Raw genomic sequence first — 44,553 nt, forward strand, 5'->3', positions numbered from 1 at the left:
GTGACCACTTGCGTGGTCCCGCGGGAGATTGTAAAGAGGGTTGGCGCCAACCCTCTTAACTCGGACGTATTCACCGTATAGAAATAACCACCAAACAACAAAACGTCCGAAACACAAACAACCCAAAAAATTTGAGGAACGGGGTTTTTAAAGCCCAAAATCCATCCAATAAATCGCTAACGTTAGTTATAAAATCAACTAGCAACCCAAAAAATTTGAGGAACGGGGTTTTTAAAGCCCAAAAATCCCCCTAAAGTTTCTTCGAAATAGGTTTTAAGCGAGTAATGAAGAGGTAATATTACATTCACCTTTACAAAAGTTAACAATAAAACCATCAAAAAAAGTTGCATGGTTTTTTGCAATCACTATAATTTTTGTACTATATTTATATAAATGGATAAATTTTGCGCCAATAGGTGCAAAATTGTAAATTAATCATTAATTTAATTGACAGGAATGTCGAATATGTATTATAATTTTAAACACCAAACACCAAACACCAAACCTGCCCAACCTATAATTTAACGTTAGTAAAGTTAAGCTCGCATCGTTTATTATTTAACCGCAGTTTATTTTTCCAACAAATTCAGCAAAATTTTTCAAAATTTCTTGGTTTAGCCTTTTTATCTCGGCCGATGGTTTTCATATTAACCGTGGTTGTTTTACAGTCTATCTCTTTTTCTAATTATGCATTAACCACTACAACGACCAATATCATTTATGGCTCAGCACCTTATTTAACCTTTGATGGTGGTCGTACCCGGGTAACAAATACCGAATCGCTACTAAGGATATCCCTTTCTGATGGTAGAACATTTACTCCCACAACCAATGATTCAAGTGACAATCCTATCGAGTTACCTGTTGAGGGTCAGAGTTTTGCGGATATTGGTATGTTAGTACCAACGGATACTAATTCTATTGCATTAAGTTCACTTATTGGCACACCTTATAATTATTGGGGGGATGATGATGGCGATGGTGAGGGAGTTAATGGTGTCACCGCTACCGGTAGTTTAAAATTAACTATTGTTGATAACGACAATAATTCTGTTGCCCGTAATGAAGTGCCGACTATTTGTAAAGCGCCATATAAATTAACCTTATCTAATGATGAAGGTACATTAAAAACACGTTATGGGGTACCTAATGAAAGTCGTTTTACGGAAGGTAATGCCACTTATTATATTAATCCTAAGGCAGCGCCGGTGATTTGTTTTGCTAAACCTAGCTTGCACAACGTTTCACATAACACTCCTGGTCCTGTTAATATATGGAACCTTGATAAGGGTTTTCTAATACAGTCAGTTACGCCGTCGTCTTATGGTTCAAACTTCCCGACTACTGGAGCTAATAAGTTATATTTTGATTTAATTATTGGGGGTAGTAATGCTCAGGCCTTATCTTGGGCACCGGTTTCTCATGGTGGTATTACGGCGACGATGACCTATTCAGCAAGTAACGAAGTTCGAGTCACCCTAACAGGTCCTGCCGTTACAGACCCTAATCAATGGGAATCAGAAAATCCAGATAGAATCGACAGACTATCTTTACCTCAGGTATTTGAGTTGGTCGGTCGTGATAGTAGGGGTAATGCGGTGGTCAAATATGGATTTGAGTTAAAGCAGTGGTTTGCTAATCGTGGTGATTATACAAGTAACCTTTCTAGTCTATCATCTTGGTGTAATAAGATTGGAGGATACCGTGTCCCAAATGTCAAGGATTTAACTAATGCGTTTTGTCGGGGAAATAATACAGAAGACGCTTGTAACGATCTAGTAGAGGCAACACCTTCGTCACCTGATGTGTTTTTCAGTCGTTACATTGGTGCCGGATTTTTCACGGAATGGGGGAGTATGCTCTATTACCTTGATACTAACTTCTACTTCGTTAGCTATTGGGCGAGTGATAAGACGAATAACAACCAATATTCTTTTTATGTTCACTCGGATTGGGGTACTATGTATTCCTACCCTACCATAGCAGTAGAGAATACCAAACTCTTCGGAGTCTGTGTCTATCCTTAGCTATTATTTCTTAGTTCTTAGGTATTGAAGCTGAGGATAAGAAAAATAACATTAGGGCGATAAAAAACGATTTTGTGGCGCGACATTCGCAACGTGCTGACAACTGCGTGAGGTTAGCATGGCAAACAGGGATGTTTGCCAAGGCGGTGCTTTGTCAGGAACAAATCACAGCCGGTGCGTTAAGAGCGAACGAAGACGGAAGGCAGTCACATTATGACCACTTGCGTGGTCGCCGCGGGAGATTGTAAAGAGGGTTCGCGCCAACCCTCTTAACTCGGACGTAATCACCGTATAGAATTAGCCACCAAACAACAAAACGTCCGAAACTCAAACAACCAAAAAATTTTGAGGAACGGGGTTTTTAAAGCCTAAAATCCCGCCAATAAATCGCTAACGTTAGTTATAACATCAGCTAGTTCCAATAATAAACGTTTATTTTGGCAAATAAGTTTGGTGTATTTAATTTAGCGACATCCGCAACGTGCTGACAACTGAGAGAGGTTAGCATGGCAAACAGGGATGTTTGGCAAGGCTGTGTTTTGTCAGGAACAAATCACAGCCGGTGCGTTAAGACCGAACGAAGGCGGAAGGCAGTCACATCGTGACCACTTGCGTGGTCGCCGCGGGAGATTGTAAAGAGGGTTCGCGCCAACCCTCTTAACTCGGACGTAATCGCCGTATAGAAATAACCACCAAACAACAAAACGTCCGAAACTTAAACAACCAAAAATTTTGAGGAGAGGGGTTTTTAAAGCCTAAAATCCATCCAATAAATCGCTAACGTTAGTTATAAAATCAACTAGTAACCAAAAAATTTTGAGGAACGGGGTTTTTGAAGCCTAAAAATCCCCCTAAAGTTTCTTCGAAATAGGTTTTAAGCGAGTAATGAAGAGGTAATATTACATTCACCTTTACAAAAGTTAACAATTAAATCATCAAAAAAAGTTGCATGGTTTTTTGCAATCACTATACTTTTATAGCATATTTATACGAATGGATAAATTTTATGCCATTAGGCTTAAAATTTTAAATAAATCATAAAATTGGATTGACAAGGACATCTGATATGGATTATAATTTTCAACACACAACACACAACACACAACCTGCCCAACCTATAATTTCACCTTTCTAAAGTTAAGCTCACATCGTTTATTATTTAACCACAGTTTATTCTTTCCGCAATTCCGGCAAAATTTTTCAAAATTTCTTGGTTTAGTTTTTTTATCTCGGCCGATGGTTTTGGTATTAACCATGGTTGTATTACAGTCTATCTCTTTTGCTAATTATGCATTAACCACAAAAACGACCAATATTATTTATGGCTCAGCACCTTATTTAACCTTTGATGGTGGTCGAACCCGGGTAACAAATACCGAAGCGCTACTCGGGATATCCCTTTCTGATGGTAGAACGTTTACTCCCACAACCAATAATTCGAGTTATAGAAATCCTATCGAGTTACCGGTTGCTGGTCAGAGTTTTAATGATATTGGTATGTTAGTACCATGGGATACTGATTCTATTGCATTAAGTTCACTTATTGGCACACCGTATAATTATTGGGGTGATGATGATGGCGATGGTCAGGGGATTGATGGTATCACCGCTACCGGTAGTTTAAAATTATCTATTGTTGATAAAGACAATAATCCTGTTGCCCGTAATGAAGTGCTGACTAGTTGTAATAACAATAAAGCACCATATAAATTAACCTTATCGAATAGTGAAGGTAGATTAACAACACGTTATGGAGTACCTAATGAAAGTCGTTTTAGTGCAGATAATGCCACTTATTATATTAAACCTAAGGCAGCGCCAGCGATTTGTTTAGTAAGACCTTATAACAACGTTAACGATAACAGTAGGTTTTCGCTTGGTCTTTCTGCTGCCGTTTGGGGCTTTTGGAATTATAGGTATGGTTTTATACCACAGTCATTTACGCCATCGTCTTATGGTTTAAACTTCCCGACTACTGGTGCTAATAATTTGCTTTTTTGGTTATATATTGGTGGTGTTAGTCAGGCCTTATCTTGGGCGCCGGTTTCTCGTGGTGGTATTACGGCGACGATGGCCTATTCAGAAAGTGACAGAGTTGTAGTCACCCTAACGGGTCCTGTTGCTACAGAATCGCAAGGGTACTCAGATAATCCAGGTAGAATCGGTAGACCATCTTTACCGCAGACATTTGAGTTAGTCGGTCGTGATAGTAGGGGTAATGCGGTGGTCAAATATGGATTTGTGTTAAAGCAGTGGTTTGTTAGTCGTGGTTATTATAAAACCTATTCTAATACGGAATCTTGGTGTAATAAGATTGGAGGATACCGTGTTCCAAAGGTCAAGGATTTAACTAATGCGAGTTGTAAGGGGGAACCGCGGCCTGAAGCTCCTGCTTATTATTGTCGAGGTTATGAAAGTGAAATAAATGCATTAACGGCAACGCCTTCGTCACCTGATAATACTACCCGTCGTCACATTGGTGGAGGATTTCTCTCGGAATGGGGGTCTCTGCCTTATTACAGAGACCGTGGTGTCGACTTCTGCCCAGGATGTATCTATTGGACGCAAGATAGGGTGGGTAGTAGTTTTTTGCTGGTTGGCACGCTTAGAGGTAGTATTAGAGTTCAAGGAGATAATCAAGAAAGGGGCAGCGGACTCTGTGTCTATCCTTAGCTATTATTTCTTAGTTCTTAGGTATTAAAGCAGAGGATAAGAAAAATAACATTAGGACATCAAACAATCATTGCCTTGCCAAGGCAATGGTGTTGACGTTGACGAAGTCGGCGATAAAAACGATTTTGTAGTGCGACATTCGCAATGTGCTGACAACTGAGTGAGGTTAGCATGGCAAACAGGGATGTTTGGCAAGGAGCGTTAAAAGCGAACGAAGGCGGCAGGCAGTCACGCAGTGACCACTTGCGTAGTCGCCGCGGGAGATTGTAAAGAGGGTTGGCGCCAACCCTCTTAACTCGGACGTAATCACCGTATAGAAACAACCGCAAAACAACAAACGTCCGAAACTCAAACAACCAAAAAAAATTGAGGAACGGGGTTTTTAAAGCCTAAAATCCCGCCAATAAATCGCTAACGCTAGTTATAAAATCAACTAGTAACCAAAAATTTTGAGGAACGGGGTTTTTGGGGAAAGAAAAACCAGATGATTGTGCTATGAGTTAGAGCATTATTCATCTGGTTTTATATTCAATAGATTAATTGTTTAATCTACTTTTTTATTTTATCGCTTTAGCCACTATTTGCTGAGCTTCTTGTTGTAAGGTTGCTAAATGCTCGTTACTTATAAAGCTTTCCGCATAAATTTTATAGGCATCTTCTGTACCAGACGGACGAGCGGCAAACCAACCGTTTTGCGTGATAACTTTTAAACCACCGATTGGTGCGTTATTCGCTGGTGCAGTAGTTAGGCATTGGGTAATTTCCTCACCGGCTAGTTTATTTGTAGTTAATTGGCTGGCATCGAGTTTGGCTAATTTTTGTTTTTCAGTAAATGATGCAGGCGCTTGAATTCGGCCATAATAAGAAACACCAAATTTAGCTTCAAGCGCTTGGTATTGCTCTTGTGGGTTTTTGCCAGTTTTTGCTGTCATTTCAGCCGCTAATAGGCATAAGATGATACCATCTTTATCCGTTGCCCAAACTTTACCATTAGTTCTTAAGAATGATCCGCCAGCGCTTTCTTCACCAGCAAAACCTAGTTTACCGTGATAAAGTCCATCAGCATACCATTTAAAACCGACAGGATATTCAAGATATTTTTTGTTTAAGCTATTAGCTACACGGTCGATCATTGAGCTAGTGACTAGCGTTTTACCAATAGCGATATCTTGATGCCACTGTGGACGATTTTGAAATAAATAGTTTACGCAAGTTGAAAGGTAAGCATTTGGATTCATTAATCCTTTCGGTGTGACAATGCCGTGACGGTCAGCATCAGTATCGTTACCAAAAGCTAAATCAAATTTATCTTTAAGGTTTAATAAACCGGCCATCGCCCAGCGACTTGAACAGTCCATACGGATCACTTGATCATGATCAAGATGCATAAAGCTAAATGTTGGATCAATTTTATTATTGACGATTTCAAGGTTTATGCCGTACTTTTCAGCAATACGAGGCCAATAGGTAATACATGCACCACCAAGTGGATCAACTCCAATTTTTAGCGATGATGACTTGATTAATGATAGATCTAAAATATTTTCAAGATCGTTGACATAATCAGTTTCATATTCTTTAGTATGTACGAAGTCTGATTTTAGCGCTTTTTCTAAGCTGACACGTTTAACACCATTAAGGTTGTTTCTTAGCAGTTCATTAGCACGGTTTTCGATTTGTTTGGTAATATCAGTATCGGCAGGACCACCATTAGTTGGATTGTATTTTATACCGCCATCTTCAGGTGGATTATGTGAAGGGGTAATTACAATACCATCAGCTAATTGAGATTGTTTATCCTGATTATAAGTCAATATCGCATGCGATATTACTGGTGTTGGTGTGTACCCCCAATTTTGTGCTATAACCACGGTTTGTTCATTAGCCACAAAGACTTCAAGCACTGATTTTAATGCAAGTTCAGATAAAGCATGAGTATCTTGACCAATAAAACATGGTCCAGTGATATTGTTTGTTTTGCGATACTCGGCTACCGCTTGGGCAATTGCTAATATGTGTGCTTCGTTGAAGGTCGCTTTATTTGAGCTGCCACGATGACCTGATGTACCAAAAATAACTAATTGGCTAGCATTATCAACATCTGGTTGAATTTGATAATAGTTATTTTGTAATGTTTGGATATTAATTAGGTCAGATGGTTGAGCTAATAATCCCGCACGGCTTGACTTAGCCATTTTTTACTCCTCTTTCATAACTTTATTTTAATATTCACTTTTATAATCATTATGTTAGTGAATTACTATCTAGTTTACGGTAAAAAGGCATGGATAACTTGATTAATCATGCTTTCTGAAATACCCATGTCACTCATAATCGATTCAATAATATATAGTTTTCGCGCTGTATTCGTATTACTAATTACCCAATATGGGGTACCAACAATTTCTCTTGGCTTAGTGTTTTTTCCCGAAGTTTCTAAGGATTGTTTGTCTTTAGCTAAGTATTGCCGTTTACTGCCATGTAGTGACGTTGCTGCAATTGAAAATAGTGCCGGGTTGTAGTTATATAGCGCGCCAAGTAGTAATAAAAAACGGCTTATGATCGATTTTTCATTTGAGAAAGTGTCGCTAGTAAGGAGATCATTAAAAATTGGGTAATGATTTTCTTTGGCTAATATAGGATCAGCTTTAGTCATTTCAGGTTGGTTAAAGTTTAATAAACGTCGCAAAATACTTGATGCATCTTCACCAATATGTTTAGTTTGACCTGCAATAAATTGATAAAGTTCTTCGTCGATTTCGATAGTTTTCATTCTGTTACTTTGCCTATTAAATTATTGTACTGGACAACCATTAACTGGAATGGTGTCAAAATTTAAACTTTTAGTTGGTCTGTCTTGTAAACAATCTGGTTTAGATTGATGTGTGACGGTTTCATTTTTTATCGTCGTTTGCTGATTTTCATCATGACAGGCCGTTATCATAACTGATAATAGTAAAGGAAAAAATAACCGTTTCATGTACTTATTGTATGGTAGATTAACAATTGAGCTGAGTATAACTCAAGTTAGCCAAAAATTGTATTATCTAATGATAAAATAATGAAAATGATATTGTTGTTTTTCAAAAAGAATATTATTCTAAACAAGGTATAAAAATATACTCAAATTATATGAGGAATAAATTATGAAAAAAATCGTCACATTAACTATTCTAGCAGCAATTTTATCTGGATGTAGTAATAGTGATATCTATTCTGGCGATGTTTATACAGCAGACCAAGCAAAACAAGTCCAACAAGTAAGTTATGGTACAGTTGTATCGGTAAGGGCAGTTAAGATTCAAGCAAATTCAAATGGTAAAGACGGTGGAAATGTTGCTGGTCCTTTAGGTGGCGCGGTAATTGGTGGCGTTTTAGGTAATACAATAGGTAATGGTACTGGTCAAATCTTAGCCGCAGCAACAGGTGCTATTGGTGGTGCGATTTTAGGCGATGCGATTGAAAACAAATCTAGTCAAGCTGATGCAGTTGAGTTAGAAATTAAACCAGAAAATGGTTCTAACTTTGTTATCGTTCAAAAAGGTGATGTTAAACAGTTTTATGCTGGTCAAAATGTTAAATTAATTACTAATGGTCAACGTATTAATGCCGCACCAAGATATAGTGGTAAATAATATCTGATCTATTTCAAATCTATCATTCAAATCTTGTTAGTTTTATCTGAATTTGCTTTCACTTATACTTGTTATCAGTGAAAGCTTTTTTCTATTTTAATTATCTTATTTGCTATTTTATCCTCATCAGCTAATTGATTATTTTGTCGACATAAAAATTTGCCTGTCTAATCACAAATCGCTAAACTCAAACTAAATGTTTTAATAGAAATAAGGAACTATATAGTAATGCGTATATTACATACAATGATCCGAGTCGGGGATTTAAAACGATCAATTGATTTCTATACTCGAGTTATGGGAATGACACTACTTCGAACCAGTGAAAACCCGGAATATCAATATTCACTGGCTTTTGTCGGTTATGGTGATGAATCAACCAGTTCAGTAATTGAATTAACTTATAATTGGGGAACTGAAAAATATGATCACGGTACTGCTTTTGGTCATATTGCTATTGGTGTTGATGATGTTGCTAAAATGTGTGAGGATGTTCGTCAAGCTGGTGGTCGAGTTACCCGTGAAGCAGGTCCAGTTAAAGGTGGTAAAACGATTATTGCTTTTATTGAAGATCCCGATGGTTATAAAATAGAGTTAATTCAAAATAGCCAAGCGACTAAAGCATTAGGTAATTAATTCAGTTATTTTAATTTTTACTATCGCCGAGTGATCGGCGATATTGGTTATTAAAATTTAGTTAATATTTCGCCGCCAATAGATCGGTTAATAGTTGGTGATGGGCTATGGCTTGTTTGCTTTGTTCAAGACTAGCACTAGTCATAATGGCATTTAATGCAGTTAATGATTCATCAAAATCATCATTGATAATCACATAATCATATTCATTGTAATGTGAAATTTCAGATTGAGCTTTATGCATTCTTTTGCTGATCACCTGAGCATCATCTTGACCACGTTTGATGAGTCGATTTTCAAGTTCTTTGAGTGATGGCGGTAAGATAAAAATACTTTTTGATTCAGGCATTTGTTGTCTAACTTGTTCGGCACCTTGCCAGTCAATATCTAAAAAAACATTAATACCTTGCAATAGAGATTGCTCAATTTCGGCTTTAGATGTTCCATAATAGTGATCGAATACATGGGCATATTCGACGAAAGCGTTCTGTTTAATTAATGATTCAAATTCTTGATTATCAACAAAATAGTAATGTTCACCTTGTTGTTCACCAGGTCTTGGTTTTCTTGTCGTATGAGAAATTGAAACTTTTGCTGGATGGTGGTTTTTTTGTGCTAGATAGGCACGAATAAGACTTGATTTACCAGCACCACTTGGCGCTGAGATAATGAATAAAGTACCCGTATACATAAATAATATTACCGTTTTTTAATAAGATAATGAGTGATTTTTATTGTCACAAACAGTCGATAGGCGCTATTATAGCAAAATTTGCTTATTGTATGTGGCTTATTGTTATATATAGATTTTATTATTAGCGATCAATCATATAACGAATAATACGGCAGTGAAATTGAATCAACATTATTACAATTATTAAATATATTAGATAGCAGTTTATGTCATTAAGGAAAGGAAAATGTCTTTAACATTTAAAGATGGTGTACAAGCGTGTATTCCAACTTTATTGGGTTATATTGGAATAGGAATTGCCGCTGGTGTTGTGGGTAAAGCGTCTAACTTATCGGTATTAGAAGTGACTCTCATGGCAATTATTATTTATGCGGGCGCATCACAATTTATCATCACCGGTTTAATGATGGTAGCAACGCCAATATCTGCGGTTATTTTCACGGTGTTTTTAGTTAATTCGCGGCATTTTTTGATGAGTATGGCGACTGCGCCGGCATTTCGTCGTTTCTCATTATTGAATAATATTGGTATTGGTAGTCTATTAACTGATGAAAGTTTTGCGGTAGCCATGAATGCTATTGCTAATAAACAACCCGTAAATCCAGCCTGGATGCATGGCCTAAATGTAACCGCTTATGCTGCTTGGATTCTATCATGTTTAGTTGGGGCATTGATTGGTGAATGGTTACCCAATCCAGCACAATTTGGATTAGATTATGCTTTAGTGGCGATGTTTATTGGTTTACTTTATTTACAGCTAACAGCTGATAAATCTAAAACACTTTTAAATCGTGTTATTGTAATTTTGACAGTCAGTGTAATATTGATTTTTTTATTACGTTTTGTCTCATCCGAGATGGCGATATTATTTAGTACTTTTGCCGGTTGCTTTATGGGGATTATTGTGGAGCGTAAAGCATGAGTATTTATAGTTTATTAATCATTTTGGGTAGTGGTTTGGTAACTTGGTTACCTCGGGTTATCCCTTTCTTATTAGTCAGAAAATTGCAATTGCCTGAAGTGGTAATTCGTTTTTTATCCTATGTACCTATTTGTATTTTAACCGCACTGTTTGTCGAGAATCTTTTTATAGTTAAACAAGGCGAATTTCCTAGTTTTAATTTTGAATATTGCTTAGCTGCGCTGCCAACTATTGGTGTTGCTGTTTTGACTCGCAACTTGATGTGGGTGGTTATTGCTGGAATGAGTAGTATGGCATTAATTCGCTATTTTATTATCTAAACAGATTGTCTATTCAAACAAAAACAGGGCAATTGCCCTGTTTACTATTTAATATTTTTTAGGTTCTTTCTTTTTGTTGTAATTTTAGAATACTTTTATTCAACTTTTCCGCTTCGGCTGTTTGGCCTAATTGATTTAAATAGTTGGCCATTGCTTTTTGGTTGGCTAGGTTATTAACAATAACTTTTGGTTGTTGTTTCCACCATTTTATCAAAGCAAGTGGATCACTATTGGTTGATAATTGTTTGATACGGCCAATATAGGCTGCTTGTCTAAACTGATCAAGTTGAGAGTCTGGATAAGCTTTAGTTTTATACATGATTGGTAATAAATCAATAACGGATTGATAATCTTCCGTTTCATAATAGAGTTGATCGGCTAATCTCAATATTTCAACATTACGCGGTTTTTCGTTTAATAATTTTTCAATTGTGATTTTAGCTGCACTGTATTCATGATTTTTGAGTTGTAGACGAATTTGTACCAGTTGAAAAGCAAATAACTCTTTTGGTTGGCAACATTTTGCCGCTTCGGCTAAAGATTGATTGGCGGCGATTAATTGGTCTGCATCAATTTGTGCTTGAGCTGCAAGTAAATAAGATAAAGTAGAGCTTTTTGCACCTTTGGCACTTTTCATAAATAGTTTAGCGGCTTGTTGATAATCACCTTGTAAAAGGTAAAATTGTGCTTGTTCAACACGTTTAATTGATTTCTTCGGTGATTTTAATCTTAACCATTCACCAAAAGCAGTTTTTGAGTTAAAGATTTTTTTACCTATTTCATAAACTAAATACAGAACAAGCAATCCCAACAATTGTAGTATGACAAATGAGTTAAAAGACATACTTATTCTATATTTAGCAATCTCAAATATCGCTGAACCTTGATTGCCTTCAAGAATAGGGCCAAGAAAAAATCCACCGACTAATACTAAGAAAATAATGAGTATTTTTAACATTATTATTCTCCTATTTACCTAATGCTGATTTGACTCGAGTTTGCATTAATTTTTCAAGTTCAATAATGCTGTCGAGTTTATCGGGGATGTTTTGATTACTAATCGATTGTTTTTGTAAACTATCAAGATCATTTAAGAACAATTTAACCGCTGATGCATTACCATCGAAATAAGCATTAATCCAAGTCGAAGCATCATGTAAAGCACGTTGATATATCAGTTCTTGATGCCTTGGTACTGCCTGCGCCGCAATTAATAACCGGAAACGAATATTTTCACGAAGATACAGAGTCTGTTCTAAACTTAAAGGTGTTTTTAAAATCTGGCATCTGACAATTTGCTTTTCATCATTACCTGCCTTATCGAGACAAGTGGCAAAATGGTTATCTTTTGCGTCTAGTTTTTCAATTTTGATAAATTTGTCCATAAATTTTTCGGCATTGACAAGTAAATTATCTGACCAATCATCTATTGATGAGCTAACTTGATCATTTTCAGCTAAGTTCGATGACGGTTTATTATTTGTTGAAACCTCATTTGCGGTTTTAATTTCATTTTGGTTAACTGCCTGTGCAGCTTCTTTATAATTACCGACTAAAGGTAAGTCGGTTAATGATTCAGATAAACCTAATAGCTTAATAATAATCCCATCTTCATCAATAAAACTGATTTGTGATAAGGCATTAATATCTTTGCTAATGGCTTGTCTTGCGGTTAATAGACTTGGATCATTGGTTTTGGCCAAACTTTCATCAGCACTTTTCAATAATAAACGGGCACTGGTATAATCTTGGTCATTCCAAATTTTTCTACCCGCAAGATGGACTAAATAGTTAGCCTGTGAGATTAACCAAACATTATTATCAAGTGTGGATAGGGCAGATAAACGTTCATTAATCGTATTCAAATTTTGTTCGTTTAACTTTGTTGCATCATTAATTTGTATGGTTAATTGTTGTTGAATTTTTTGGTTTTCATTTAATTGGCGATCAACACGCTGTGATAGAGATGTAAACTGTTGGTTTTGTTGATTGACGGCATCATTAATATTAGTTTGCAAATCATTAATTATGCTAGCTTTAGTATTTTGCTTTAAGTTTGCAACCTCTGTTTGTAAGGTGGAAATCTTTCGTTTTTGATTTTCAATTTGTTTATATCCTTGGAAATAAACAAATCCACTTAAGCAAACTGTTAATGCTATGGCAAGTATTGACAGTTTTGATACAGGTGCGTGGGATTTACTACTATTAACCGATGAATTGGTAACCGATGAATTGGTTGGTTGTTCGATTTTTGGACTAGAAGTTTTTTTGATTGGTTCTTTTTTATCTACGTTCATCGTCGTTTTCGCTTCTTTGTTTGCATTAGGTATTGGCGGTTGACTAAATGAAGTGGTGCTGATGTTGGAAAGTGTTGCATTGGCACCATAATATTTTGTTGACATAAATTAACCTCATTTAGATTTTTTAAATATTTTTGGCATTATGACATAGAGTTATCATTGTTTTAAATAAAAATTGATTATTTGCACTAACAATTTTTAAAACTTTTTGCCAATTTAACTGTTTAGCTTTTGCAAAAATTCTCTCACTGGTTACGATTAGTTGAGCATCACGTTTATGTTTATTTTGGCAGTAAATATCCAGTTGTAATAGGTGATCAACACTCGTAATTAATATGATTTGTTGGGTAATATTTTCGGCTAATATGTTTGGCTTATAAGTAATAGTTTGACGAGTATAACATGCAATTGTTTTCACATTAACTGTTTGTAACTTTAGCTGCTGAGATAATTGTTGACCGCCATTATCCCCACAAAGAATTAACGCATTATGACCACTTATGGATTGTTGATTTAATAATGATAATAATCCAGCACTATTTTCTTCATTTGGGTAATCAACATGAACGCTATTTTGTTGACTAAATAATTCGGCAGATTTTTTGCCAATGGCAAAATAGCGAAGGTGATTAGGTAACCTGAGATTAGGTAGATGTTGTTCAATCATATAAGTGACTTGTGGTGAAACAATAATAACCATATCACCTAAATTGAGGTTATCCAATTGTTGCTGTAAATACCCCAGATCTTGACCAGCTAAGATATTAAAAAAAGGTAGATGTTTTGCTGGTATATTGGCTTGATTTAATAATAGAGTTAAATTATCCCCTTCGGGGGAAGGGCGAGTAATATAAATCATTAGTTAATTAGTTCCGCTAATATTTTATCAGCGCCTTTAGCTAATAATTTTGCTGCCAATTTTTCGCCTAAACTCTCGGCTTCTATGGCTGCTCCTGTTACGCTAACTTTAATAATTGTTGAACCATCTAGACTGCCAACTAAACCAGTTAAGGTTAATAAATTGTTAGTTAAAAGACTTTGACAGGCAATAGGCACTTGGCAACCGCCTTGTAATGCCTGATTCATTGCTCTTTCAGCTTGTATACATATTCGGCTATGTTTATCATCAAGTGGCGCAAGTAATTGCAAAATTGTTTCATCATTAATTCGAGTTTCGATACCAATGGCACCTTGGCCTACCGCAGGTAAAATTAAGTCAGTATCAATGTATTGCTTGATTCGTTCTTGTAACCCTAGTCGTTTTAAACCGACAGCAGCTAGAATGATGCCATCATATTCTTGGTTATCCAATTTGGCTAAACGGGTACCAACATTACCACGTAAATCTTTGATGATTAAATGTGGATATTTAGCCCGTAATTGACATTGACGTCTTAAACTTGAGGTGCCAATGATAGCTCCATCAGGTAAATCATCTAAACATTGATATTGATTTGATATAAATGCATCACGAACATCATCACGTTGACAGATTGTGGCAAGCGTTAATCCTGTAGGAAATTGAGCTGGAATGTCCTTAATAGAATGAACGGCAATATCAGCTTCATTATCTATTATGGCTTGTTCTAATTGTTTGACAAATAATCCTTTACCGCCGATTTTCGATAGCGGACTATCCAATAGTACATCACCCTTAGTTACCATTGGGATTAGTTCAACGGTTAAATTTTGGTGGATTGTCATTAATTGTTGTTTAACAAAGTTAGCTTGCCAAAGGGCTAAGGGACTTTTTCTTGTTGCGATGCGGATTTTCAATGATGCTCCCTATCTTCCGAACTTTAAATATTTTTGTTGTTATAAGTCATTCAACATAAATTGGTTCGCCTAAAACCCATTATATTTGAGCTTTAGGCTGCAACACTCATTATGTCATTTATAGTTCATCAACAAAATTAATGGCAAAACCAATGTAATTTGCTGGGGTTAGCTGTTTTAAACGAGTTTTTTCATGTTCAGGTAACGCTAACGAGTCGATAAATTGTTGCATTCCTTGTGCATCGACACGTTTACCTCGCGTTAATTCTTTTAATTTTTCGTATGGTTTTTCGATACCATAACGACGCATCACGGTTTGAATGGGTTCGGCTAATACTTCCCAATTGCGGTTAAGTTCATCAAGTAGATGTTCTTGATTAACTTCAAGTTTATTTAGACCTTTGAGTGTTGATTGATAAGCAATAATCGCATAACCAATACCTACACCAAGATTACGTAATACGGTTGAGTCGGTTAAATCTCGTTGCCAACGAGAAATAGGTAATTTACTACCAAGATGACTCATGATTGCATTAGCAAGCCCCAAATTGCCTTCTGAATTTTCGAAATCAATTGGGTTTACTTTATGTGGCATAGTTGAAGAACCAATTTCACCAGCAACGGTTTTCTGTTTAAAATGATTTAGAGCGATATACCCCCAAACATCACGATCAAAGTCGATCATAATGGTATTAAAACGGTCAATGCAATCAAAATATTCTGCAATATAATCATGTGGTTCAATCTGGGTAGTATATGGATTCCATTGTAATCCTAATGAAGTTACAAATTCCTCACTAAATTTATGCCAATTGATTTGTGGGTAAGCAACCATATGCGCATTATAATTACCTGTAGCGCCATTAATTTTACCAAGAATTTCAATTGACTCTAATTGTTTGAGTTGTCTCTTTAGTCGATAAACAACATTGGCAAACTCTTTACCGATGGTGGAAGGTGTAGCTGGTTGTCCATGTGTTCTTGATAATAATGGTAAGTCACGATAAGTCTTAGCTTGCGTGGTGATGGTTGCAATTAATTTGTTCCAGTAAGGGATAAGAACTGTGTCTCTGGCTGTTTTTAACATTAATGCATAAGATAGATTGTTAATATCTTCTGATGTGCAGGCAAAGTGGATAAATTCATTAATAGCTTGCAGTTCTTCGTTAGTGTTAACTTTTTCTTTTAAGAAATACTCAACAGCTTTAACATCGTGATTTGTTGTTCTTTCGATTGTTTTGATGCGTATTGCATCTTGTTCATTAAAGTTGTCAACAATTTCATTCAGGTGCTTGTTAGCTTGCTCACTTAGCGTTGGTACTTCAAGAATATCTGCTTGATTAGCGAGTTTTTGTAGCCATCGAACTTCAACTTGAACGCGATATTTTAATAAACCATATTCACTAAAAATGGTGCGTAATTCTGTTGTTTTGTCACCATAACGACCATCAATTGGTGATAGGGCGGTAAGAGCAGATAATTCCATCGGTTTTACTCCGTTGCTATTTTTTTTAAATTTAATAACTTTGTTGATTAATATCTTTTAATAATTCTTGTGCTGCATTACATATTCGTTTACGACCCAGCAAAATTTGCCAGCGACTACCACCAACTTGATACCATAAAATGGCAGAACGAACACAACCTAGTAGTGAAGCTCTAACTTTGGCTTGCACCAATGAATTTTGTAAATACTCCGCTTTACCTACTACTTTGATTTTGGTTGATAGAGGACTGATGATATCCGAATAGATCCCTGCTAATGAATAAGAGAGATCATCAACATGATTACTGATTGTCTCTTGATTCATATCTGAATAAAGTCCAGATATTCGTTGCAAACGTTGATCTATTTTACCTAATGCATCGTTATTTTTTAAAAGTTTGCTGGTGACACTTAATGCACCAAACAAATAACGGATGTTTTCAACTTGTTGCTTTTGATTTGATGATAGTAGTGAGATAAGTGTTTCTAGGCCTGTTTTAATATTGGTAATACCATCATAAACATCATCAGTGGTTTTTGGCGATGTATTGAATATGCTTTTAATTGCTATTTGATAAAGCGTATTGTTACAAACCCCTGTATTAGCAAGTTGGGGAATAAGTGACGCACTTTGTGTTACGCCGGCAAGGGCTATTGCAATATGATGATATTTACTATTCATTTTAATGCTCCTTACTGCTTACAATTCGTTCCTCAATAATACCGCCACCAAGGCAGACTTCATCTTGATAGAATACCGCTGATTGTCCAGGTGTTACTGCTGCAACAGGTTGTTCAAACATTACTTGAATTTTATCTTGTTCTAATGGTGTGACACTACAAACAATATCTTGTTGACGATAACGCGTTTTTACTGTGCATTGAAAAGGTTTGGTCACAACTTTACGATCAACCCAGTGTAGTTGTTGAGCAATTAATCCATCCGAAAACAAAGCTGGATGATCATGACCTTGGGCAACAATTAATTCATTATTTTTTATGTCTTTGTCAACAACATACCATGGCGTATCATCGGCTTGTTTTAGACCACCTATGCCAAGTCCTTTACGTTGTCCTAATGTGTGATACATTAGCCCTTGATGTTGGCCGATAACTTCACCGTCTACAGTCCGAATCACGCCTGATTGTGCCGGTAAGTAACGAGCTAAAAAATCACTAAATTTTCGTTCACCAATAAAACAGATCCCGGTTGAGTCTTTTTTAGCTGCGGTTGCTAGGCCTAGTTTTTCGGCGATTTTTCGTACTTGTGGTTTTTCTAGTTCACCAACAGGAAATAAGCTTTGTCTAATTTGATCTTCACTCAGCGTATATAAAAAATAACTTTGGTCTTTATTGTTATCTATACCGCGCAGTAATTCGACTTTGCTTCCATTTTCTCGCTTGCGAACATAATGGCCGGTAGCGATATAATCAGCACCAAGATCTTCGGCTGCATATTCAAGAAAAGCTTTAAATTTGATCTCTTTATTGCATAAAATATCAGGATTAGGTGTTCGACCTGCCTTATATTCGGATAAAAAATGTTCGAATACGTTATCCCAGTATTCGGCAGCAAAATTGATTGTGTGTAATTTGATGTTTAATTTGTCACATACTGCTTGCGCATCAGCTAAATCGATCGCTGCTGAACAATATTCTTCTGTGTCATCTTCTTCCCAATTTTTCATAAATAAACCAACAACATCGTAACCTTGTTGTTGTAATAAATAAGCAGAAACAGAAGAGTCTACGCCGCCAGACATGCCGACAACGACTTTTTTTCGAGTGTTTATATTTGGCATAATAACTAAATCAATGGGCAAAAATTTTGTGATAATTTTAGCATAATTATGATGAAAAGTGTAAGGCTATGCGAAAGAGGGATAAGGGTTTGACTAACAAATTTTTATTAATAGTTGTCTGCTGATATCTATTCGCAGAAAAAAATTAATTATAGTTCCAAACTCCATTGATAATATCAATGGAGTTAAATTTAAAAATAGCATTATTATGGTGATCTTAATTAAGATCTTTCAGTAAATAGACCACATGGCCGATTATTTTAAAATCGTGTTGTTCTTTTTTGTCAACCACAATAGCTGGATATTTAGGGTTATCTGAAATTAAAACTAGGTTAGCACCTTGATTTTGAATACGCTTGATACTTATATGATCATCATACTGTACCGCATAAAGAAAACCATCAATAGGTTTAGCGTTAGCTTTATTGATAATAAGAATATCATGATTTGATATGGTTGGTTCCATACTGTCACCCTTAGCCCAAACAGCGATTAGATTATCAACTTCACAACTGTGATGTTTGATTAAGGTGATATCAAATGGGATTGTTTCTAAAACTGAAAATGCACTATTTGTTTCATTGAGATGATGAAATGGAATATCAATAGAACCTTTACCTTGGCTTTCTGGAAGTAAACGACATTCGCCTTTTCCTGTTGCAAGCCACTCGATTGGTACATCACATTTCTGAGCTATGGTTGCCAATCTATTTAGCGATGGATAGGTCTTTCCACATAAATAATCTCGTATTACTGCTTCTGACATTCCTACTTTTTTTGCAAAAGCGTTACCTGAAAGACCTTCTAAAACAATAGTTAATCGATTTTTAAAATTTATAACTCCTGTACTGGTCAATGTTCGTGTTTTTTCTTGTTCAGACTGTTTTTTTACTTTATTTTCCATTGTTTTTCATTCCATTTCTAGATATTTTTTTGTTTTTATTATTTTAATTCGTTTTTTTATATGCTATTCTTTGCAGGTAACTTGTTATCGCTTTAGTCGCGTAATACCGATAATCTTTACAATAGCAAAAAATTTAACCAATAGAGGATCTCATAATGAGAGAACAAGATCAAGACTGGACGCCATCAAGAGTTGTAGGTGAGATTAAAATCCGAGGCGGAAATTTAAGAGCTCTTTCACGTTCAAGTGGTTTACAGGCTGATACTTTACGTAATGCACTATATCGACATTGTCCTAAATATGAACGTATTATCTCTGAATATTTACAAGTGCCTGTTGAGCAAATTTGGCCATCTAGATACGAAAAGAAGGGTAAAAAATAAGTTACAATTGTACTACTGAGTAGAAAAAGACGCCTAAATAGGCGTCTTACGTTTTATTTCTTAGCTTGTTCTGCTGCTTTAACGATTGCTGCAAAAGCATCGACTTTTAATGAAGCTCCACCAACTAAAGCACCATCAATATCTGGTTGGGTAAATAGTTCAGCTGCATTTTTATCATTAACTGAGCCACCATATTGAATAATTACTTGTTTAGCTACAGCTGCATCTTGTTTTGCGATATGATCACGGATAAATTTGTGAACAGCTTGTGCTTGAGCTGGAGTTGCAGATTTACCTGTACCGATTGCCCAAACTGGTTCATAAGCAATTACTGCGCCATTAAATGCTTGTACACCTAATGCATTAATAACAGCATCAATTTGACGAGCACATACTGCTTGAGTTTGGCCAGCTTCGTTTTCAGCTTCAGTCTCACCAATACAAAGTACTGGTACTAGACCTGCTTCTTTTAATACACCAAATTTTTGGGCAATAAATTCATCAGATTCTTTGTGATAAGTACGACGTTCAGAATGTCCAATAATGACGTGAGTTACGCCGATTTCTTTTAACATAGTTGCTGATACTTCACCAGTATAAGCACCTGAAAGATGAATACCGACATCTTGAGCACCTAAAAGAATGTTTGAGCCACCTAATTGATGTGCTACAAAATCTAAATAAACGCTAGGCGGTGCAATTGCAATGCCACAGTTAGCGTCTGTTGATAGCTCATTTCTTAATCCTGCGACCAAGTCTTTTGCCATACCGATACTACCATTGAGTTTCCAGTTACCCATAACGAGAGGTTTTCGCATATTTTTCTCCAACTTAAAATTTAAAAAGGTGTTGATTTCAGAATGAATTAGTTATAATACTACTTATTATACACCAAATAAATTGAGCTTGAGGAAAAATATGTCATTAGAAATATTGAATCAATTAGAAACTAGAATTCAACATACTGTTAACACCATTAATACATTGCAACAAGAGATTGCTAGATTAAAGCAAGGTAATCAAGAACTTGAGCAATTAATTAATGATAGTTCTGATGAAATGAAAGCATTACGTGATGAAAATGAAAAACTAAAACAAGATCAACAAATTTGGCAGCAACGGATTCAAACTCTTTTAAGTAAAATTGGTGAAATCACCCAGTAAACGACTCAATCTATCTTAAACGCGACTTATGTCGCGTTTCTTTTATGACTAACCTAAATGTGAAAATTAAATAAAAATGCGTGAACAGCTAAAATCTTTATGGCTTACTGAAACTATTCATTTAATTGAGTCACAATCTGGACGCTTTGCTGATCAAGATATTAATCGGCAAGTTAAAGCTATGCCAACCTCTTTGGTTAATCGTATTGTTACGCGAGCCACCTTATTATCTAAACAAAATGGTTTATATTTGGCACAAAAAGTAATGTTGCGCTCAATTAAACTGTCATTTTTGTTATTATTGTTTGTATCACTTTTTATCGGTAGCTCGCTGACATTTGGCGCGTTAAGTCAAAATCCAATCAATTTATATTGGGCGTTATTTAGTTTATTGGGTGTTCATTTTATTACGCTAATTGTCTGGCTTTGTTCATTGTTATTTTTTTCTCGCTTTGGTGGTAGTTTATTAATTCACGGTTGGTTATGGATAGCGGAAAAACTCTACCAAAAAAAGACTGTGCAACAACTTGTTCCTGCTTTTGTTTCATTATTTGGCTATCGAATTCGTTGGTTACTAGGCTTTGTACTTAATTTGTTTTGGACAGTTATTTTAACTAGCGCTTTAATTGTTTTGTTAGTGCTTTTTTCTACCCAACATTATAGTTTTGAATGGAAAACAACTTTATTAAGTGCAGATTCAATTATTGAATTAACTCATTATCTAGGTTATTTGCCATCTTGGTTTGGATTTTCTATTCCAAAAGATGATGTGATTAAACTGAGTGAACATGCATTAAGTTCTGGTGATATTCGTTCTTCATGGGCGATATGGTTACTGGGCGTTTTTATTTTTTATGGCTTAACTGTTCGTTTACTTCTGATGATTTTTTGTGGTGTCACCTGGATGGTAACCAGTCGAAAAATTAAGTTAAATTTAGATGATCCTGATTATCAAATCCTCGCGCAACAATTACAGCCATTAGTCACTAACGTAGAAGATGAAGATAAATTAGGGGAAAACAGATGGCAATTGCCGATTTCGCAAATTGAAGAAGGGCATGGTATCTATTTGGTGGCAGTGGATATCGTTGAAAGTTGGAAACCAACAACTACAGTTCCGTTCTATGGCTTTCTTAATACCCGTGAACAACGGGTTGCTATATTGGACTACTTACAATTAAAACCAGCGAAAAAATTATTAATCGCCATCGATACGGATCGCGCCCCTGATCGCGGATTATTAAACTTTATTCAACAGCTAATTAATAAATCCCAGCAAACTCGGATATGGTTTATTAATCACGGTAAGCAATTTCATAATTGGCAATCGTTATCTTTACCATTAGCCGAACCTAATTGGTTAGAGCAGGATAATTAATATGATTACTTCATTGAAATTAGCAATAGTTGGCCATGCCAATTTTGGCAAAACTTCGCTTTTGCGAGCATTGTCGCACAATAGTCATTTTGGTGATGTTTCAGATAAACCGGGCACCACAAGACACGTTGAATCGATTAAATTGTCTTTGGCTAATAATACCGACATTACTTTTTATGATACTCCGGGTTTTGAAGATAGTTTGGCGCTTTATGATTATATAACACAAATTCTACCAGCAAATTCTAAGCTAGATGGTATCGATAAATTAACGACTTTTTTACAAAGCCCGGAGGCTGAAAACCTTTTTAATCAAGAAGCAAAAGTCATCAGACAAGTGTTAAATTGTGATGCAGCTATCTATGTCATTGATGTCCGAGAGCCTGTGCTACCTAAATATCACGATGAATTGGCCATTTTAGCAAATAGTGATAAACCTATTCTTGCTGTCCTTAATTTTACTTCAACCAAAGAACAAAATGAAAAGGAATGGAAAAGATTGCTTTCAATAATAGGTATCCATGCTATCATTGGGTTCGACGCTGTATTTCCACCTATAGATGGTGAAGAAAAATTATACAAAAGTTTAGCTTTACTAATTGAATCAGCTAAAAAAATATTGGATAATTGGTTAGATAATATTACGAGGATTCGTGAATCACGTAATCATACAGCAAATAAACTTATTGCCGAAGCATTGGTTGATGTGACTGCTTTTTATAAAATGGCAAAATCAGATGATAAGCAAGCTGTAACTGATATGCAAAATAAAGTTAGGTTACGTGAACAAAAAGTAATAAATGATTTATTGCAACTCTATCAATTTGATTCAACTCAAGAGAGTGAAGAAAATCTACCTTTAATTAAAGGTAGATATAACGCTGATTTGTTTAATTTAGATGCGTTGAAATTGATGGGTATACATTTGACTAAAGGATTTGTATCTGGTGCAACTATCGGAGCAAGTATTGATTTAGCTACTGGTGGATTATCCTTTGGTTCAGCTGCATTAATTGGTGCAGCCGTGGGTAGTTTGATGCAAACTGCAAAGCATTACGGTTCTAGAATGCGTTATCAGCTTTCTGGATATAGTAAATTAAGCGTTGATGATGTGATTATTTGTTTTCTTTCTTTACGATTAGTTCAACTTAAAGAGAGTTTAAATTATCGCAGCCATGCGAACACCAGCCCGATTAGATTATCTAAGCTAGATAAAAATGAGTGGCAAAAAGGTGTGTTACCTAAAAGTCTAAAGGTAGCAAGACGTTATTCGCATTGGTCGACTTTAAATAAAGGAACAAAAAGAAATGATAAAAAAAGACAGTCGGTTATTAACCAAGTTGCGCAACAATTGCGGTAGTGTTAAAAAACGATGTTTAGTAATTTCGATTATTTTTTCTCTGTTTGTATTGTTTGGTTGTAGTAGTAGTCAAGGTCAAGTAGCGGTAAATAAATCAGATCCAGTTATTTTGGCAAAAATCGATCAACATTATAAAAAATGGAAAAAAACGCCATATCGTTATGGTGGTACAACCTTAGCTGGTAGTGATTGTTCTGGTTTAGTTATGAATTTCTATAAAAATAGATTATCAAAAACTTTGCCAAGAAGTACTGTAGAACAAGCTAAACTAGGCTATAAAGTTACTACTCCTAAAGCGGGGGATTTAGTATTCTTTAAAACCGGTCGTAGTCGTAGCGGTTTACATGTTGGTATCTACTATGCAGATGGTAAATTCTTACATGCTTCAACATCAAAAGGTGTTATTTTCTCTAATTTAAAAGAAGATTATTGGAAAAAACATTATTGGATGACTCGTCGGGTTATCGATACTAAAGTTAAGTAAAATTTTAGACTCACTGATATGATCTATACAGTGAGTCTTTAGCATTCCTTCCTTAGTTGTTTCAATTTTATATCAGTGATTTTTCCCTTAAACCATACAATACATTGGCAACATACAACATTTCACCAGGTGTTCCTAACTATATTCGACACCAGTTGGTAGCTGGATTGATATTTAGTTCGAGTTTGCACCACATTATGTCCATATTTAAGATCATTGCTAATATTAATGAATATACTAACAATGATCTTAATACCGCATAACTAAGGCTATTTTTGCCTGATAGTTATTTTGTGATTAACTATCTGCTGGCGTTTCAATATCAGAATAGGTTGCCAGCATTTGCAAGAATTTATATTTAGAATTTACCATTTTAGTTGATTGCGCATGTAAAGTATTGGCAATAACTGGTTCGAGTGTTTCTAAACGACGGAAACGTTGCTCTTTAAGTAAAACTTCCGTTAATGATTCACTGTTTGGTGCTTTAGAGTCTAACACTAAACCTGGTTTTCCTTCTTGCATACGACGCGGATCATAACGATATAGTGGCCAGAAACCTGATTTAACTAAATCTTTCATCTGTTCATGAGATTTAGATAAATCGTAACCATGTTCTTCACAAGGGCTATAAGCAATAACTAGAGAAGGGCCATCATAAGCTTCAGCTTCTTGTAATGCTTTAAGTGTTTGGTTCAATTGCGATCCTAAAGCAACTTGTGCGACATAAACGTGACCATACATCATTACACTGACCCCAAGATCTTTACGAGCTTTATGTTTACCTAAATCAGCAAATTTGGATACTGCACCCATTGGTGTTGCTTTCGATTGCTGTCCGCCAGTATTAGAGTAGCATTGGGTATCAAGCACTAAGATGTTAACGTTTTCGGTTAAACTCATTACATGATCGAGTCCACCAAAGCCAATATCATAAGCCCAACCATCACCACCAATAGCCCATACTGATTTATCAATCAAATAATTAGCATCTTGCATTAACTCTTTAGCTTCAGCTGAAGTTAAATGCGCTAATTGTTGACGTAATAAATTAACTTGAGTTCGTTTTTCATCAATAGATAAATCTGGTGATTGTAAATTAATCACTATCTCTGGCGAAATCTCACCGGCAACATGTTCAAGCAAACGTAATGCTCGTTTTTTATGTTGATCATAAGTAATACGATAACCAAGTGCAAATTCGGCATTATCTTCAAATAATGAATTTGCCCAAGCCGGTCCACGGCCATTGCGATCGGTTGTATATGGGGATGATGGTAAATTACCACCATAGATTGACGAGCAACCAGTTGCATTAGCAATAGCGAGATGATCACCATATAATTGGGTTAGTAGTTTGATGTATGGTGTTTCACCACAACCAGCACAAGCACCAGAATATTCAAATAACGGTGTTAATAGTTGTGATGTACGTACATCAATTCGTTCTAGTGTTTTGATTTCCCGATCAGGAAGGTCGGTGAAATAATCATAGTTAGCACGCTGAGTTTCTAAATTGTCAATTCGTGAACGCATGTTAATGGCTTTGATATCAAAGTTATTACGGTCACGTGAAGGACAAACTTCAACACATAAATTACATCCGGTACAATCTTCAGGCGCAACTTGTAAAACATAACGTTGACCTTTCATATCTCGAGCTTTTACTTCAAGTGAGCTTAGTGACTCAGGTGCATTGAGCATATCATCTGGTTCAACAACTTTTGCTCGAATGGCTGCATGTGGACAAGCAACCACACAATGATTACATTGAGTACAAAGTTCAGGTTGCCAAATTGGTATTTCTTCAGCAATATTACGTTTTTCCCATTTGGTGGTGCCAACAGGCCATGTTCCATCGGGAGGAAAAGCTGAAACAGGTAAACTATCACCTAAGCCAGCTAACATAGTTGCAGTGACCATTTTAACAAAATCAGGAGCATTGCTTGGCACAACTGGCGGACGTGATGGACTACTTTCATCAACGCAACTTAATGGAATTTTCTCAAGAGATGCAATGGCTAAATCAAGTGCTTTCCAGTTATTTTCAATAATATCTTGTCCTTTACTGCTGTAACTTTTGGCAATAACTTCTTTTAGTTGTGAAATACTAAAATCATTTTTAAATATTTCTGATAAATGGAAGAAAGCGGCCTGCATTACGGTATTAATTCTTGCCCCTAAATTACATTCTCGAGCAATTTTAGCTGCATTAATAATATAAAAATGTGCTCTTTTCTTAATTAGTTGAATTTGCACTTCTTTAGGTAATCTATGCCAAACTTCATCCTTACTATAAGGTGTATTCAGCAAGAAAATACCATCATCTTTTAATCTTTCAACTATTTGATATTTGTCGATAAACTGATCTTGATGACAACCGATAAAATGGGCACTGGTTATCAAATATGGTGAATCTATTGGTTCAAGGTTAACTCGAAGGTGAGAAGTAGTTAAACCACCTGCTTTTTTCGAATCGTAAACAAAATAACCTTGTACATAAAATGGTGAACTATCACCAATGATTTTGATATTATTTTTGGTCGCTGAAACCGTACCATCACTGCCTAAACCATAAAATAGAGCTTCAAGTGCTGATTTTTGTGGAATGGATTTTTCTGGTAATGGTAGTGACAAGCCGGTTATATCGTCATAAATACCTACTGTAAAGCGAGGTTTAGGTTTCTCTGTTGTTAATTCGTTAAATATCGCTAATACACAGCGAGGATCGAACTCTTTCGATGATAAACCATAACGACCACCAATAATTTGTGGTAAATGGTCACGTTCGCCACGTGAAAAACTCTCTGCAAAGGCTGTCATTACATCTAGGTAAAGAGGTTCAGCTTGTGCGCCTGGCTCTTTAGTACGATCTAGCACGGCGATTTTTTTCACAGTTTGCGGAATAACGTCAAGTAGATGAATCGCTGAAAATGGTCGGAATAATCTTACGATAACGACACCAACTTTTTCGTCATTTTTAATCAAATGATCGACAACTTCCTTCGTGGTGCTGACGCCTGATCCCATAATGACAATGATACGCTCAGCATCTTTTGCGCCATAATATTCGAAAGGTTGATACTTTCTACCTGTCTCTTTTGCAAAGGCTTGCATAGCATCTGCAACATGATTGAAAGTATTCTCATAATATGGATTAACTGCTTCACGGCATTGGAAGTAGGTATCAGGATTAGCTGATGTACCACGAATAACTGGATTATCTGGTGTTAAGGCGCGGTGGCGAAAAGCATCAATAGCTTGGTGGGGAAGCAAATTACGAATCTGTTCATCACTAATTGGATAAATTTTATTTACTTCGTGTGAAGTTCTAAAACCATCAAAAAAATGAATAAATGGTACTCTACTATTGAGTGTCGCTATTTGCGAAATTAAGGCTAAATCTTGGGCTTCTTGTACCGAGCTAGAACACAACATGGCAAAACCAGTTTGCCTAACTGACATAACATCAGAATGATCGCCAAAAATAGATAAGGCATGAGTTGCAACAGTACGGGCGGCAACATGTAATACAAATGGTGTTAATTCCCCAGCTATTTTATATAGCGAAGGAATCATTAATAACAGACCTTGCGATGAAGTAAATGATGTTGCTAATGCTCCAGTCATTAATGCACCGTGTACCGTTGATATTGCTCCCGCTTCCGATTGCATTTCAACAACTTTCGGTGTATCACCAAAAACATTGGGTTTGTTAAACTCCGCCCACGAGCTAGCTTGTTCAGCCATAGATGAACTTGGCGTTATTGGATAAATAGCAATGACTTCGTTTGCACGATATGCGACAGATGACACCGCACTGTTAGCATCTGATATGATCATTAAAAAACCTTGTATCTTAGAGTATTATGACATTACTTAGTTATAATAATTTTGCATATTGTACCAGAAACTAAGATAGCTTTTAGTTATTTTTGAGTTAAATTTTTGCCTAACTATACGTTTTTAGTAAAAATAAAAAAGGCAGGGGATTAGTATATTAAAACATAAGGCAGATATTGCAGATTGATACTAAAAGGAATTATTTTAATGATTTTTATATCGATATTTTTTGTCCAGTAATATTGACTGATTAGTTACAATTACTAGACAAAAATTGATATCGTATATATTACTGAATAACAACTCGTTCAGTTGATGAAGAGTGTTTTATTTCGCCAAGTAACCAAGCTTTTTCACCATGCTGGTTAAGTAAATTAATGGCTTGTTCAGCTAACTGTTTTGGTAAAGCGATGATTAAACCTACGCCACAATTGAAAGTACGGTACATTTCATGACGGCTTACATTGCCTGCTTGTTGCAACCAATTAAAGATGGCCGGCCATTGCCAACTAGATTCATCAATAACAGCTTGAGTATTATCAGGTAAAACTCGTGGAATGTTTTCCCAAAAACCACCGCCAGTAATGTGTGCAATAGCATGAACATCGATTTTCGAAATCAAATCAAGCACTGATTTTACATAAATCTTAGTTGGCGCAAGTAAATGATCTGCTAATGGTTTTCCGTTTAATTGTTCTGTTGCTGGATTAACACCACTAACTTCGATAATTTTACGTACTAATGAATAACCATTTGAATGTGCACCGCTTGATGCAAGGGCAATTAGTGCATCACCATCTTGTACTTTACTACCATCAATCATTTCTGATTTTTCAACTACACCAACACAAAAGCCCGCTAAGTCATAATCATCGCCATGATACATACCCGGCATTTCTGCAGTTTCACCGCCAACTAATGCACATCCAGATTGTTTACAGCCTTCCGCAATACCTGTAACAACAGTCGCTGCAACATCAACATTTAATTTGCCAGTAGCATAATAGTCGAGGAAAAATAAAGGCTCAGCTCCTTGAACAATCAAATCATTAACGCACATAGCAACCAAATCAATACCAATTGATTCATGACGATTTAAATCCATTGCAAGGCGCAATTTTGTGCCAACACCATCAGTACCTGACACTAAAATAGGTTGTTTATATTTTTCTGGAATTGCACATAATGCACCAAAACCACCAAGTCCACCCATAACTTCAGGACGTTTGGTCTCTTTAACGACAGATTTAATACGATCAACCAATTCATTGCCAGCATCAATATCGACACCAGCATCTTTATAGCTAAGAGATTTATTATTTGACACGGGGAGCAGTCCTTTCAATAGAAAAAATTGCTTGTTATTTTAGCAAGGATGAAATTTATTGGCGACTAATTATTGTTAAAATAATCTTTTGATTATCTAGATTCACAATTTTCGAACCAACTTTCTAAAATAATAATTGCCGAAGTTGCATCGACATGACCTTTTTCAAGGGCTCGGTAACCACGTGAAGCAAAAATATGTGATTTTGCCTCAACGGTTGATAAACGTTCATCTTGTAAATGAACTTGATAGCCAAACATGCCATGCAGACGGTTAGCAAATTTGCGTGCTCTTGCGGTTAACGGTTGCTCTGTGCCATCCATATTTAGTGGCAATCCTACCACTAAATAATCAGGTTGCCATTCATTGAGTACTTTCTCTATTGACTGCCAATTAGGAATGCCATCTCGAGCTTTGAATGAACAAAGTGAATTTGCGGTCTTAGTTATATCTTGACCGATAGCTGCGCCGATGCTCGCTGTACCAAAATCAAATGCAATAATGGTAGCCATAACTTAGGCGGTGCCCATTTGATGTGAAATTGTTTTAATATTAATGCCCAATGATTCAGCCGCTTTCTGCCAACGATCTTCGATAGCTACCTCGAAGATAATTGCAGGATCAACATCGGTAACTAACCAATCATTTTTTGCAACTTCACTTTCAAGTTGTAATGATTGCCAACTTGAATAACCTAATGCTAAGAAAAGATCTCTTGGTTGTTCTGGTGTACCAATAGACTTTAATGCATCAAGAGATGTGGTAACCATGATATCATCAGAGATTTGTATACTTGAAGCAAACCCTTGATGAGGTGTATGGAGAATAAATCCTTGCTCTTCAGCAAGCGGGCCGCCACAAAACACAAGGTGTTCAAGTTCAGCACAACTTTTTGAGGCGGTTATCTCTAAACGGGATAATACTGTTTCTATGTTAAGATCTATAATGGGTTTATTAATAATAATCCCCATAGCACCATCACGATTATGTTCACAAATATATACTACTGAACGACTGAAAATTGAGTCATTAACAGTTGGCATGGCTATAATAAAATGATTTTTTAAATTCATATGCTCACATTGTCGTTAAATTTATAATGCACATTTCCCAATTTTGACTTTATGTTCAACATTACAGCGCATTAATATTTCAGGATGATTGGTTTCTTCATTAATTGATTCACCAACAATTGCAAAATTTTGTGATAAATAAAAGTTAATTGCATCACTATTTTGTTTGTAAACATGTACCATTAATTCGTTGTGACGCTGTTTGGCTTTTTCAACTAATGCTGATCCGGTACCTTGATGACGAAAATTCTTTTCAACATATAAACCTGAGATATAGTTTTCAGTTAGGCCAATAAAACCAACAACAACGCCGTTGATATCTTGAACATATATTGTTGACATTGGGATCAACATCTTCACTAATTCAAAGTTTTGTTTAAAAAACTCAGGATCGATAAAATTATGTGCTTGTTCATTACCTTGCAGCCAAATTGTCATTATGGCATCTAAATCTTTTGCTTGATATTCTCTAATCATTTTTAACTCTTTATATTTAATCTTGATTCAATCGCATCCATTAATAAACCTGTGATTGATAAATCTGGGTTAGCTGCTTCAATTTCTCGAACGCAAGTCGGGCTGGTAACGTTAATTTCGGTTAGTTTGTCACCAATAATATCAAGTCCTACAAATAGTAGTCCTTTTTGTTGCAAAACAGGGCCGATACTGTTAGCGATTTGCCAATCACTATCACTTAATGGCCTAACTTCACCATGTCCACCAGCGGCTAAGTTTCCTCGTGTTTCCCCTTGTTGTGGGATTCGTGCTAAGCAGTAAGGCACGGGTACACCGTCGACAACTAAAACCCGTTTATCGCCATCTTTGATTGCGGGAATAAATGTTTGCGCCATGCAATAACGGGTATTATGTTCAGTAAGTGTCTCAATAATCACCGAAACATTAGCATCATCTTGTTTCACGCGAAAAATTGATGAACCACCCATGCCATCTAGTGGTTTTAAAATGATGTCATGATATTGTTGATGAAAAGCTTTGATTTGTGATGTTTGACGAGTAACTAAGGTTTCAGGTGTAAAGTCAGCAAACCAAGCCGTAAATAATTTTTCGTTACAGTCGCGTAGACTTTGAGGTTTATTTACTACCAATACTCCTTTCTCTTCCGCACGCTCTAAAATATAGGTTGCATAGATAAATTCAGTATCAAAAGGCGGATCTTTGCGCATTAATATTACATCAAGTTCACTTAATGCTATAGTCTGTTCGTCTCCAAAATCAAACCAATGCTCACTATTGTTATGAACTGTTACTGTACGAGTCGTGGCACTAGCTTCTCCATTGCGTAAAAACAGATCATTCATTTCCATATAATAAAGTTGATAGCCGCGTTTTTGTGCTTCAAGTAGCATCGCAAAACTGGTATCTTTTTTTAATTTGATATGGCTAATGGGGTCCATAACAATACCAAGTTTGATCATGGTAACTCCTTACTGATTATATTTGATTTTACTGAATTCGGTGTTGATGATTTGCTGCTGCTCTACCTATTTAATAATTTAGATAAAATCAAGGTAGAAAGAGGTATTAGCAATAATAATCGAATTTTTAACTATCATACCCGTTACCGATTAATAAGCAAAGCAATCATTTATTAACTTATTTATTTCTTGTGACTAACCTAAATCACCGAAACGAACTTGAAGCGCTGTTATTGCAGTTAACGCCGCTGTTTCAGTCCGTAATACTCTCGGCCCGAGCAAAATATCAGTAAACTGATATTGATGAGTCATGCTAATTTCTCCATTAGATAGACCACCTTCAGGCCCAATTAATAAACTAATATTTTTGTTATCACAAGGTAATTGGTTTATTCCTTGTTCGGCTTTAGGGTGTAAGTTAAGTTTTAAACTATCGGTTAAATTTGCACACCAAGTTTCTAATTTCATTACTGGATTGATGTTTGGGATAATATTTCGTCCACACTGTTCACAAGCCGAAATAACAATTTTTTGCCATTGTTGAACTTTCTTTTCAAGCCTATCTTGATCGAGTTTGACGCCACAACGTTCTGAAAGTAGGGGGGTAATGGTATTAACACCTAATTCGACCGATTTTTGAATAGTAAACTCCATTTTATCACCCCGAGAAATCACTTGTCCTAAATGAATGTTTAATGGTGATTCTCGATTATCTAATACACTGTTTGCTGTTTTAACAATAACCGTTTTTTTATTAACTTCATGTATAACGGCAGGCGTAATTTGGTTGGAACCATCAAAAAGCGTAATTGATTCCCCGGTTTTCATTCTTAATACTCGAATAAGGTGATTGAAAGCATTATCATCTAAAGTGATCAAACTATTTTGATTGATTGTGTAAGGCTGAAAAATTCGCGTCATATAAACTATTATTTACTATTATTTGCAATAAATTATAGCGTAATTTATTAAGATTCGGTAATCTCTATTTTAAACAATATCTATATCTGGATTAGAATATGACTTTAACAATTAAAGATAGAGTATTCATTGAATCACTAACGGTTTATACCACAATCGGTGTTTATGATTGGGAAAAAACGATTAAACAAAAGTTAGTTCTTGATCTCGAAATGGCATGGGATAATCAACCTGCTGGACAAAGTGATGATGTGAAATTTTGTTTAGACTATTTTGTTGTGTCGCAATCAATAACGTCATTTATTGAACAAAATAAATTTGAATTGATTGAAACCGTAGCTGAACGTGTTGCAATGTTAGTCATTGAGAAATTCTCGGTACAATGGTTAAAAATAAAAGTGTCAAAACCTGATGCTATTGCTAATGCTGGTAACGTTGCGGTACTAATAGAACGCAGAGCCAAATAACTACAATTAGATATCCCTTAATGAGTAAAGCGAACAAAATAATATGTGATCAGTCACATCATAAAAAGAAAGGTTTTGATAATACTGAACCTTTTTCAATTAAATTAACTGATGCTTTGCGTTGGCGACTGCAACGTAAAGTGTTACCGCCGAAAGGCGGATATCAAGCATTCATCCAAAATTGGCTTAGCTCAATTGATATTAGCTTAAGCGGTGATAGAGTTTGGTGGATCGGACATTCTACTACCTTGATAAAGCTTAATGAACAATGGATATTAACCGATCCAGTGTTTTCTAACCGGGTTTCGCCGGTGCAATTTATTGGGCCAAAACGACGAACAAAACCAGCAATTACCATTGATAAATTACCTCCAATTAATGTGGTGGTAATCTCTCATAGCCATTATGATCATCTTGATTTTAATAGTATCCGCCAACTTATCATGCGGTATCCGCAACTTACTATTCTGGTTCCCTTAGGACTTAAAAACAAATTATTAAAATGGGGGGCCAAGCAAATCATTGAGTTAGATTGGTGGCAGTCAACTAATGTTAATGGAATTACCTTTACTGCTACACCGGCAAAGCATTGGAGTAATCGAGGTGCGTTTGATATGAATAAAGCATTATGGTGTGGATGGATTATGCAGACAGATATTGATAAACCATTATCAACTAAAACGGTCTACTTTATGGGGGATACCGGTTATTGTGCAAGCTTAAAGAAAATAGCTGATAAATTTAAGCAGATAGATCTTGCTTTGATACCGATTGGTGCTTATGCACCTCGTTGGTTTATGCAATCGCAGCATATAGATCCACAACAAGCTTTACAACTTTATGATGAATTAAACTGTCAGTCAGCCATTGCAATTCATTGGGGAGTGTTTGAATTGGCAGATGAACCATTAGATGAGCCACCAACATTATTAAACTCATTAAAGGGAGATAGATCTTTTCATATATTAAAAATAGGTGATAGCTTAGCTATCAATCAGCTTAATAATGAACTAAAATAATTAACAATAATAATTTAAACTACATTTTGATATTTGCGAGGGAAATATGATGAAATCAGTAATTATTGCATTAACTTGTCTAACGTTTAGTTTAGCTTTAACTGCTTGTGGCGGTAAAAATGATGAAGGTAAACAATATCATTGGTCAAAAGCTCATGGAGTTCTTGAAGATTGCCGTGGAGTAATGAATAAATCAGAGCAATGTCAAAAAAATTCTAATAATCAACAATATTTATTTCAAATTGATAGGTATTAACTTATATGAGTGCTTGGCTTATTTATGCATTATTATCGGCGATTACTGCGGCTTGTGTGGCAATCCTCGGTAAAATAGGTTTACAACATCTTGACGCTAATACTGCGACAGCAATTAGATCTATAGTGATGGCAGTATTTTTAGTTGGTGTAGTTGTTGTACAAGGAAAACTGAATTTAATCAATACTTTTTTTAATGATAAAAAAGCACTGCTTATTATTGCATTGAGTGGCGTAGCTGGCGCATTATCGTGGCTATTTTACTTTATGGCAATAAAAGAAGGTAAAGTATCACAAGTCGCCCCAATTGATAAACTTAGTGTCGTTTTTGCGGTAATTTTTGCAACTATTATATTTGGCGAAAAAATTTCATTTCTTTCTGCTATAGGCGTTGCCATGATAGCTGCTGGGGCGGTATTAGTTGCACTATTTTAATAGTGTATTAAACGGTTCAACAGTTACCCATTCACCTTTAGTTACATTGCCTCTATCTTTTTCAAGCAAGATAAAGCAGTTAGCATGATTAAACGATTGTGTGAGATGGGAGCCTTGTTGCCCAGTTGAAACAACCTCCAACTCACCATTAGTTGAAATTTGCAATACACCACGTTGAAAATCTAATCTACCGATACTTTTTTTCAGATTTGTTGCTGTTTTTACTTTAAATGATAACTCAGCTTCGGTTAAATTTTGTCCAGAAAGGGCTAAAATTAATGGTTGAACTAATTGATAAAAAGTGACAAGAGATGAAACTGGATTACCCGGTAATCCGCAAAATAACGCATTACCTATATTGCCAAAGGCAAACGGTTTTCCGGGTTTTATGGCAATTTTCCAGAAGTTAACTTTACCCAGCTCTTCTAGTGCCATTTTAGTATAATCAGCATCCCCGACTGAAACACCACCACTACTAATCACTAAATCAGCCTGTTTAGATGCGATTTCGAGTGTTTGCTTAATTTTGCTCGGATCATCGACAATTATCCCTAAATCAATTATTTCACAGTTTAATTTGCTCAATAATAATTTGAGGGTGAATCGGTTACTATCATAAATAGCACTATTATTTGCTAATCGGCTACCAATTTCAGTTAATTCATTACCGGTGGAAAATATTGCAACTTTTAACTTTTGATATACTGTTAACTCTGCAATACCAAGTGTCGCTAAACTTGATAAAGTCGGAATAGTTAACCGAGTGCCTTTTTCGACAATAACCGCACCTTGTTTAGCATCTTCACCTATATAACGAATATTACTAGCTGGTTTTATTTGCTGTAAAAATTTAATTCCTGATTCAGTTTGTTCTGTCTCTTCTTGCATCACAACAGCACTGGCTTCGTTAGGAACTGGTGCACCAGTCATAATTCGTAAGCAACTACCTTTAGGCCAATTTAGTGAAGAAATATCGTCACCTGCATAAATTACTCCAGCTAACGGTAATAACTTCGATTGATTGATATCAGATAATCTTACCGCATAACCATCCATCGCCGAATTATTAAAGCTAGGTACATTAATTGGCGAAATAACCGGTTCAGCAGTGATTCGATCTAAGCCATCAAATAATGCAACTTTTTCCATTAACGGTTTATGATTATTTGTTGCAACTTCAAGTATATTTTTTTTGGCTTGTGCAAAGGTTAATAACATAAATGAAGCTCCTTATAATCGATTTTCCGTGGTGTTAGACAAGTAGTTAATTGAGAGCAGATAATCTATTGAGTTATATAAATATATGATAATGATGCCGCAATATACGGCATCAACAAAGATTAAACATTAAATAAGAAATTCATAATATCGCCATCTTGCACGATATAATCTTTCCCTTCAGAGCGCATTTTTCCTGCTTCTTTAGCACCTTGTTCACCACCATATTTAATGAAGTCATCAAAAGCAATGGTTTGTGCTCGAATAAAGCCTTTTTCAAAATCGGTATGAATTTTACCGGCAGCTTGCGGCGCAGTATCTCCAACAGAAATTGTCCATGCCCGAACTTCTTTAACACCAGCAGTAAAATAAGTTTGCAGATTAAGTAAACTATAACCAGCACGAATTACTCTATTTAGGCCAGGTTCAGTTAAACCAAGGTCTTGCATAAATTCATCGCGATCAGCGTCATCGAGTTCCGCAAGTTCAGCTTCAATTGCAGCACAGACAGGTACAACGACAGCTTTTTCTTGCTCAGCAATGGCTTTCACTTTTTCTAAATATGGATTGTTTTCAAAACCATCTTCATTAACATTAGCAATATACATTGTTGGTTTTAGGGTTAAAAAGCTTAGATATTTAATTGCATCTAATTCTTCTTTACTAAAATCGAGTAGTAATAGTTTTTTACCTTGTTCAAGATGAGGTAAACACTTATCTAAAATTTCCAGTTCGTACTTGGCGTCTTTATCGCCACCTTTAGCACGTTTTTGTAAACGGGTAATAGCTCTTTCACAAGCCTCAAGATCAGCTAACGCAAGTTCAGTATTAATGATTTCAATATCTTCAGCTGGATCGATTTTACCTGCAACGTGCACAATATTTTCATTTTCAAAACAACGAACAACGTGACCAATCGCTTCTGTTTCACGAATATTAGCTAAAAATTGATTACCTAGTCCTTCACCTTTAGATGCACCTTTAACTAGCCCCGCAATATCAACAAATTCCATTGTGGTTGGTAAAGTGCGTTGTGGTTTAACGATTTCCGCAAGTTGATCTAAACGCGGATCAGGCATTGGCACTACACCTGTGTTTGGTTCAATCGTACAAAACGGAAAGTTAGCAGCCTCTATTCCAGCTTTGGTTAGTGCATTAAAAAGCGTTGATTTGCCTACATTTGGTAGTCCGACAATACCACATTTAAATCCCATACTGTTTATTACCTTGTGTTATAAAAATCTTAAAAATAGGGGGCAATTATATACTAAATTAGGCTAATTATGCTAATGTTGATACTGTTCTAAAATATTCAACAAAACTAGCGTGTTAAGTTTTGGAACTGAAAATTTGCTATTCCTATCTTTATAATTAACTATTAATTAACTGTTTGTCTAATTTTCCAATGATAAGCCGATTTGATACAATTGGTTTTTCTTCAGTCCATACATCTCTGCAGTAATTGCTGCTGCTTTTTTTAATGGTAACTCTTTAACTAATAATTTTAAGGTAGTCATTACTTTGGCATCAATAGCATTATCAGTTTTGCTATGTCCTTCAACGATTAGAACAAATTCGCCTTTTTGACGAGTGCTATCTTCTTGTAACCAGCGAATTAACTCATTTACCGGATAGCTGACAATGGTTTCCCATGTTTTAGTGAGTTCTTTGGCTAAAACAATATGTTTATCGCTACCCCAAACCGTCTGCATATCTTTTAAGGTATCTAAAAGTCGATGGGTAGATTCATAAAAAATCATTGTTCGACTCTCTTCGCATAAAGTAGACAAATAATCTTGGCGTGCTTTGGTTTTTGCCGGTAAAAAACCCTCATAACAGAATTTGTCTGAAGGTAATCCCGCTACTGATAATGCGGCAATAGCCGCACATGCACCAGGGATGGGAACGACATTAATATTATTTTCTCGACAGGCTTTGACTAAGTGATAACCAGGATCATTAATTAACGGTGTTCCTGCATCTGATATTAATGCAATTGATAATCCTGATTTTAATTTTTCGATCAAAACGTGTGCTTTTTCTTGTTCATTGTGATCGTGTAAAGCAAAAAGTTTAGCTTTAATACCTAAATGTTGTAATAGTAGTCCACTGTGTCTAGTATCTTCAGCCGCAATAAGATCAACACTTTTAAGTGTATTAATGGCTCTTAGGGTAATATCATCTAAATTGCCAATGGGTGTTGCAACAATATATAAAGTCATTCTATTTTGATCACTGTAAATTTTGTAGTAAGGCATTAAATATACTATACCAAACCTTGTTTTATTGTATATACTCATTATCATGAAATTAGTATTAATCATTATCGGCCAAAAATATGGCTGAAATGCTTTTTTGTGCTAATGATATTTATTCGGTCGTATAATCGGTTAGTTAGAATACGATAGTTATTTGGAAATACTGCGAATAATTAGCCATCAAATGAGATGAATTTATAGCTTTTACTCAAGAATTGTACATTTTTGCCAGTGATTTTATTGATTTACTTTACAAGTAATTAATATAATAGCTTTTTGTTGTAAAAACGATAAAATGTGCATAACAAAATAATATAAATTAATGAAAGGTGTTATTGTGAAAAAAATTCTCACATTAAGTTGTTTAAGTTTGATGATCTCCGCATGTACACAAACTAATCCAGCTGAAATTGAAGATATTTCTGACTCTTCCAGTCGTTCTAGCTCGTCGGTATATTCAAAACCACCGACAAATATTTCTACTGGTTCACGTTCTTCGTCACAAATTTATTCATCATCAACACCAGCATCTCACTCGACAGTAACATCCAATAGCAATAGAGATAGTCAAAGTGTGGTTACCTCTAATGAGCGCATTGTTTATAATCGTAACTACAATGATATTCCTAAAGGTGGTTATCAAGGCGATACCTATACTGTTAAACGAGGTGATACACTTTTTTATATTGCGTGGGTAACGGGTAATGATTATCGTGCCTTGGCTGCTAAAAATAACATTAAAGAACCATTCGCGGTAAATGTTGGTCAAGTGTTAGATGTCAGTGGTGGTACAACGGTGGTTGAAACTAAAAAAACCACTTCTACAGCGCAAGTTGTTGCAGCTGGTAATTATGGTTCAGCGACTAATACCACAACCAAAACTAAACCAGTTGTAACCACAGTTACAACAACTACAACCACAACCTCGGGTAAAGATAAACCAACCAATACGATTCAAACTACAGAAACGGTAACTGAACCTGTTGATACCACAGCCACAGAGCCAACCAAGTTACCAACCACATCTAACGTAGCTAATATTGTATGGCAATGGCCTGCACAAGGTAAAATCATTGAAAAATTTTCTAATGCTAGCAAAGGGATTGATATTTCAGGTACTTTAGGTACCAAAGTCGTTGCCGCTGCTAACGGTCGAGTGGTTTATTCAGGAAATGCCTTACCGGGCTATGGTAATTTAATTATTATAAAACATAACGATGACTATTTAACCGCGTATGCACATAACCAAACTATTTTAGTTAAAGAACAACAAAATGTTCGTGCTGGTGAACAAATTGCAACGATGGGAGCAACAGGAACTTCATCAGTAAGATTACATTTTGAAATTCGTTATAAAGCACAATCAGTCGATCCATTAAAATACTTATCAACAAATTAATCAGTATTTTAAAGTGATATAGAGGTTTATAACCAATTAATAAGTAATAACACACTAATTAATCATGTGTTTTAGTGCAAACCAAATTGATTTAACCATTTTATTTTACGTAACTAAGGAGTTATATTCATGGCAGTAAAAAAATTAGTTCTTATTCGTCACGGAGAAAGCGTGTGGAATCAAGAAAACCGTTTTTGTGGTTGGACTGATGTTGATTTATCTGACAAAGGTAATAAAGAAGCTGCAGAAGCAGGTCAATTACTAAAACAAGAAGGTTTCGAATTTGATTATGCATATACTTCTGTTTTAAAACGTGCAATTCACACATTATGGCACGTTTTAGATGCAGTTGATCAAGCATGGTTACCGGTTGAAAAAAGCTGGAAATTAAATGAACGTCATTATGGTGCGCTACAAGGTCTAAATAAAGCTGAAACTGCTGCTAAATATGGTGATGAGCAAGTTAAATTATGGCGTCGTGGTTTTGCAATTACTCCTCCAGCACTTGAAAAATCAGATGAGCGTTTCCCTGGTCATGATTCACGTTATAGCAAATTACCTGAATCAGAATTACCTTTAACTGAAAGCTTAGCTTTAACGATTAAACGTGTACTTCCTTATTGGGAATCAACTATAGCTCCACGTGTTGCTAAAGGTGAACGTGTAATTATCGCAGCTCACGGTAACTCACTTCGTGCGCTAGTTAAACATTTAGATAACATCAGTGATGATGATATTATCGATCTAAACATCCCAACTGGTGTACCATTAGTTTATGAATTCGATGACAACATGAAAGTTGTTAAACACTATTACTTAGGTAATGCTGATGAAATCGCCGCTAAACAAGCAGCGGTAGCTAACCAAGGTAAAGCAAAATAGTATTAATCAATCAAAAGGTAAGTTAAACAACTTACCTTTATTTCCTAATATAGGAAATAAATATTTAACTTTTTGAGACGCTGATTTTGTCAAAAATTTATTATATTTATGGCGTAATGAACGCTGGAAAATCTACCGAATTACTGCAAATCGACCATAATTACTTAAGTAATAATATGCAAACACTATTACTTAAATCTTCGGTTGATACACGAGATTCTGCTGTTGAGATTGTATCTCGACTTGGCTTACGTAAAAAAGCATTACAACTTGACGATAACACAGTGGATGGCATAATTGAGCATATCAAACAAAATAATTACGCATGTATTTTAATTGATGAAAGTCAGTTTTTATCCTCTAATACCATCTGGAAATTATCTGATGTTTGTGATGAATATGGTGTTCCTATGATGTTTTTTGGATTAAAAACAGATTATATGGGGCATTTATTTGAAGGTTCGAAAACCTTATTAGAAATTGCTGACAATTATAGGGAACTTAAAACTGTTTGTTGGTGTGGTAAAAAAGCTACCATGATCCTTTTAGAAGGTGAAAATGGGCAAATAGTCAAATTTGGAAATTCTATACATCTTGGTGACAGTGAGTATCATTCTGTTTGTCGAAAACACTGGAAAGCAGGACAAGTAAGACCAAATCATTAAATTTACTTGTGCATTTTTATAGATATTATACTATCGGAAAATAATACTCATATTATGATGTGCAAAAATATAAATTATTATAAGGAATTAATCTCATGAAAATTAAACATACATCATTAGCTATTTTACTCGGCTTAGTTTCATATTCCGCCAGTGCAAAAGATTTTTTAGTCACTGATGATGAAAAAAGCCTTCAAAAAGGCAATTGGTATATTACAAACAAAGATGTTAGTCCTGATGCACCTCCTTTTACTGTTCAAAATCTAATTCTCAAAGGTGGTAAGCAAGAAGGTTCTGAACTATTAACTGTTAAAAGTGAAGGCTTAACGATTAGCTTAAGTCCAACACGTGGTTTAGGTATCGTAAAAGTTGAAGGAGATGGGATTCGTTTAGGTTGGGATTCACCAGTTAAAGAGGTTGTTAATCCTAAATATATGAATTTAGAAAGCCGTGGTGGTCTTGGTTGGCTAGATGGCTTTAACGAAATGATGGTTCGCTGTGGCTTTGAATGGACCGGTCACGCTGTACAAGCTGATGGTATGATGTATACACTTCATGGTCGTGCACAAAATACTCCTGTATCGAAATTATATGTTGAAGTTGAAGATCAAGCTCCTTATACGATTACTATCAAAGGGCTAATTAAAGAAAATACTTTCAAAAAGAGCAATTTTGAAACTTGGGTTGCCATCCAACATGTTCCTGGTAGCAAAGAATTTACCGTACATGACATCCTAACTAATTTGAGCGATTATGATCGTGATTATCAAATTATTTATCACAGTAATTTTGGTACGCCAATTTTAGAACAAGGCGCTAAATTTGTTGCTCCAGTTAAAGAAATCTCACCTTTCAATGAATACGCTGCAACTGGTCTTAAAAATTGGCAAACTTATCTAGGACCAACTAAAGACTTTGATGAAATGGTGTATAACATTTTCCCTTATTCAGATGCAAATAATCAAACTCAAGTTATGTTGACCAACAATGCAAGTGATAAAGGGGTTGGGATTGCTTTTAATACTCAACAATTACCTGTGCTAACACTATGGAAAAATACTGATACAGTTAAACAAGGTTATGTGACTGGTATTGAACCAGGAACAAGTTTTGCTTATCCAGTTACAATTGAACGTGAACAAAAACGCGTACGTAAATTAGAAGCCGGAAAAAGCACAGAATTTGTTTTAACTTATAGCCTATTGTCAAACAAAGAAGACGTAGCAAACTATGATGCTAAAATAAAAGCCATCCAAGGAAGTCAAAAAACCAAAGTTGTTGAAGAACCTATGGCAAAAGAGTAAGTCATTCATAAATACCGCTAACATTTTGGTTAGCGGTATTCACTTCTCTCTATCTGAAAAGATATTTTAACCATCCCATCGATTTATAATATTGTTATCTAGACTATGTTATTTTAAGCTACACTAATCAACAAACGTTTAGATTCAATTAAATAACAGGAATAAATATGGCTGCGAAAAGGATAGTAATTGGCATAAGTGGTGCTACAGGCTTTGCTTATGGAATTAAAGCTTTAGAACTATTAAAACCAATGGATATTCAAACTCATTTAGTGGTATCAAAAGCGGCAAAAATCACCGGTCATTATGAACATTCGCAATCACAATTAACTCAATTGCAATCGTTAGCAGATGTTGTATATGCCATCGATAATATTGGCGCTGCAATTGCGAGTGGCTCATTTAAAACCATGGGAATGTTAGTTGCACCATGTTCAATGCGAACACTTTCAGCTATAGCAAATAGTTTGTCAGATAATTTACTTACTCGAGCGGCAGATGTGGTATTGAAAGAGCGACGTCGATTAGTTTTAATGACGCGAGAAGCGCCATTACATTTAGGTCATATTAAAAATATGGAAGCGGTGACTTTAATGGGAGGAATTATTTTTCCGCCAGTTCCTGCGTTATATCAACACATTGAAAGTGTGGATGATATTATTACCCATAGTGTTGCTAGAGCACTTGACCTGTTTGATATTGATGTACCTTGTTTACCTCGCTGGGGTGAAGATATGCATCTTAATCAAAAATCTGAATAAACAGTAATATCATGAAAAAAAGTGAGTCTAAAATCGCGCAATTTATCCAGCAACAACATGTAGTAAATTTATGTGCGATATTAGCTAATAACCAGCCATGGGCATGTAATGCATTCTATGTATTTGATAAAGAGAACTGGTGTTTATATTTCTTATCAGAATTAAAAACCAAACATGCACAAGCAATGCTACACAATCCAAATGTTGCCGGTACTATAAGTGTTAATCCAAAATCGATAACTAAAATTCAAGGTATTCAATTTAGCGCTATAGCTGAACAACTCATTGATAACAAAGCTAGCAATGCTTATAAGCTTTATTATTCCGCCTTTCCTTTTGCAAGAGTCATGAAAGCGCCGATTTGGTCACTACGATTACAAGAAATTAAGATGACCAATAATCTAATTGGTTTTGCACACAAAAGCTATTGGCAACGAGACGCAAAACTGAAAGATCATTAATTTGATAAATGGAATGTTAGGTTTTAGTCTAATCATTATCTAATCACAACCTAAAACCCGATAATAACTTAAATTGAAACTGAATGATCACAGTTTAGGTGGTATATTTTCCTCATATTCAGTATCACCATCACAAATAGTATCCCAATTGGCTTTTGAACCCGTATAAATGTGTATACGCTTTTCAGAATTAATTGGCTCATTAATCAATCCAATACGTAATCGGTAAGTACTATTATCATTATCACGACTAGAAAATAGATGTGAACCACAATTACCACAAAAATGACGGTTGACGCCTAAGCTAGAAAAAACTTTTATATTTTCCTCACCTTTGATAAAAGTTAAATCTTCCTTGTTAATGAGTGTGGCAGAATTAAACGCTGAACCAGTTTGTTTGCGACAACGTGAACAGTGACAAAAGACAATCGCTTTAATATCACTATTTAGCTGATAGACAATTTCGCCACATAAACAGTTACCTGTCATCATAATTAATTTCCTTGTATTATTTATAGCCGTTACTATTTATTATTGTATTTTACCTGTAAATTTAAAACAAGAGATAAGTAGCTGAATAATTAACATAATTCAACAAAAGCACAAAAAATTTGAGGAACGGGTTTTTTAAAACCTAAATATAACCAATAAATAGCTAACGTTAGTTATAACATCAGCTAGTTCCAATAATAAGAGTTTATTTTGACAAATAAGTTTGGTGTATTTAATTTAGCGACATTCGCAATGTGCTGACAACTGAGTGAGGTTAGCATGACAAACAGGGATGTTTGCCAAGGCTGTGTTTTGTCAGGAACAAATCACAGCCGGTGCGTTAAAAGCGAACGAAGGCGGAAGGCAGTCACATCGTGACCACTTGCGTGGTCGCCG

The 44,553-nt window shown here is 35.6% G+C and carries 45 protein-coding genes; 21 read left to right on the forward strand and 24 right to left on the reverse strand.

Annotation, left to right across the window (positions count from 1 at the left end; translation table 11 throughout):
* Positions 1-635 precede the first annotated feature (635 nt).
* Both H3U97_RS10915 and H3U97_RS10920 read left to right on the forward strand, forming a co-directional pair.
* On the forward strand, positions 636-2,027 hold the full coding sequence (locus tag H3U97_RS10915) for a hypothetical protein (protein ID WP_086364717.1): 1,392 nt from the start codon (positions 636-638) through the stop codon (positions 2,025-2,027).
* A gap of 1,236 nt (positions 2,028-3,263) precedes the next feature.
* Positions 3,264-4,700 carry a hypothetical protein gene (locus H3U97_RS10920; protein WP_198198959.1) on the forward strand — a complete coding sequence of 479 codons (1,437 nt, stop codon included), beginning with the start codon at positions 3,264-3,266 and terminating at the stop codon, positions 4,698-4,700.
* A 557-nt stretch (positions 4,701-5,257) separates the two neighbouring features.
* Here H3U97_RS10920 and pgm read toward each other — a convergent pair.
* The 3 genes from pgm to H3U97_RS10935 form a co-directional block, all read right to left on the reverse strand.
* Positions 5,258-6,895, reverse strand: coding sequence for a phosphoglucomutase (alpha-D-glucose-1,6-bisphosphate-dependent) (gene pgm, locus H3U97_RS10925; protein WP_198198960.1), 1,638 nt, complete (start codon positions 6,893-6,895; stop codon positions 5,258-5,260).
* Positions 6,896-6,969: 74 nt separating this feature from the next.
* Positions 6,970-7,473: a hypothetical protein gene (locus H3U97_RS10930; protein WP_065578977.1), complete on the reverse strand. Its 504-nt coding sequence runs from the start codon at positions 7,471-7,473 to the stop codon at positions 6,970-6,972.
* 21 nt (positions 7,474-7,494) lie between these two features.
* Positions 7,495-7,680 carry a hypothetical protein gene (locus tag H3U97_RS10935; RefSeq protein ID WP_034903340.1) on the reverse strand — a complete coding sequence of 62 codons (186 nt, stop codon included), beginning with the start codon at positions 7,678-7,680 and terminating at the stop codon, positions 7,495-7,497.
* 166 nt (positions 7,681-7,846) lie between these two features.
* Here H3U97_RS10935 and H3U97_RS10940 point away from each other — a divergent pair, with 166 nt between their 5' ends.
* Positions 7,847-8,335 (forward strand): glycine zipper 2TM domain-containing protein, encoded by a 489-nt coding sequence (locus H3U97_RS10940; protein ID WP_207463560.1) that lies wholly within the window; start codon positions 7,847-7,849, stop codon positions 8,333-8,335.
* A 228-nt stretch (positions 8,336-8,563) separates the two neighbouring features.
* A complete protein-coding gene (gene gloA, locus H3U97_RS10945) occupies positions 8,564-8,971 on the forward strand; it encodes a lactoylglutathione lyase (RefSeq protein WP_034903346.1) in 408 nt (135 codons plus the stop codon).
* A gap of 61 nt (positions 8,972-9,032) precedes the next feature.
* On the opposite strand, the gene gmk is transcribed toward gloA, so the two are convergent.
* Complete coding sequence (gmk, locus tag H3U97_RS10950) at positions 9,033-9,662, reverse strand: guanylate kinase (protein ID WP_034903349.1); 630 nt, start codon at positions 9,660-9,662, stop codon at positions 9,033-9,035.
* Between the two features lie 229 nt (positions 9,663-9,891).
* On the opposite strand from gmk, the gene H3U97_RS10955 reads away from it, so the two are divergent.
* Positions 9,892-10,587 (forward strand): AzlC family ABC transporter permease, encoded by a 696-nt coding sequence (locus tag H3U97_RS10955; RefSeq protein WP_086361928.1) that lies wholly within the window; start codon positions 9,892-9,894, stop codon positions 10,585-10,587.
* Positions 10,584-10,907, forward strand: a complete 324-nt coding sequence (locus H3U97_RS10960) for an AzlD domain-containing protein (protein ID WP_034903355.1) — start codon at positions 10,584-10,586, stop codon at positions 10,905-10,907. The genes H3U97_RS10955 and H3U97_RS10960 overlap by 4 nt, the downstream gene beginning before the upstream one ends.
* 58 nt (positions 10,908-10,965) lie before the next feature.
* Here H3U97_RS10960 and H3U97_RS10965 read toward each other — a convergent pair whose 3' ends face one another.
* From H3U97_RS10965 to H3U97_RS11000, 8 genes are all read right to left on the reverse strand, one after another.
* A complete protein-coding gene (locus H3U97_RS10965) occupies positions 10,966-11,865 on the reverse strand; it encodes a heme biosynthesis HemY N-terminal domain-containing protein (RefSeq protein WP_086361926.1) in 900 nt (299 codons plus the stop codon).
* A gap of 10 nt (positions 11,866-11,875) precedes the next feature.
* The gene (locus H3U97_RS10970) at positions 11,876-13,309 is read right to left on the reverse strand and encodes a uroporphyrinogen-III C-methyltransferase (RefSeq protein ID WP_198198961.1); all 1,434 of its coding nucleotides are present in this window, start codon (positions 13,307-13,309) and stop codon (positions 11,876-11,878) included.
* A gap of 22 nt (positions 13,310-13,331) precedes the next feature.
* Positions 13,332-14,066, reverse strand: a complete 735-nt coding sequence (locus H3U97_RS10975) for a uroporphyrinogen-III synthase (RefSeq protein WP_198198962.1) — start codon at positions 14,064-14,066, stop codon at positions 13,332-13,334.
* Positions 14,066-14,983, reverse strand: a complete 918-nt coding sequence (hemC, locus tag H3U97_RS10980; RefSeq protein ID WP_198198963.1) for a hydroxymethylbilane synthase — start codon at positions 14,981-14,983, stop codon at positions 14,066-14,068. Before hemC ends, H3U97_RS10975 begins: the two co-directional genes overlap by 1 nt.
* Before the next feature lie 118 nt (positions 14,984-15,101).
* Complete coding sequence (gene purB / locus H3U97_RS10985; protein ID WP_198198964.1) at positions 15,102-16,469, reverse strand: adenylosuccinate lyase; 1,368 nt, start codon at positions 16,467-16,469, stop codon at positions 15,102-15,104.
* A 31-nt stretch (positions 16,470-16,500) separates the two neighbouring features.
* Positions 16,501-17,151 carry a high frequency lysogenization protein HflD gene (gene hflD, locus H3U97_RS10990; protein ID WP_086320309.1) on the reverse strand — a complete coding sequence of 217 codons (651 nt, stop codon included), beginning with the start codon at positions 17,149-17,151 and terminating at the stop codon, positions 16,501-16,503.
* Between the two features lies 1 nt (position 17,152).
* On the reverse strand, positions 17,153-18,271 hold the full coding sequence (gene mnmA / locus H3U97_RS10995) for a tRNA 2-thiouridine(34) synthase MnmA (RefSeq protein WP_065651014.1): 1,119 nt from the start codon (positions 18,269-18,271) through the stop codon (positions 17,153-17,155).
* A gap of 217 nt (positions 18,272-18,488) precedes the next feature.
* Complete coding sequence (locus H3U97_RS11000; RefSeq protein WP_065578966.1) at positions 18,489-19,175, reverse strand: LexA family transcriptional regulator; 687 nt, start codon at positions 19,173-19,175, stop codon at positions 18,489-18,491.
* Between the two features lie 155 nt (positions 19,176-19,330).
* On the opposite strand from H3U97_RS11000, the gene H3U97_RS11005 reads away from it, so the two are divergent.
* A complete protein-coding gene (locus H3U97_RS11005; protein WP_065578965.1) occupies positions 19,331-19,558 on the forward strand; it encodes a helix-turn-helix domain-containing protein in 228 nt (75 codons plus the stop codon).
* Positions 19,559-19,611: 53 nt separating this feature from the next.
* Here the strand turns inward: H3U97_RS11005 and tpiA are convergent, their stop codons facing one another.
* Positions 19,612-20,376, reverse strand: coding sequence for a triose-phosphate isomerase (tpiA, locus tag H3U97_RS11010; protein ID WP_198198965.1), 765 nt, complete (start codon positions 20,374-20,376; stop codon positions 19,612-19,614).
* 100 nt (positions 20,377-20,476) lie between these two features.
* Between tpiA and zapB the strand changes: the two genes are divergently transcribed.
* The 4 genes from zapB to H3U97_RS11030 all read left to right on the forward strand — a co-directional run bounded on the left by zapB (position 20,477) and on the right by H3U97_RS11030 (position 23,944).
* The gene (zapB, locus tag H3U97_RS11015) at positions 20,477-20,722 is read left to right on the forward strand and encodes a cell division protein ZapB (RefSeq protein WP_034902244.1); all 246 of its coding nucleotides are present in this window, start codon (positions 20,477-20,479) and stop codon (positions 20,720-20,722) included.
* A gap of 76 nt (positions 20,723-20,798) precedes the next feature.
* Complete coding sequence (locus H3U97_RS11020) at positions 20,799-22,100, forward strand: DUF2868 domain-containing protein (protein WP_198198966.1); 1,302 nt, start codon at positions 20,799-20,801, stop codon at positions 22,098-22,100.
* A 1-nt stretch (position 22,101) separates the two neighbouring features.
* Positions 22,102-23,460, forward strand: a complete 1,359-nt coding sequence (locus tag H3U97_RS11025) for a DUF3482 domain-containing protein (RefSeq protein WP_086320306.1) — start codon at positions 22,102-22,104, stop codon at positions 23,458-23,460.
* Positions 23,408-23,944: a C40 family peptidase gene (locus tag H3U97_RS11030; RefSeq protein WP_082205063.1), complete on the forward strand. Its 537-nt coding sequence runs from the start codon at positions 23,408-23,410 to the stop codon at positions 23,942-23,944. Before H3U97_RS11025 ends, H3U97_RS11030 begins: the two co-directional genes overlap by 53 nt.
* A gap of 297 nt (positions 23,945-24,241) precedes the next feature.
* Here the strand turns inward: H3U97_RS11030 and nifJ are convergent, their stop codons facing one another.
* From nifJ to rsmE, 7 genes are all read right to left on the reverse strand, one after another.
* The gene (nifJ, locus tag H3U97_RS11035; RefSeq protein ID WP_198198967.1) at positions 24,242-27,784 is read right to left on the reverse strand and encodes a pyruvate:ferredoxin (flavodoxin) oxidoreductase; all 3,543 of its coding nucleotides are present in this window, start codon (positions 27,782-27,784) and stop codon (positions 24,242-24,244) included.
* Positions 27,785-28,073: 289 nt separating this feature from the next.
* Positions 28,074-29,111, reverse strand: coding sequence for a phosphoribosylformylglycinamidine cyclo-ligase (gene purM / locus H3U97_RS11040; RefSeq protein ID WP_065651009.1), 1,038 nt, complete (start codon positions 29,109-29,111; stop codon positions 28,074-28,076).
* A gap of 92 nt (positions 29,112-29,203) precedes the next feature.
* Complete coding sequence (ruvX, locus tag H3U97_RS11045; RefSeq protein ID WP_034902234.1) at positions 29,204-29,623, reverse strand: Holliday junction resolvase RuvX; 420 nt, start codon at positions 29,621-29,623, stop codon at positions 29,204-29,206.
* Positions 29,624-29,626: 3 nt separating this feature from the next.
* Positions 29,627-30,184, reverse strand: coding sequence for a YqgE/AlgH family protein (locus tag H3U97_RS11050; protein WP_065651008.1), 558 nt, complete (start codon positions 30,182-30,184; stop codon positions 29,627-29,629).
* Positions 30,185-30,205: 21 nt separating this feature from the next.
* Positions 30,206-30,661: a GNAT family N-acetyltransferase gene (locus H3U97_RS11055; protein WP_086354265.1), complete on the reverse strand. Its 456-nt coding sequence runs from the start codon at positions 30,659-30,661 to the stop codon at positions 30,206-30,208.
* 2 nt (positions 30,662-30,663) lie between these two features.
* Entirely contained in the window at positions 30,664-31,620 is a 957-nt protein-coding gene (gene gshB / locus H3U97_RS11060; RefSeq protein WP_198198968.1) for a glutathione synthase, read from the reverse strand.
* Positions 31,621-31,815: 195 nt separating this feature from the next.
* A complete protein-coding gene (rsmE, locus tag H3U97_RS11065) occupies positions 31,816-32,541 on the reverse strand; it encodes a 16S rRNA (uracil(1498)-N(3))-methyltransferase (protein ID WP_198198969.1) in 726 nt (241 codons plus the stop codon).
* Between the two features lie 98 nt (positions 32,542-32,639).
* Here rsmE and folB point away from each other — a divergent pair, with 98 nt between their 5' ends.
* From folB to H3U97_RS11085, 4 genes are read left to right on the forward strand one after another with little or no spacing between them, the layout of a single operon-like run.
* A complete protein-coding gene (gene folB, locus H3U97_RS11070; RefSeq protein ID WP_065651006.1) occupies positions 32,640-33,008 on the forward strand; it encodes a dihydroneopterin aldolase in 369 nt (122 codons plus the stop codon).
* A 20-nt stretch (positions 33,009-33,028) separates the two neighbouring features.
* Complete coding sequence (locus H3U97_RS11075; RefSeq protein ID WP_198198970.1) at positions 33,029-34,027, forward strand: MBL fold metallo-hydrolase; 999 nt, start codon at positions 33,029-33,031, stop codon at positions 34,025-34,027.
* 49 nt (positions 34,028-34,076) lie between these two features.
* Positions 34,077-34,283, forward strand: coding sequence for a hypothetical protein (locus H3U97_RS11080; protein ID WP_034902220.1), 207 nt, complete (start codon positions 34,077-34,079; stop codon positions 34,281-34,283).
* 5 nt (positions 34,284-34,288) lie between these two features.
* Positions 34,289-34,717 carry an EamA family transporter gene (locus H3U97_RS11085; protein ID WP_065578957.1) on the forward strand — a complete coding sequence of 143 codons (429 nt, stop codon included), beginning with the start codon at positions 34,289-34,291 and terminating at the stop codon, positions 34,715-34,717.
* Here the strand turns inward: H3U97_RS11085 and moeA are convergent.
* The 3 genes from moeA to rsmI all read right to left on the reverse strand — a co-directional run bounded on the left by moeA (position 34,709) and on the right by rsmI (position 38,157).
* The gene (gene moeA / locus H3U97_RS11090) at positions 34,709-35,935 is read right to left on the reverse strand and encodes a molybdopterin molybdotransferase MoeA (RefSeq protein WP_198198971.1); all 1,227 of its coding nucleotides are present in this window, start codon (positions 35,933-35,935) and stop codon (positions 34,709-34,711) included. The genes H3U97_RS11085 and moeA overlap by 9 nt on opposite strands.
* Before the next feature lie 122 nt (positions 35,936-36,057).
* Positions 36,058-37,149 (reverse strand): redox-regulated ATPase YchF, encoded by a 1,092-nt coding sequence (gene ychF / locus H3U97_RS11095; RefSeq protein ID WP_034902214.1) that lies wholly within the window; start codon positions 37,147-37,149, stop codon positions 36,058-36,060.
* A gap of 180 nt (positions 37,150-37,329) precedes the next feature.
* Complete coding sequence (gene rsmI / locus H3U97_RS11100; protein ID WP_198198972.1) at positions 37,330-38,157, reverse strand: 16S rRNA (cytidine(1402)-2'-O)-methyltransferase; 828 nt, start codon at positions 38,155-38,157, stop codon at positions 37,330-37,332.
* A 358-nt stretch (positions 38,158-38,515) separates the two neighbouring features.
* On the opposite strand from rsmI, the gene nlpD reads away from it, so the two are divergent.
* The 6 genes from nlpD (at position 38,516) to H3U97_RS11130 (ending at position 43,665) form a co-directional block, all read left to right on the forward strand.
* The gene (gene nlpD, locus H3U97_RS11105; RefSeq protein WP_086357219.1) at positions 38,516-39,592 is read left to right on the forward strand and encodes a murein hydrolase activator NlpD; all 1,077 of its coding nucleotides are present in this window, start codon (positions 38,516-38,518) and stop codon (positions 39,590-39,592) included.
* Between the two features lie 129 nt (positions 39,593-39,721).
* A complete protein-coding gene (gene gpmA / locus H3U97_RS11110; protein ID WP_034902210.1) occupies positions 39,722-40,474 on the forward strand; it encodes a 2,3-diphosphoglycerate-dependent phosphoglycerate mutase in 753 nt (250 codons plus the stop codon).
* Positions 40,475-40,560: 86 nt separating this feature from the next.
* Positions 40,561-41,139, forward strand: a complete 579-nt coding sequence (locus H3U97_RS11115; protein ID WP_034902208.1) for a thymidine kinase — start codon at positions 40,561-40,563, stop codon at positions 41,137-41,139.
* 95 nt (positions 41,140-41,234) lie between these two features.
* Positions 41,235-42,443: an aldose 1-epimerase family protein gene (locus H3U97_RS11120; RefSeq protein WP_034902206.1), complete on the forward strand. Its 1,209-nt coding sequence runs from the start codon at positions 41,235-41,237 to the stop codon at positions 42,441-42,443.
* A gap of 167 nt (positions 42,444-42,610) precedes the next feature.
* Positions 42,611-43,204 (forward strand): UbiX family flavin prenyltransferase, encoded by a 594-nt coding sequence (locus H3U97_RS11125; RefSeq protein ID WP_198198973.1) that lies wholly within the window; start codon positions 42,611-42,613, stop codon positions 43,202-43,204.
* A gap of 11 nt (positions 43,205-43,215) precedes the next feature.
* Positions 43,216-43,665, forward strand: coding sequence for a pyridoxamine 5'-phosphate oxidase family protein (locus H3U97_RS11130; RefSeq protein ID WP_198198974.1), 450 nt, complete (start codon positions 43,216-43,218; stop codon positions 43,663-43,665).
* Between the two features lie 87 nt (positions 43,666-43,752).
* Here H3U97_RS11130 and H3U97_RS11135 read toward each other — a convergent pair whose 3' ends face one another.
* Positions 43,753-44,157, reverse strand: coding sequence for a GFA family protein (locus H3U97_RS11135; protein WP_198198975.1), 405 nt, complete (start codon positions 44,155-44,157; stop codon positions 43,753-43,755).
* Positions 44,158-44,553 lie beyond the last annotated feature (396 nt).

Source organism: Gilliamella sp. W8128 (assembly GCF_016100545.1).
In the GTDB taxonomy this organism is placed as follows: domain Bacteria; phylum Pseudomonadota; class Gammaproteobacteria; order Enterobacterales; family Orbaceae; genus Gilliamella; species Gilliamella apis.

Coding starts and splice junctions, on each gene's coding strand:
- H3U97_RS11125 (WP_198198973.1), top strand. CDS start 42,611: ATGGCTGCGAAAAGGATAGTAATTGGCATAAGTGGTGCTACAGGCTTT.
- H3U97_RS11050 (WP_065651008.1), bottom strand. CDS start 30,184: ATGAATTTAAAAAATCATTTTATTATAGCCATGCCAACTGTTAATGAC.
- zapB (WP_034902244.1), top strand. CDS start 20,477: ATGTCATTAGAAATATTGAATCAATTAGAAACTAGAATTCAACATACT.
- H3U97_RS10915 (WP_086364717.1), top strand. CDS start 636: ATGGTTTTCATATTAACCGTGGTTGTTTTACAGTCTATCTCTTTTTCT.
- nlpD (WP_086357219.1), top strand. CDS start 38,516: ATGAAAGGTGTTATTGTGAAAAAAATTCTCACATTAAGTTGTTTAAGT.
- ychF (WP_034902214.1), bottom strand. CDS start 37,149: ATGGGATTTAAATGTGGTATTGTCGGACTACCAAATGTAGGCAAATCA.
- purB (WP_198198964.1), bottom strand. CDS start 16,469: ATGGAATTATCTGCTCTTACCGCCCTATCACCAATTGATGGTCGTTAT.
- ruvX (WP_034902234.1), bottom strand. CDS start 29,623: ATGGCTACCATTATTGCATTTGATTTTGGTACAGCGAGCATCGGCGCA.
- H3U97_RS10955 (WP_086361928.1), top strand. CDS start 9,892: ATGTCTTTAACATTTAAAGATGGTGTACAAGCGTGTATTCCAACTTTA.
- H3U97_RS10940 (WP_207463560.1), top strand. CDS start 7,847: ATGAAAAAAATCGTCACATTAACTATTCTAGCAGCAATTTTATCTGGA.
- H3U97_RS11020 (WP_198198966.1), top strand. CDS start 20,799: ATGCGTGAACAGCTAAAATCTTTATGGCTTACTGAAACTATTCATTTA.
- H3U97_RS11120 (WP_034902206.1), top strand. CDS start 41,235: ATGAAAATTAAACATACATCATTAGCTATTTTACTCGGCTTAGTTTCA.
- H3U97_RS10965 (WP_086361926.1), bottom strand. CDS start 11,865: ATGTTAAAAATACTCATTATTTTCTTAGTATTAGTCGGTGGATTTTTT.
- gpmA (WP_034902210.1), top strand. CDS start 39,722: ATGGCAGTAAAAAAATTAGTTCTTATTCGTCACGGAGAAAGCGTGTGG.
- H3U97_RS11000 (WP_065578966.1), bottom strand. CDS start 19,175: ATGGAAAATAAAGTAAAAAAACAGTCTGAACAAGAAAAAACACGAACA.
- H3U97_RS10930 (WP_065578977.1), bottom strand. CDS start 7,473: ATGAAAACTATCGAAATCGACGAAGAACTTTATCAATTTATTGCAGGT.
- gshB (WP_198198968.1), bottom strand. CDS start 31,620: ATGATCAAACTTGGTATTGTTATGGACCCCATTAGCCATATCAAATTA.
- gmk (WP_034903349.1), bottom strand. CDS start 9,662: ATGTATACGGGTACTTTATTCATTATCTCAGCGCCAAGTGGTGCTGGT.
- rsmE (WP_198198969.1), bottom strand. CDS start 32,541: ATGACGCGAATTTTTCAGCCTTACACAATCAATCAAAATAGTTTGATC.
- H3U97_RS11135 (WP_198198975.1), bottom strand. CDS start 44,157: ATGATGACAGGTAACTGTTTATGTGGCGAAATTGTCTATCAGCTAAAT.
- H3U97_RS10920 (WP_198198959.1), top strand. CDS start 3,264: ATGGTTTTGGTATTAACCATGGTTGTATTACAGTCTATCTCTTTTGCT.
- mnmA (WP_065651014.1), bottom strand. CDS start 18,271: ATGCCAAATATAAACACTCGAAAAAAAGTCGTTGTCGGCATGTCTGGC.
- pgm (WP_198198960.1), bottom strand. CDS start 6,895: ATGGCTAAGTCAAGCCGTGCGGGATTATTAGCTCAACCATCTGACCTA.
- rsmI (WP_198198972.1), bottom strand. CDS start 38,157: ATGACTTTATATATTGTTGCAACACCCATTGGCAATTTAGATGATATT.
- H3U97_RS11025 (WP_086320306.1), top strand. CDS start 22,102: ATGATTACTTCATTGAAATTAGCAATAGTTGGCCATGCCAATTTTGGC.
- H3U97_RS11005 (WP_065578965.1), top strand. CDS start 19,331: ATGAGAGAACAAGATCAAGACTGGACGCCATCAAGAGTTGTAGGTGAG.
- nifJ (WP_198198967.1), bottom strand. CDS start 27,784: ATGATCATATCAGATGCTAACAGTGCGGTGTCATCTGTCGCATATCGT.
- H3U97_RS10960 (WP_034903355.1), top strand. CDS start 10,584: ATGAGTATTTATAGTTTATTAATCATTTTGGGTAGTGGTTTGGTAACT.
- folB (WP_065651006.1), top strand. CDS start 32,640: ATGACTTTAACAATTAAAGATAGAGTATTCATTGAATCACTAACGGTT.
- H3U97_RS10975 (WP_198198962.1), bottom strand. CDS start 14,066: ATGATTTATATTACTCGCCCTTCCCCCGAAGGGGATAATTTAACTCTA.
- tpiA (WP_198198965.1), bottom strand. CDS start 20,376: ATGCGAAAACCTCTCGTTATGGGTAACTGGAAACTCAATGGTAGTATC.
- H3U97_RS11085 (WP_065578957.1), top strand. CDS start 34,289: ATGAGTGCTTGGCTTATTTATGCATTATTATCGGCGATTACTGCGGCT.
- H3U97_RS10970 (WP_198198961.1), bottom strand. CDS start 13,309: ATGTCAACAAAATATTATGGTGCCAATGCAACACTTTCCAACATCAGC.
- H3U97_RS11130 (WP_198198974.1), top strand. CDS start 43,216: ATGAAAAAAAGTGAGTCTAAAATCGCGCAATTTATCCAGCAACAACAT.
- H3U97_RS11055 (WP_086354265.1), bottom strand. CDS start 30,661: ATGATTAGAGAATATCAAGCAAAAGATTTAGATGCCATAATGACAATT.
- hflD (WP_086320309.1), bottom strand. CDS start 17,151: ATGAATAGTAAATATCATCATATTGCAATAGCCCTTGCCGGCGTAACA.
- moeA (WP_198198971.1), bottom strand. CDS start 35,935: ATGTTATTAACCTTTGCACAAGCCAAAAAAAATATACTTGAAGTTGCA.
- H3U97_RS11030 (WP_082205063.1), top strand. CDS start 23,408: ATGATAAAAAAAGACAGTCGGTTATTAACCAAGTTGCGCAACAATTGC.
- H3U97_RS10935 (WP_034903340.1), bottom strand. CDS start 7,680: ATGAAACGGTTATTTTTTCCTTTACTATTATCAGTTATGATAACGGCC.
- H3U97_RS11075 (WP_198198970.1), top strand. CDS start 33,029: ATGAGTAAAGCGAACAAAATAATATGTGATCAGTCACATCATAAAAAG.
- gloA (WP_034903346.1), top strand. CDS start 8,564: ATGCGTATATTACATACAATGATCCGAGTCGGGGATTTAAAACGATCA.
- H3U97_RS11080 (WP_034902220.1), top strand. CDS start 34,077: ATGAAATCAGTAATTATTGCATTAACTTGTCTAACGTTTAGTTTAGCT.